The organism is Pseudomonas sp. JUb52 (assembly GCF_004341115.1).
Taxonomy (GTDB): Bacteria; Pseudomonadota; Gammaproteobacteria; order Pseudomonadales; family Pseudomonadaceae; genus Chryseomonas; species Chryseomonas oryzihabitans.
On the sequence record NZ_SLYS01000016.1, the window covers coordinates 54,630 to 104,172 of the forward strand.

Annotated in this window: 42 protein-coding genes (1 of these 42 running past the window's edge); 19 read left to right on the top strand and 23 right to left on the bottom strand. The window is 67.4% G+C overall.

Translation table 11 applies throughout. From position 1 onward, the window contains the following. From EC839_RS21310 to EC839_RS21325, 4 genes are all read right to left on the bottom strand, one after another. Nucleotides 1-182: the 5' end (the start) of a hypothetical protein gene (locus tag EC839_RS21310; RefSeq protein ID WP_007162558.1), read on the bottom strand. 256 nt of this gene lie to the left of the window's left edge; 182 of the gene's 438 nt are visible here — the first part of the coding sequence; the start codon lies at nucleotides 180-182; its stop codon lies off the left edge, out of view. A 275-nt stretch (nucleotides 183-457) separates the two neighbouring features. Further along, a complete protein-coding gene (gene yejK / locus EC839_RS21315) occupies nucleotides 458-1,465 on the bottom strand; it encodes a nucleoid-associated protein YejK (RefSeq protein WP_007162557.1) in 1,008 nt (335 codons plus the stop codon). 78 nt (nucleotides 1,466-1,543) lie between these two features. Next, on the bottom strand, nucleotides 1,544-2,419 hold the full coding sequence (locus EC839_RS21320) for a GntR family transcriptional regulator (RefSeq protein WP_007162556.1): 876 nt from the start codon (nucleotides 2,417-2,419) through the stop codon (nucleotides 1,544-1,546). Nucleotides 2,420-2,509: 90 nt separating this feature from the next. Continuing rightward, on the bottom strand, nucleotides 2,510-3,964 hold the full coding sequence (locus EC839_RS21325) for an amino acid permease (protein ID WP_007162555.1): 1,455 nt from the start codon (nucleotides 3,962-3,964) through the stop codon (nucleotides 2,510-2,512). Nucleotides 3,965-4,182: 218 nt separating this feature from the next. Between EC839_RS21325 and EC839_RS21330 the strand changes: the two genes are divergently transcribed. Together EC839_RS21330 and EC839_RS24245 are read left to right on the top strand one after the other, a co-directional pair. Continuing rightward, the gene (locus EC839_RS21330; protein ID WP_007162554.1) at nucleotides 4,183-5,226 is read left to right on the top strand and encodes a GlxA family transcriptional regulator; all 1,044 of its coding nucleotides are present in this window, start codon (nucleotides 4,183-4,185) and stop codon (nucleotides 5,224-5,226) included. 173 nt (nucleotides 5,227-5,399) lie between these two features. After that, on the top strand, nucleotides 5,400-5,555 hold the full coding sequence (locus tag EC839_RS24245) for a hypothetical protein (protein WP_007162553.1): 156 nt from the start codon (nucleotides 5,400-5,402) through the stop codon (nucleotides 5,553-5,555). A gap of 77 nt (nucleotides 5,556-5,632) precedes the next feature. Here the strand turns inward: EC839_RS24245 and EC839_RS21335 are convergent, their stop codons facing one another. Continuing rightward, on the bottom strand, nucleotides 5,633-6,532 hold the full coding sequence (locus EC839_RS21335; protein WP_007162552.1) for a DMT family transporter: 900 nt from the start codon (nucleotides 6,530-6,532) through the stop codon (nucleotides 5,633-5,635). Nucleotides 6,533-6,629: 97 nt separating this feature from the next. On the opposite strand from EC839_RS21335, the gene EC839_RS21340 reads away from it, so the two are divergent. From EC839_RS21340 to EC839_RS21380, 9 genes are all read left to right on the top strand, one after another. Beyond that, nucleotides 6,630-7,490: a LysR family transcriptional regulator gene (locus EC839_RS21340; RefSeq protein ID WP_007162551.1), complete on the top strand. Its 861-nt coding sequence runs from the start codon at nucleotides 6,630-6,632 to the stop codon at nucleotides 7,488-7,490. A 166-nt stretch (nucleotides 7,491-7,656) separates the two neighbouring features. Beyond that, entirely contained in the window at nucleotides 7,657-8,847 is a 1,191-nt protein-coding gene (locus EC839_RS21345; RefSeq protein WP_007162550.1) for an MFS transporter, read from the top strand. A 217-nt stretch (nucleotides 8,848-9,064) separates the two neighbouring features. Next, nucleotides 9,065-10,381 carry a sn-glycerol-3-phosphate ABC transporter substrate-binding protein UgpB gene (ugpB, locus tag EC839_RS21350; protein WP_037006855.1) on the top strand — a complete coding sequence of 439 codons (1,317 nt, stop codon included), beginning with the start codon at nucleotides 9,065-9,067 and terminating at the stop codon, nucleotides 10,379-10,381. 75 nt (nucleotides 10,382-10,456) lie between these two features. After that, nucleotides 10,457-11,344, top strand: coding sequence for a sn-glycerol-3-phosphate ABC transporter permease UgpA (ugpA, locus tag EC839_RS21355; protein ID WP_007162548.1), 888 nt, complete (start codon nucleotides 10,457-10,459; stop codon nucleotides 11,342-11,344). Continuing rightward, nucleotides 11,341-12,186 (top strand): sn-glycerol-3-phosphate ABC transporter permease UgpE, encoded by an 846-nt coding sequence (gene ugpE, locus EC839_RS21360; RefSeq protein WP_007162547.1) that lies wholly within the window; start codon nucleotides 11,341-11,343, stop codon nucleotides 12,184-12,186. The genes ugpA and ugpE overlap by 4 nt, the downstream gene beginning before the upstream one ends. Before the next feature lie 2 nt (nucleotides 12,187-12,188). Then, entirely contained in the window at nucleotides 12,189-13,271 is a 1,083-nt protein-coding gene (locus tag EC839_RS21365) for a sn-glycerol-3-phosphate import ATP-binding protein UgpC (RefSeq protein WP_007162546.1), read from the top strand. A 194-nt stretch (nucleotides 13,272-13,465) separates the two neighbouring features. Continuing rightward, nucleotides 13,466-14,671 carry an exonuclease subunit SbcD gene (gene sbcD, locus EC839_RS21370; RefSeq protein ID WP_039976370.1) on the top strand — a complete coding sequence of 402 codons (1,206 nt, stop codon included), beginning with the start codon at nucleotides 13,466-13,468 and terminating at the stop codon, nucleotides 14,669-14,671. Nucleotides 14,672-14,771: 100 nt separating this feature from the next. Further along, complete coding sequence (locus EC839_RS21375) at nucleotides 14,772-15,611, top strand: SRPBCC family protein (RefSeq protein WP_007162544.1); 840 nt, start codon at nucleotides 14,772-14,774, stop codon at nucleotides 15,609-15,611. Beyond that, a complete protein-coding gene (locus tag EC839_RS21380; protein ID WP_007162543.1) occupies nucleotides 15,611-16,786 on the top strand; it encodes a zinc-dependent alcohol dehydrogenase in 1,176 nt (391 codons plus the stop codon). The genes EC839_RS21375 and EC839_RS21380 overlap by 1 nt, the downstream gene beginning before the upstream one ends. Nucleotides 16,787-16,829: 43 nt before the next feature. On the opposite strand, the gene EC839_RS24250 is transcribed toward EC839_RS21380, so the two are convergent. Further along, nucleotides 16,830-16,967, bottom strand: a complete 138-nt coding sequence (locus EC839_RS24250; protein WP_155951402.1) for a hypothetical protein — start codon at nucleotides 16,965-16,967, stop codon at nucleotides 16,830-16,832. 172 nt (nucleotides 16,968-17,139) lie between these two features. On the opposite strand from EC839_RS24250, the gene EC839_RS21385 reads away from it, so the two are divergent. The 3 genes from EC839_RS21385 (at nucleotide 17,140) to treA (ending at nucleotide 24,347) form a co-directional block, all read left to right on the top strand. Then, nucleotides 17,140-20,565, top strand: coding sequence for an AAA family ATPase (locus EC839_RS21385; RefSeq protein WP_007162541.1), 3,426 nt, complete (start codon nucleotides 17,140-17,142; stop codon nucleotides 20,563-20,565). A gap of 125 nt (nucleotides 20,566-20,690) precedes the next feature. Beyond that, complete coding sequence (locus EC839_RS21390; RefSeq protein WP_007162540.1) at nucleotides 20,691-22,604, top strand: PAS domain-containing sensor histidine kinase; 1,914 nt, start codon at nucleotides 20,691-20,693, stop codon at nucleotides 22,602-22,604. A 99-nt stretch (nucleotides 22,605-22,703) separates the two neighbouring features. Beyond that, entirely contained in the window at nucleotides 22,704-24,347 is a 1,644-nt protein-coding gene (gene treA, locus EC839_RS21395) for an alpha,alpha-trehalase TreA (protein WP_007162539.1), read from the top strand. 331 nt (nucleotides 24,348-24,678) lie between these two features. Here treA and EC839_RS24255 read toward each other — a convergent pair whose 3' ends face one another. From EC839_RS24255 to EC839_RS21435, 9 genes are all read right to left on the bottom strand, one after another. Beyond that, a complete protein-coding gene (locus EC839_RS24255; protein WP_007162537.1) occupies nucleotides 24,679-24,831 on the bottom strand; it encodes a hypothetical protein in 153 nt (50 codons plus the stop codon). A 65-nt stretch (nucleotides 24,832-24,896) separates the two neighbouring features. After that, nucleotides 24,897-26,708 carry an ABC transporter ATP-binding protein gene (locus tag EC839_RS21400; protein WP_007162536.1) on the bottom strand — a complete coding sequence of 604 codons (1,812 nt, stop codon included), beginning with the start codon at nucleotides 26,706-26,708 and terminating at the stop codon, nucleotides 24,897-24,899. Nucleotides 26,709-27,418: 710 nt separating this feature from the next. Next, a complete protein-coding gene (locus tag EC839_RS21405) occupies nucleotides 27,419-28,834 on the bottom strand; it encodes a diguanylate cyclase (protein WP_007163052.1) in 1,416 nt (471 codons plus the stop codon). 121 nt (nucleotides 28,835-28,955) lie between these two features. Further along, on the bottom strand, nucleotides 28,956-31,595 hold the full coding sequence (locus EC839_RS21410; protein ID WP_007163051.1) for a glucosidase: 2,640 nt from the start codon (nucleotides 31,593-31,595) through the stop codon (nucleotides 28,956-28,958). Between the two features lie 245 nt (nucleotides 31,596-31,840). Further along, a complete protein-coding gene (mqo, locus tag EC839_RS21415; protein WP_007163050.1) occupies nucleotides 31,841-33,478 on the bottom strand; it encodes a malate dehydrogenase (quinone) in 1,638 nt (545 codons plus the stop codon). Nucleotides 33,479-33,972: 494 nt separating this feature from the next. Then, nucleotides 33,973-34,899 carry a 23S rRNA (adenine(1618)-N(6))-methyltransferase RlmF gene (rlmF, locus tag EC839_RS21420; protein ID WP_007163049.1) on the bottom strand — a complete coding sequence of 309 codons (927 nt, stop codon included), beginning with the start codon at nucleotides 34,897-34,899 and terminating at the stop codon, nucleotides 33,973-33,975. Between the two features lie 55 nt (nucleotides 34,900-34,954). Further along, nucleotides 34,955-35,926: an aldo/keto reductase gene (locus EC839_RS21425; RefSeq protein WP_007163048.1), complete on the bottom strand. Its 972-nt coding sequence runs from the start codon at nucleotides 35,924-35,926 to the stop codon at nucleotides 34,955-34,957. A 59-nt stretch (nucleotides 35,927-35,985) separates the two neighbouring features. Beyond that, a complete protein-coding gene (locus EC839_RS21430; protein ID WP_007163047.1) occupies nucleotides 35,986-36,690 on the bottom strand; it encodes a pseudouridine synthase in 705 nt (234 codons plus the stop codon). Then, on the bottom strand, nucleotides 36,690-36,905 hold the full coding sequence (locus EC839_RS21435; protein WP_007163046.1) for a cysteine-rich CWC family protein: 216 nt from the start codon (nucleotides 36,903-36,905) through the stop codon (nucleotides 36,690-36,692). The genes EC839_RS21430 and EC839_RS21435 overlap by 1 nt, the downstream gene beginning before the upstream one ends. A 143-nt stretch (nucleotides 36,906-37,048) precedes the next feature. On the opposite strand from EC839_RS21435, the gene EC839_RS21440 reads away from it, so the two are divergent. From EC839_RS21440 to ung, 3 genes are all read left to right on the top strand, one after another. Next, on the top strand, nucleotides 37,049-38,170 hold the full coding sequence (locus EC839_RS21440) for a glycerophosphodiester phosphodiesterase (RefSeq protein ID WP_007163045.1): 1,122 nt from the start codon (nucleotides 37,049-37,051) through the stop codon (nucleotides 38,168-38,170). Between the two features lie 52 nt (nucleotides 38,171-38,222). After that, complete coding sequence (locus EC839_RS21445; RefSeq protein WP_007163044.1) at nucleotides 38,223-38,675, top strand: NUDIX hydrolase; 453 nt, start codon at nucleotides 38,223-38,225, stop codon at nucleotides 38,673-38,675. A 449-nt stretch (nucleotides 38,676-39,124) separates the two neighbouring features. After that, nucleotides 39,125-39,820, top strand: coding sequence for a uracil-DNA glycosylase (ung, locus tag EC839_RS21455; RefSeq protein WP_085982659.1), 696 nt, complete (start codon nucleotides 39,125-39,127; stop codon nucleotides 39,818-39,820). Nucleotides 39,821-39,849: 29 nt separating this feature from the next. Here the strand turns inward: ung and EC839_RS21460 are convergent, their stop codons facing one another. The 4 genes from EC839_RS21460 to plsB form a co-directional block, all read right to left on the bottom strand. Beyond that, nucleotides 39,850-40,794 carry a DMT family transporter gene (locus EC839_RS21460; protein ID WP_007163041.1) on the bottom strand — a complete coding sequence of 315 codons (945 nt, stop codon included), beginning with the start codon at nucleotides 40,792-40,794 and terminating at the stop codon, nucleotides 39,850-39,852. 103 nt (nucleotides 40,795-40,897) lie between these two features. After that, on the bottom strand, nucleotides 40,898-41,623 hold the full coding sequence (locus EC839_RS21465; protein ID WP_007163040.1) for an AraC family transcriptional regulator: 726 nt from the start codon (nucleotides 41,621-41,623) through the stop codon (nucleotides 40,898-40,900). A gap of 71 nt (nucleotides 41,624-41,694) precedes the next feature. Beyond that, the gene (locus EC839_RS21470; protein ID WP_007163039.1) at nucleotides 41,695-42,177 is read right to left on the bottom strand and encodes a YbaY family lipoprotein; all 483 of its coding nucleotides are present in this window, start codon (nucleotides 42,175-42,177) and stop codon (nucleotides 41,695-41,697) included. 48 nt (nucleotides 42,178-42,225) lie between these two features. Next, the gene (gene plsB / locus EC839_RS21475) at nucleotides 42,226-44,736 is read right to left on the bottom strand and encodes a glycerol-3-phosphate 1-O-acyltransferase PlsB (protein WP_007163038.1); all 2,511 of its coding nucleotides are present in this window, start codon (nucleotides 44,734-44,736) and stop codon (nucleotides 42,226-42,228) included. Nucleotides 44,737-45,107: 371 nt separating this feature from the next. Between plsB and EC839_RS21480 the strand changes: the two genes are divergently transcribed. Further along, on the top strand, nucleotides 45,108-45,320 hold the full coding sequence (locus tag EC839_RS21480; protein ID WP_007163037.1) for a cold-shock protein: 213 nt from the start codon (nucleotides 45,108-45,110) through the stop codon (nucleotides 45,318-45,320). Nucleotides 45,321-45,361: 41 nt separating this feature from the next. Here EC839_RS21480 and EC839_RS21485 read toward each other — a convergent pair whose 3' ends face one another. From EC839_RS21485 to dapE, 3 genes are read right to left on the bottom strand one after another with little or no spacing between them, the layout of a single operon-like run. After that, nucleotides 45,362-45,745: a hypothetical protein gene (locus EC839_RS21485; protein ID WP_007163036.1), complete on the bottom strand. Its 384-nt coding sequence runs from the start codon at nucleotides 45,743-45,745 to the stop codon at nucleotides 45,362-45,364. 5 nt (nucleotides 45,746-45,750) lie between these two features. Further along, nucleotides 45,751-46,563 (bottom strand): putative RNA methyltransferase, encoded by an 813-nt coding sequence (locus tag EC839_RS21490; RefSeq protein ID WP_007163035.1) that lies wholly within the window; start codon nucleotides 46,561-46,563, stop codon nucleotides 45,751-45,753. Then, nucleotides 46,560-47,702 (bottom strand): succinyl-diaminopimelate desuccinylase, encoded by a 1,143-nt coding sequence (gene dapE / locus EC839_RS21495; RefSeq protein ID WP_007163034.1) that lies wholly within the window; start codon nucleotides 47,700-47,702, stop codon nucleotides 46,560-46,562. Before dapE ends, EC839_RS21490 begins: the two co-directional genes overlap by 4 nt. Before the next feature lie 84 nt (nucleotides 47,703-47,786). On the opposite strand from dapE, the gene tcdA reads away from it, so the two are divergent. Continuing rightward, nucleotides 47,787-48,572, top strand: coding sequence for a tRNA cyclic N6-threonylcarbamoyladenosine(37) synthase TcdA (gene tcdA / locus EC839_RS21500; RefSeq protein WP_007163033.1), 786 nt, complete (start codon nucleotides 47,787-47,789; stop codon nucleotides 48,570-48,572). A gap of 109 nt (nucleotides 48,573-48,681) precedes the next feature. Here tcdA and EC839_RS21505 read toward each other — a convergent pair. Beyond that, nucleotides 48,682-49,543 (bottom strand): IS110 family transposase (locus tag EC839_RS21505; RefSeq protein ID WP_132833154.1); only part of this gene is annotated, 862 nt, incomplete at its 5' end.

A 49,543-nucleotide genomic window follows, 5' to 3' on the forward strand; every position in this document is an offset into this window, starting at 1 on the left:
GAGGGGCCTTCGGCCACGGTGTCCACATGGAAGCTGTAGGCAGTGGCCAGGCCTTCGTCGCCACCGTGGATCTCGCCCTGCTTGATGCGCGACACGGCCTGGTCGAGGGCGGCGTCGAGCGTCAGTTCGTTGTTCGATTGCAGGGTGATGACGATGCGGCGTTCGAAGGGGTACTGGCTCATGATTTCGACTTTTTCGGCAGAGAGGGAAAAGAAGGGACATCTTGTGCCCCCTTTGGCTGGCCGCTGTCCAGCCGGGGGCGCCCGATCGGTGACCGCGTTTGCAACCCCGGGTGTCCAGGGGCCAGGCGGTCGCTAGGTTCTGTACCAAAAAGCGCCGAGCGAAGGTCAGGCGAGGCGAAAAAGGCTGAGGAAGCGGAGTTTACGAGCGGTAAATGAGCATTCCGAAGCCTTTTTCAACGAAGCATCACCGAGCGCAGGCATTTTTCGTACAGAACCTAGTCCTTGCGCCGCTTGAGCTGGTCCTTCAGTTGGGTCGGCACCTCGCGAATGATCAGCACATCCTGGCCTTCGTCGTATTCGATGCGCGAGCCCAGCAGGTGCGCCTCGAAGCTGATCGATAAGCCTTCGGCGCGACCGGTGAAGCGGCGGAATTGGTTGAGGGTGCGCTTGTCCGCCGGGATCTCCGGCGCCAGGCCGTAATCCTTGTTGCGGATGTAGTCGTAGAAGGCGCGTGGCGCCTCGTCGTCCATCAACTCGGAGAGGGCATCCAGGGCCATGGGCTCACCGCGCTTGGCCTGGCTGCTGGCGTAGTCCACCAGGGTGTCGGTCTTTTCCTTGGCGGCCTCTTCCGGCAGGTCCTCGCTCTCCACATAGTCGCTGAAGGCCTTGAGCAGGGTACGGGTCTCGCCCTTGGCGTCGACGCCTTCCTGGCAACCGATGAAGTCGCGGAAGTAGTCCGAGACCTTCTTGCCGCCCTTGCCACGGATAAAGGAGATGTACTGGCGCGACTGCTTGTTGTTGCGCCACTCGGACAGGTTGATGCGCGCCGCCAGGTGCAGCTGGCCCAGGTCCAGGTGCTTGGCCGGCGCCACTTCCAGCTTTTCGGTGACGGTCACCCCCTCGCTGTGGTGCAGCAGGGCGATGCTCAGGTAGTCGGTCATGCCCTGCTGGTACTGGGCGAACAGCACATGGCCGCCGGTGGAGAGGTTGCTGCTCTCCATCAGGCCCTTGAGATGCTCCACTGCCTGGCGACTGAAGGCGACGAAATCCTGTTCGCCTTCCAGATAGGCATGCAGCCAGCCACTGAAGGGATAGGCGCCGGATTCTTCGTGGAACAGGCCCCAGGCCTTGTTGGGCTTGGCGTTGTAGCTGTCGTTGAGATCGGCCAGCAGATTCTCGATGGCCTGGGAGTCGGCCAGTTCGGCGTCCCGCGCGTGCAGGGTCGCGGGCTGGCCGTCGGGCTTCTTGTCGATCAGATGGACGATGGCGTGACGGATCGGCATGGCGGACTCGGGTAACGGGAAAAGTCGATCAGTCTAACGCTCCCGCGCCCTGACGGGCAGGCCCCTGGCGCCGCAGGCTCAGCGCGCCGGCGCCGTCTGCTTTTCCTGCAGCGCATTGCCCAGGTGCCGGGTCATGAAGACCGCGGCCTCTTCACGGCGGTCCACCAGCAGCAGATCGATCAGCTGCAAGTGCTCCTGGCAGCGGCGCTGGGCCTGCTCGCGATCCACCGACTTCTGGTATTCGATCAGCCGGCGCAGGCGATTGAGCCGGCGCAGCGCATCGAGGATGAAGGCATTGCCCGAGCAGCGGGCGATGGTCTCGTGCAGGCGGGTGTTGGCGTCGAAGATCTCCGCCGGCGAAGCCTCGAACACCCGGCCCGCGGCCAGCAGCGCCTGCTCGTCGCGGCAGCGCCGCAAGGCCTCGGCATCCAGGGTGAAGTCGGCTTCACGGATGCCGGCCGGTTCCAGCAGCAGGCGAAAGCGGTAGCTCTGGGCATAGGCATCGGGCGAGGTGAGGCCTTCGACGAAACTCCAGCCGTAGCCCGGCAGGCGCTCGGCCCAGCCTTCCTGGACGATGCGCCTCAAGATGTCGGCCAGTTGCCCGCGGGTGACCTGGTAGCGGCGGATCAGCTCGTTTTCCGTGACCTTGAGCGGCAACTCGCCCTCGATGCGATCGCGGGCGATGGTCAGGTACAGCCGCTCGCTGGCGGAGACCTCTTCGCGCGCCTGGGGCGTGGCGTCCAGGGCCGCGGCGGCCACGGCGAAGCCGCCCTCGGGATGCCGCGCCAGCAGGCTCCGGTCGGCCATCTGCTGCAGGGCGCTGCGCACCGGCGAACGCGACACCCGCAGGCGTTCGGCCAGGGCGCGCTCGGGCAGCCGGGTGCCCACCGGCAGCTGGTGCGAGGCGATGTAGGTGAGGATGTCGGGAATCAGTTGGGAGGCGAGGGTGCCCATGGCAGCGCCGGCGAATCGACCGTAAAGGTCAGGATGCTAGCACGGGACCCGCCGGGCGCAGCCGGCGCGGCGGGTTTCGCGGAGGGTCGTTCAGTCGCCGCTCGGGCTGACATCCATGTCCTTGAGCTTTACCAGCCGGCTGCGGTGCTTGAGACGATAGCCGAGCCAGACGGCGAGAAACAGTGGCAGGCTGATATAGGTGGCGGCCAGACCCAGCCAGTCCACGCCGTTCGGTCCGAACAGGGCGGCATAGTTCTGCCCCAGGGTGATCACCAGGCAGAGGGCGAAGGCCAGCAGCGGTCCGAAGGGAAACAGCTTGGCGCGATAGGGCAGGTCTTCCAGGCGGCGACCCTGGGCCAGGTAGCCCTGGCGGAAGCGATAGTGGGACACGGCGATGCCCAGCCAGGCGATGAAGCCGCACATGCCCGAGGTGTTGAGCAGCCAGCCATAGAGCGCCTTGTCGCCCACCAGGGAGGTGAAGAAGCACAGGGCGCCCACCGCGGTGGTGGCGAGCAGAGCGTTGCGCGGCACGCCATTGCGCGCGACGCGGGCGAACAGGCGCGGCGCCTTGCCCTGCTCGGCCAGGCTGTGCAGCATCCGCGTCGAGGCATACATGCCCGAGGTGCCGGCGGAGAGCACCGCCGAAAGGATCACCGCGTTCATCAGACTGGCGGCGAAGGCCAGGCCGGCGCGCTCGAACAGCAGGGTGAACGGCGAGACGGAGACGTCGGTGGCGTCGTTCTGCAGGAGTCGCGGATCGGTGTAGGGGATCAGCATGCCGATGACGAAGATCGCCAGCACATAGAACATCAGGATGCGCCAGAACACCTGGCGAATGGCGATGGGCACGTTCTTGCGCGGATTTTCCGACTCGCCGGCGGCGATGCCGATCAGCTCGGTGCCCTGGAAGGAGAAGCCGGCGATCATGGCCACCCCGACCATGGCCTGCAGACCGCCGACGAAGGGCGCCTCGCCCTGGGTGAAGATGGTCAGCCCCGGCGGCTCGATGCCGCTGAAGATGCCGAGGATGGCGGCCAGGCCCAGGCCGATGAAGACCACCACGGTGGTCACCTTGATCAGCGCGAACCAGAATTCGCTCTCGCCGAAGCCGCGCACCGATACCGCATTGAGCAGGAACATCAGGCCGAGAAACAGCGCGCTCCAGAGCAGCCCCGGCACCTCGGGAAACCAGAAGCCCATCACCAGCTGCGCCGCCACCAGCTCGGCGGCGATGGTCACCGCCCAGTTGTACCAGTAGTTCCAGCCAAGGGCGAAGCCGAAGCCGTCTTCGACGAAACGACTGCCATAGATGGAGAAGGAACCCGACACCGGCTGGTAGGCGGCCATCTCGCCGAGACTGGTCATGAGGAAATAGACCATCAGGCCGATCAGCGCATAGGCCGCCAGGGCGCCGCCCGGACCGGCGGTGGCCACGGTGGCGCCGGAGGCGACGAACAGGCCGGTGCCGATGGAGCCGCCGATGGCGATCATGTTGAGGTGACGGGGCTTGAGCCGGCGCTGCAGACTCGGAGAGGCGGTGGACATGGGGTTTCCAGCTGGCAGTTGAAGGGGCCGGACGTTGGCTCTGGCGGCCATTCACGGTCATGGGGCGCAGGGCGGTGCACCCACCGGCTGCGGCGACCTGCACGGGCAGGTGGCAAAAAAGCGGCGAAGCTTAGCAGGCTAAGGGCGTCAGGTGGGATGGCGGTCGTCGGTGCGCCGCTGTCGCAGTCCGATCATCGCCGGGCCGCGCTTCGGCTAGCATGACCCAGGGTCCCAGCAGGCAGCGCAGCGTGATCGATTCCAGAACCTTTGGCAGCGGTATCCAGGGCAAGAACTACCTGCAATTGCAGTCGATGCGACCGCGGCCGGAATTTTCCCGGCTGGTCGGCTTCATCCTGCTCGATCACTTTTCCCTGCCGTCCTTTACCCAGGCGCTGGATACCCTGGTCACCGCCAACCTGCTGGCCGCCGGCACCTTCGCCACCCGCACCTACAGCCCGACCGGCGCCGAGGTACTCAGTGACCTCGGCATCGTCATCCGCCCGGACGGCGACTACCGTGCGGCGGAGGGCGCCCGCTTCGACCTGCTGGTGGTCTGCGGCGGCCTGCGGACGCCGCTGGAACTGGATCCACGGCTCAAGGCGCTGCTGCTGCGCGTGGCCCGGCAGCAGGTGACCCTCTGCGGCCTGTGGAACGGCGCCTGGCAACTGGGCCAGGCCGGGCTGCTGGACGGCTATCGCTGCGCCATCCATCCCGAACAGCGCAGCGCCTTCAGCGAACGGGTGCGCGGGTGCAAGACCTCGGCGGAAAGCCATGTGCTGGATCGCGATCGGCTCACCGCGGCCAGTCCCAGTGGTGCCTTCCACCTCTTTCTCGAATGGATCGGCGCCCAGTGCGGGAGCGCCCTGGCCGATGGCCTGGTCAACATCCTGGCCTTCGAGGAATCGCGCTTTCGCCAGGTCAATCCGACGCTCAAGGTGCAGATGACCCCGCCGCTGCGCGAGGTGGTGACCCTGATGGAGGCCAACATCGAGGAGCCCCTCACCATTGAGCAGCTGTGCGACTACGCCGGCCGCTCGCGGCGCCAGGTCGAGCGACTGTTTCGCGAGCAGCTCGACACCGCGCCCATGCGCTATTACCTGGAGTTGCGCATCACCGAGGGGCGCCGGCTGCTGCAGCATTCCACCCTGTCGGTGCTGGAGGTAGCGGTGGCCTGCGGCTTCACCTCGGTCACCCACTTCAGCAAGAGGTATTCGGCCTACTTCGGCTATCCGCCGTCCAAGGAGCGGCGGCTCAAGTACTAGACTGCAGCAGGCCCGCAGCACGCGCGCGGAGCGGCCGGAAGGGCCCGCCTCAGAGCGTTTCGTCGGCGTACCGGAACGGCTCCGCGCCGTCTCGCTCGAAACTTCACCCCGGGCATCTCGGCCTGCGTGCTGCGGCGAAGGGGGCTGACTGTCCTATCGAGCGAGGAAATGCCATGACCGATCCACGTAACGTCGCCCACGACAAGAAAGTGCAGCAGGAAAAGAAGCATCAGGGCGAGGACATCGCGCCCGATGCCGAGCACGCGCCGCAACCGGGCAAGAAACCCGCGCTCAAGGACCACGACGAGCAGGCCGACGACAAGGCCTGACCGCCCGCCCGCCGGCCTCGCCACGCGAGGCCTTCGCCGATGCTGACGACCGTCGGCATCGCACCCTCCTCAGAGAGTCACCCGCCCAGCGCCGGCTCCGGTTGCCGGGTCCGCTCCGCCGCATTCAGGCACAGCAATCCCGCCAGGGCGAACAGCAGGCCGAGCAGCATGCCCGGCGCCAGGGGTTCGTCGAAGCAGGCCCAGGCCCAGAGCAGTGCCACCGGCGGACTCAGGTAGAGCGCGCCACTCACCGCCTGCGGGCTGCCCTGACGCAGGCACAGCCAGTAGAGGCCGAAGCCGAGCAGGGTCGGGATCAGCAGCCAGAGCACCGCCAGGGCGAAGCCGAGGGTCAGCGGTGGCGTCAGCGGGCCTTCCACCCCGGCCACCCCCAGCATCACCAGACTGCTGGCCGCGAGCTGGATGAACAGCTGCGTCCGCAGCGCCAGTCGACTCGGCGGCAGGCGACTCTGCACCAGGGTCGCCAGCGCCAGGGCCAGGGCACTGCCCAGGGGCAAGGCATAGGCCCAGGCGGGGGCCACGCCCAAACCCAGTCCCGCGCCGGTGGCCAGCAGGACGCCCGTCAGGCCCAGGCCCAGGCCGAGCCACTGGCGGCCGTTGGTGCGCTGGCCCGGCAGCAGGCAGCAGCCCAGCGCCACCAGCAGCGGCGACAGATCCGACAGCAGCGCCGCCAGCCCGGGTGAGACGCCCAGTTCGATGGCCTTGGCCGCCGGTCCTACCGCGCCGGCAAAGGCCAGCACGCCGATGCCCGCCTGCTGACCGATGATCTTCAGCGGCAAGCGCCGCACCTCGGCCCAGGCGAAGGGCAGCAGCAGGAGGGCGGCCAGCAGCAGGCGCCAGCAGGTCACCAGCAGGGTAGGGGCCTGGTCCGCGGCATAGCGATAGCCGACGAAACCGGCGCTCCAGCAGAGCACCAGGGCGAGTTGGCGCAGCAGGGGGGAAGACAGGATGGCAGGCATGAGCGGACTCCAGCTGACGGGATGCCTTGAGCCTGGCCCAGGGTGGTAATACACTCAAACGACATTATCGGTAGCTATGGTTCGATAAAAACGCATCATGCCCGCTCCCCTCGATATCGATGTTCTGCGTACCTTCCACACTATCGTGCGGCTGGGACAGTTTCGCGCCGCCTCGCTGCAGCTCAATCGTAGCCCCTCGGCGGTGAGCAGCCAGATCCGCCGGCTGGAAGAGCAGACCGGCGGCCGGCTGTTCGAGCGCGACAACCAGGCCGTGACCCTGACCCCGCTCGGACGCCGCGTGCTGCTCGAGACCGCCGACCTGTTGCAGACCCATGACCGCATCCTCGCCGGTCTCACCGGCCAGCCGGTGGTGGGGGAGGTGCGCCTGGGCGTGGCCGAGGACTATGCCGCGCGCCTGCTCAAGGCCGTCTTGCCGCGCTTGCAGGGCGAGCATCCCGGAATCGTCCTGGAGGTGCTCACCGGCAACAGCAGCCAATTGCGGCGCTGGCTCGGCCAGGGCCTGCTGGACCTGGCGCTGCTGGTGGGGCCGCCCCGCACCGACCGGGCGGACGGCCAGAGATTCGGCCATACCCAGCCGGTGTGGGTCGCCGGTCCCGGACTGCAGTTGAGCGCGGACGCCAGCGTGCCCCTGGCGCTGCACGGCGAGGGCTGCAGCTATCGCGAACTGGGCATCGACCTGCTGATCCGCCAGGGCCGGCGCTGGCATGCGGTGGTGACCAGCGCCGCCTCTTCGGCGCTGGAAGCGGCGGTCGAACTGGGGCAGGCGGTGGCCATCACCGACCGGGCACGCATGACCCCGCCGATGCGCGAACTGACGCCGGAAGAAGGCTTTCCCGCGTTGCCGGTGCACGAGTTGCGACTGGCCTCGCCACCGGGCGAGCGCAGCCCCGCCTGCGCCTCTCTGGCCGGGCTGATCGCCGAGGATTTCCGCATCTAGCCTGGCGGCCCGGGGTTTGACCGGGCCCTGGCCCAGCCACTAAGGTGGCCGCCTTGCCGCTCGACCCCTGGGCCTGCGCTCCCACCTCCGGCATGCGCGCCCCCTGTCCGCACGTCCGGTCCGCTACCGCCGCTCCTGTCCGCTGTTCTGGAATGTTTCGCCTGTCATGACTGCCTCACCCGCCATCCCCCGTCTCATCTATCTGCTGGCCCTGACCATCTTCGCGCTGACCACCGCCGAATTCATGGTGGCCGGCATGATGCCGGCGCTGGCCGCCGATCTCGGTGTCTCCCTCGGCCAGATCGGCTATCTGATCTCCTGGTACGCCCTGGGCATGGCCCTGGGCGGCCCGCCGCTGACCCTGTTGCTGCTGGCCCTGCGCCTGGCGGAAAAGTCGGCGCTGCTGTGGCTGCTGGCGCTCTATCTGGTCGGCGCCGTGGTGGCTGCGCTGGCGGTCAGCTATCCGGTGATGGCGGTGGGGAGGGTGCTCATGGGCATCGCCAGTTCCGCCAGCATCGGCCTCTGTCTGACCCTGGGCGCCAACCTGGTTACGCCGGATCGCCGCGGCCGGGCGGCCTCGCTGATCCTGTCCGGACTTATGCTGGCGCCGGTGTTCGGGGTGCCGGGTACGGTACTGATCGAGCAACTGGCCGGCTGGCGCGCCAGCTTCTGGGCGGTCGCCCTGCTGGCGGCCTGCTGCACCCTGCTGGTCGGCTTCTGCGTGCCGCGGGCGCCAGCGCGCGCGGCCGGGCAGTTGGGCGGGGAGCTGCGGACCCTGGTCAGTGGCAGACTCTGGGCGGCCTACCTCACCAGCGGCCTGATCATCGGCGCGACCTTTGCCGGCTTCAGCTACTTCTCGCCCATCCTCATCCAGGTGACGGGTTTCGCGGCCACCACCATTCCCTGGTTGCTGATGGGGTATGGCCTCGCCAACGTGCTGGGCAATCTGCTGGTGGGTCGCCTGGCCGATCGCTACACCCTCAAGGTGCAGGGTGTCGGTCTGGCGGTGCTGGCGCTGGGCTTTGCCCTCTTCGTCAGCTGCGCCGACAGCGCCGCGGCCAGTCTGCTGGCCCTGGTGCTGATCGGCCTGACCGGGGTGGCGCTCAACCCGGCCATGGTCGCCCGGGTCATGGCCGCGGCCACCCCGGGCCCGCTGGTCAACACCCTGCACACCTCGGTGATCACCGCGGGCCTGGCGGTGGGCGCCTGGGCCGGCGGCGCGGCCATCGATGCCGGTCAGGGCCTGCGCGCACCCCTGTGGGTCGGTCTGGGCATGGCGCTGCTGGGCGTGCTGAGCCTGGTGCCCAGCCTGGTGCAGCGACTGGCGCTGGCGTCATCCCCAGCGGGTCGCTGCTAGTACCTGGCAGCTGGGGCGACCTGGTCGCGTCGGGCTGCCACCGCGCGCGCCCGGGTTTCGTCGCTGAATGGCTCTACGGTGCACCTTTCAGCGGGATTGCGTGTGCGGCCTTCACTGTAGCCTGACTGTCATCTTTCCCTGGCATGTTGCCTTCCGAACACGGGAGGCGCGTTTTCGCGCTTTCGATTCCTGGACCTTCGACAAGGGCGGTACGGACATGCAGGCTTCGCTTCGTGGTATGACGTTGGGTGTGGTACTCGGGCTGCTGAGTGGTGGCCCGGTATGGGCGGCGACGCCCATTCCCTTCTGGCATTCGATGGATGCGGAGCTTGGCAAGGAGGTCGACTCCCTGGCCCAGCGCTTCAACCAGACGCACCCGGAATTCCAGGTGCAGCCGGTGTACAAGGGCAACTACGAGCAGAATCTGGCGGCTGGCATCGCGGCCTTCCGGACCGGCAAGCCGCCGGCCATTCTGCAGGTCTACGAAGTGGGCACCGCGACCATGATGGCGTCCAACGCCATCGAGCCGGTCTATCAGGTGTTCAAGGATGCGGGTGTGAAGCTGGATGAAGCGGGCTTCGTACCCACCGTCGCCAGCTACTACAGCGACGCCAAGACCGGTCAGCTGCTGTCCATGCCGTTCAACAGCTCCACCCCGGTGCTCTACTACAACAAGGCGGCCTTCAAGCAGGCCGGCCTCGATCCGGAAGCGCCACCCAAGACCTGGAAGGAGCTCGCCGACGACAGCGCCAAGCTGCGCGCCGCTGGCCTGAAGTGCGGCTATACCAGCGGCTGGCAGAGCTGGGTCCAGCTGGAAAACTTCAGCGCCTGGAACGGCCTGCCCTTCGCCAGCCAGGACAACGGCTACCTGGGCAGCGACGCGGTGCTGGAGTTCAACCAGGCGCCGCAGGTCAGGCACATCGCCCTGTTGCAGGCGATGGGCAAGCGCGGCGACTTCACCTACGTCGGTCGCAAGGACGAACCCACGGAGAAGTTCTACAACGGCGACTGCGCCATGCTGACCACCTCGTCCGGCTCGCTGGCCAACATCCGCCACTACGCCAAATTCGACTTCGGTGTGGCCATGATGCCCTATGACGGCGACCTCAAGAGCGCTCCCCAGAACGCCATCATCGGCGGCGCCAGCCTCTGGGTGTTCAAGGGCCAGGATGCGGCGGTGAAGCGCGGCGTGGCCGAATTCCTCGCCTTCCTGGCGCAGCCGGAGATCGCCGCCGAATGGCACCAGCTGACCGGCTACCTGCCGATCACCAAGGCGGCCTACGACCTGACCCGCGAGCAGGGCTTCTATACCAAGAATCCGGGGGCCGACATCGCCACCCGGCAGATGTTGAACAAGCCGCCGCTGGCCTTCACCAAGGGCCTGCGCCTGGGCAACATGCCGCAGATCCGCGCGGTGATCGACGAAGAGCTGGAAAGCGTCTGGACCGGCAAGCAGGCCCCGCAGCAGGCGCTGGATGCCGCCGTGCAGCGCGGCAACGTGCTGTTGCGCCGCTTCGAGAAATCCACCCAGTAAGCCTGGTATCCGCCCTGGCGGCGCCGGCCGATGACTGCCGGCGCCGCTCCTCTTTTCGCGACGATGCGTGCGCCCATGTCCACATCCCGTCAGGTCTTTCCCACCGGCTGGCTGCCCTATGCGCTGCTGGCACCCCAGCTGGCGATCACCGCCGTGTTCTTTCTCTGGCCCGCCGGCAAGACGCTCTGGTATTCGCTGCAGAGCGTCGATCCCTTCGGCCTGTCCAGCCAGTTCGTCGGCCTCGACAACTTCCGTCAGCTATTCCAGGACCCGCTGTATCTGGCCTCCTTCTGGACCACCCTGACCTTCAGCGCCCTGGTGACCGGCTGCGGCCTGCTGGTGTCTCTGGTGCTGGCGGCGCTGGTCGACCTGGTGGTGCGCGGCAGTCGGGTCTACCAGACCCTGCTGCTGCTGCCCTATGCGGTGGCGCCGGCCATCGCCGCGGTGCTGTGGATCTTTCTGTTCAACCCCGGTCTCGGTCTGCTCACCCTGCTGCTGGAGCGCTACGGCTATCACTGGAACCACGCCCAGAACGCCGGCCAGGCGATGTTCCTAGTGGTGCTCGCCTCGGTGTGGAAGCAGATTAGCTACAACTTCCTGTTCTTCTTCGCGGCGCTGCAAGCCATCCCGCGCTCGCTGCTGGAGGCAGCCGCCATCGACGGCGCCGGGCCGCTGCGCCGCTTCCTGCAGCTGTCGCTGCCGCTGATCGCGCCGGTCAGCTTCTTCCTGCTGGTGGTCAACCTGGTCTACGCCTTCTTCGACACCTTTCCGGTGATCGACGCCGCCACCGGCGGCGGTCCGGTGCAGGCCACCACCACGCTGATCTACAAGATCTACCGCGAGGGCTACACCGGGCTCGACCTCTCCGCCTCTGCTGCCCAGTCGGTGGTGCTGATGCTGCTGGTCATCGTGCTCACCGTGGTGCAGTTCCGCTATGTCGAACGCCGGGTACGCTATCAATGATCGAGAATCGCCGCGGACTGACGCTGCTGTGCCACCTGATGCTGGTGCTGGGCATCGGCGTCATCCTCTTTCCACTCTATGTGGCCTTCGTGGCCGCCACCCTCGATGACCGGGCGGTGTTCGCCACGCCCATGAGCCTGATCCCGGGGCGCCATCTCTGGGACAACCTCAGCCTGATCTGGACCCAGGGCGTGGGCAACAGCACCGCGCCGTTCTGGCGGTTGCTGCTCAACAGCTTCCTGATGGCGCTGGGCATCACCCTGGGCAAGCTGTCGGTGTCCATCCTCTCGGCCTTCGCCATCGTCTGGTTTCGCTTTCCACTGCGCACCCTGGCCTTCTGGCTGATCTTCATCACCCTGATGCTGCCGGTGGAGGTGCGCATCTTTCCCACCGTGGACACCATCGGCCATTTGGGAATGATGGACAGCTACGCCGGCCTGACCCTGCCGCTGATGGCCTCGGCGACCGCCACCTTCCTGTTCCGCCAGTTCTTCCTGACGCTGCCCGACGAGTTGCTGGAAGCGGCGCGCATCGATGGCGCCTCGCCGATGCGCTTCTTTCGCGACATCGTCCTGCCGCTGTCGCGGACCAACCTGGCGGCGCTGTTCGTCATCACCTTCATCTACGGCTGGAACCAGTACCTCTGGCCGCTGCTGATCGTCAGCAACCCCGATCTTGGCACCGCCGTGGCCGGTATTCGCGGCATGCTCTCGCTCGGCGAGCGGGCGCCGCAGTGGAACCAGGTGATGGCGGCCATGCTGCTCACCCTGATCCCACCGGTGGCGGTGGTGCTGGTCATGCAACGCGCCTTCGTGCGCGGTCTGGTGGATAGCGAAAAATAACCATGGCAAACCTCGAACTCAGAGCCGTCTCCAAGAGCTGGAACGGCAAGACCCAGGTCATCCAGCCGCTCGATCTTCAGGTGGCGGATGGCGAATTCATCGTGCTGGTGGGCCCTTCGGGCTGTGGCAAGTCCACCCTGCTGCGACTGGTGGCCGGGCTGGAGCGGGTCAGCGCCGGTAGCATCCACATCGGCGGGCGGGACGTCACCGCGCTGGAACCCAAGGCGCGCGGCATCGCCATGGTGTTCCAGAACTATGCTCTCTATCCGCACATGAGCGTGGCCGAGAATCTGGCCTGGGGCCTCAAGATCGCCGGTCTCGGCCGCGCCGAGATCGCCACCCGGGTCAAGGAGGCGGCGCGCATCCTGGAACTGGATGGCCTGCTCGAACGGCGGCCGCGAGAGCTGTCCGGCGGCCAGCGCCAACGGGTGGCCATGGGCCGCGCCCTGGTGCGCGATCCGGCGGTGTTTTTGTTCGACGAGCCGCTGTCCAACCTGGACGCCAAGCTGCGGGTGCAGATGCGCCTGGAGTTGCAGCAGCTGCACCAGCGACTCGCGACCACCAGCCTCTATGTCACCCACGACCAGGTGGAGGCCATGACCCTGGCCCAGCGGGTGGTGGTGATGCAGGCAGGGGGGGTCGAACAGCTCGGCACCCCGGTGGAGGTCTACGAACGCCCGGCGACGCGCTTCGTCGCCAGCTTCATCGGCAGTCCGGCAATGAATCTGCTGGACGGCCAGGTCGACGCCGCGGGCAGTCACTGCGACGTGCCGGGCGGTCTGCGGCTGCCCCTCGGGCCGGGCTATCGCCACCTGGCCGGACGCCCGGTCTGCCTGGGCATCCGGCCCGAGCACCTGCAACCCTGCAGCGACCCCGAGCAGGGGCTGCCGCTGGTGGTCCGCACCCTGGAGATCCTCGGCGCCGACAACCTGGCCCATGGGCGCTGGGGCGAGCAGGGGCTGGTGGTGCGCCTGCCGCATCAGCAGCGGCCGGCGCCGGGCCACGTCCTGCAGCTGCGCGCGCCGCAGGAGCACCTGCACCTGTTCGATGCCGCCTCCGGTCAGCGTCTAGAGGCGCGGTACTAGGCTTCAGGCACTAGGCACGCCGGTCCGGTCAGGGCGTGGGGCGGTTTCCCTCCGGCGCCCCGGAGAGGATACTGCGCCCTTTGCCGCGCTGACCGCCGATACCCATGGAAAACCTCCCGCTGTTCGATCTGCCCGCCGCCCCCGAGGAAAAACCCAAGCCCAGGCGCGCCCGCAAGGCTTCGCCCGCCAGCGGCCTGCGCCTGCTGCACACCTCCGACTGGCACCTGGGGCAGCATTTCCTCGGGCGCACCCGCGAGGCCGAGCATCGCGCCTTTCTCGCCTGGCTGGTCGACCAGGTGGCGGAGCAGGAGGTGGACGTGGTGCTGGTGGCGGGAGACATCTTCGACACCGCCACGCCGCCGAGCTACGCCCGCGAGCTGTACAACGGCTTCATCGTCGCCCTGCGCGCTACCGGCGCCAGCCTGGTGGTGCTCGGCGGCAACCATGATTCCGCCGCGGTGCTGGCCGAGTCCCGCGAATTGCTGGCCTGCCTGGACACCCGGGTGATCCCCTGCGTCAGCGCGACGCCAGCCGACCAGCTGCTGGAATTGCGTAGGCGCGACGGCGAGCTCGGCGCGCTGCTCTGCGGCATTCCCTTCGTGCGGCCGCGTGACGTGCTGCAGAGCCAGGCCGGGCAGAGCGCCGATGACAAGCGCCAGGCGCTGCAGCAGGCCATCCAGGGCCACTACGCCGAGCTCTACGCCCTGGCCGAGGCGCGCCGCGCGGAACTGGGCGCGACGCTGCCGATCATCGCCACCGGCCACCTGACCACCGTGGGCGCCAGCGCCAGCGAGTCGGTGCGGGAGATCTATGTCGGCAGTCTCGACGCCTTTCCCACCAGCGCCTTTCCGCCGGCGGACTACATCGCCCTCGGCCATATCCACCGACCCCAGCGGGTTGGCGGCCTGGAGCAGGTGCGCTACAGCGGCTCGCCGCTGTGCCTGAGTTTCGACGAGCAGCGGGACAAGGAAGTCCTGCTGGTGGAGTTCGGCAGTGCCCTGGAGCGGATCACGCCCCTGGCGGTGCCCTGTTTCCAGCCCCTGGCCGTGGTGCAGGGCAGCCTCGACACCCTGGGCGCGGCTCTGATCGAGGCAGCGGCCGATGGCAGTCCCGCGTGCCCGGTGTGGGCCGAGGTGGTGGTGGTCGGTGACGACTACCTGGCCGATCTGCAGCCGCGTATCTCGGCACTGGTGGCCAACCTGCCGCTGGAGGTGCTGCGGGTAAGGCGTGCGCGCAGCCTGGTAGCGCCTACCTTGCAGGGCAATCCGCGCGAGACCTTGGAGGAGCTCAGTCCGCTGGACGTCTTCAGCCAGCGCCTGGCCGCCGAGACCCTGGATGACGAGCTGCGCAGTCGTCTGGAAGGCCTTTACCGCGAGGTTCTCGGCGAGTTGCCGGCCTGATCGCAGCGAAACGCTTCCATCGGACCAGCTTTTTCGTCCGGAACAAGGCCCGTTTGCCCGGGGTCACCCTCTCTATGTAGCCCATACCGGAGGAGACCCCATGCACGACCTATCGCAACCCCTCGCTGCCACGCGCCACGAGCGCTCCGACAACCAGGTGCCCAATGTCCAGGGCACTGAACGCCTGGTGTCCCTGCTGGGCGGCGGCCTGCTGATCCTTGGCGGTCTGCGCCGCGGCGGCCTGACCGGCTGCGTGAAGCTGGCCCTGGGGGCCATGGCGCTCAGCCGCGGGGTCCGGCAGCGGTGCGAACTCAAGGCCGCCTTGCAGCCTTCGCCCTTCGAGCAGGCCCTGGCCGAGCGCTGGGGCTGGCGCAATCCCACCGCCATCCAGCGTAGCGTCACCATCGCCAAGCCGCGTGAAGAGGTGTTCGCCTATTGCACCGACCTGCAGCACCTGCGCGAGCTGCTGCCCTTCGTCGACCGCATCGAGCTGGGCGCCGATGGCGACAGCCACTGGCATGCCTCCGGTCCCCTGGGGCGCACCCTGAGCTGGACCCTGGAGCAGAGCGAGCGTCGCGAAAACGAATTCCTGCTGTGGAGCACCGTGCCCGGCACGGTCATGGCGCACAAGGCCAGTCTGACCTTCAGCGACGCGCCCCAGGGCCGCGGCACCCTGGTTCAGGCGGTACTGGCCTGCGAAGCCCCGGCCGGCCTGCTCGGCCATGCGGTCACCGAAGGCATCAGCCGCTTCACCGGCAAGGCGGTCAACCTGGGTCTGCGGCGCCTCAAGCAGCAACTGGAGACCGGCGAGATCGCCACCCGCGAGGTCACCCGCAGCGGTCGACCCTTGGCGCCCCCCCATCCGCCGGTGAGCCGTCCGGCCGACGAACCCCAGGCCGACCTCGACGCCGGCCTGGGCACCCAAGCGAGGACCGAATGATGCGCGCCCTGACCTGGCAAGCCCCCAACCGTCTGCAGGTGGAAACCGTCCCGGATCCGGAGATCCTCAACCCGCGTGACGCCATCGTGCGCGTCATCATGTCCTCGGTATGCGGCTCGGACCTGCATCTGCTGGGCGGCTACGTCCCGGCGATGAAGCCGGGCGACATCATCGGCCACGAATTCCTCGCCGAGATCGTCGAACTGGGCAGCGGCCTGCGCAATCAGGGCCTGGCCATCGGCGACCGGGTGGTGACGGTCTCCATCCTCGGCTGCGGTGACTGCGAGCACTGCCAGCGCGAAGACTACAACTGCTGCGACAACAGCAATCCCAAGCCCGAGCTGACCGAATTGGCCTATGGGCAGCCCTGCACCGGCATCTTCGGCTATAGCCACGCCTTCGGTGGCTATGCCGGCAGCCATGCCACCTATGTGCGGGTGCCCTATGCCGACGTCAATCTGTTCAAGGTGCCCGACGGGGTCAGCGACGCCCAGGCGGTGTTCGTTTCCGACGCCGTGCCCACCGGCTACTACGCCGCCGACATCGCCGACATTCAGCCCGGCGACACCGTGGCGGTCTGGGGCTGCGGCGGGGTCGGGCAGATGGCCATTCGCAGCGCCTACCTGCTGGGCGCCGAACGGGTCATCGCCATCGACCGCTTCAGCGATCGCCTGCAGCTGGCGGCCGAGAAGGCCGGCGCCATCGTCCTCGACTACGAGACCACCAACATCCATGAGGCGCTGCTGGAGCTGACCGGTGGCCGCGGTCCGGATCGCTGCATCGACTGCGTCGGCATGGAGGCCCATGGCACCCAGGTCGACTACGCCTACGACAAGACCAAGCAGCTGCTGCGCCTGCACACCGAGCGCGGCTCGGCGTTGCGCCAGGCCATCCGCGCCTGTCGCAAGGGTGGCACGGTCTCGGTGATCGGGGTCTATGGCGGGGTGATCGACAAATTCCCCATGGGCGCCATCGTAAACAAGGCCCTGATCCTGAGATCGGGCCAGCAGCCGGGCCAGCGCTATGTGGAGCGGCTGTTCGAACACATCCAGAAGGGCGAACTGGATCCGTCCTATCTGCTCACCCATCCGATGAGCCTGGAAGAGTCGCCCTATGGCTACGAGCTGTTCAAGTCCAAGGACAAGAACTGCATGAGGGCGGTATTCATGCCGTGAGGGGTCGCCCGGTGATCTAAGGGCTCACCGGGCTTTCCAGCACCTAGACCAGCCAGGTCGCCAGCGGCTGCCACAGCGCCGCGACCTTGTGGCCGCCACTGCAGCTGACCAGCGCCAGGGTGCCCAGGCCGACCAGCAGGGGCATGCCGAGAAAATCTAAGGGAGACAGGGGCGAGCGCACGACGAATCCTCCTGGGATACGTGGTTGCAGAGCGATACCTTGCAGTTGAGAGCGTAGGCGGGGGCAAGTTCAGCGGTGGGCACGACCACAGGTCGAGTGGTCGGTTGGCATGGGCGAGCGCGCCCAACAATGCCAGAATCGGCGGTTCGCCGAGTCGTCCTGGAAAAGCCCGATGAAGATCCTCACCCTGCGCCTGAAGAACCTCAATTCCCTCAAGGGTGAGTGGAAGATCGACTTCACCGCCGAACCCTTCGCCAGTAGCGGCCTGTTCGCCATCACCGGGCCGACCGGGGCGGGCAAGACCACCTTGCTGGACGCCATCTGCCTGGCGCTCTATCACCGCACGCCGCGCATGAGCAAGGTGGGCGGAGAGAGCAACGAACTCATGACCCGTCACACCGGCGACTGCCTCGCCGAGGTGGAATTCGCCGTGCGTGGCGAGCGCTATCGGGCCTTCTGGAGCCAGAGACGCGCCCGCGACCGCGCCGATGGGGCGCTGCAGCCGCCCAAGGTGGAACTGGCCAGGCTCGACGGCAGCATCCTCGCCGAAAAGACCGGCGACAAGCTCAGACTCACCGAAGAACTCACCGGCCTCGACTTCGAGCGCTTCACCCGTTCCATGCTCTTGGCCCAGGGGGGCTTCGCCGCCTTCCTGGAAGCCAGCGCCAGCCAGCGCGCCGAATTGCTGGAAGAGCTGACCGGGACCGCGGTGTACGGGCAGATCTCCCAGCGGGTGTTCGAACGCGCGCGCGAGGCCAAGGGCGTGCTGGAGGGCCTGCGCCAACGCGTCGCCGGGGTCGAGGTGCTGGATGACGAACGCCGTCAGGCACTGGCCGCCGAAGGCACCGGCCTGGCGCAGCGCGAAGAACGCCTGGGCGCGGACCTCAAGACCTTGCAGGTCCAGCGCCAGTGGCTGAGCGCCCTGGAGCAGGCGACGGCGGGCGAGCAGCAGGCCGCCACCCGGCTGGCTGCGGCGCAGCAGGCCTGGGACGCCGCCGAGCCGCAGCGCCAACGGCTGGCCGCGGCCGAGCCGGCGGCGCGGCTGCTGCCCATCGAACAGGCCTGGCGTGAGGCCGCGGCGCGTGAACAGCGCAGCCGGGACGAACTGGCCCAGCTCGACCAGCGGATCCAGACCCTGGCCAGCCGCCGCGACGCCGCCCTGGCCCAGGCCCTGGGCGCCAGTGGCGAACAGCTGCGCCAGGCCGAGGCGGAGCAGGCGCAGGCGCTGGATGAACAACAGCGCCTGGAGCAGAGTCTGGCCGAGCGGACCCGCCATGCCGAACTCGGCGAGCGCCTGGGCGACTGGCGCAGCCAGCTGGCCCTGCGCGACGAAAGAGCCGAGGCCCTGGCGCGCCTGACGCGCCGCCAGGAGGAACAGACCCGTCAGCTGCAGCTGCTGGCCGAGGAGCGCGAGGCCCAGCAGGGGGCGCTGACCCGTGCGCAGGCGCAGGCCGCCCAGGCCCAGACGGCGGAGCAGGCCCAGAACGAACGCTGGCAGGCCGCACTGGACGGCCGCGACGAAAAGGCCTGGCGCGCCCTCTGGCAGGCGGCGCTGGGACGGGTCAACGAGGTGGACCAGCTGGACCAACTGGTCGAGCGTAGGCGTCAGCTGCAGGCCCAGCTGGAGCGCCTGGCGCGCAGCCAGGGTGAACGCCAGCGCCAGCATGGCGAGCATCAGGTGCGCCTGGAGGCCCTGCGTGGACGCTATCGTGAAGTCGCCCAGCAGGTGCGCGAGCGCGAAAAGCTGCTCGAACAGGAAAGGGTCATCCGCAGCCTGGAAGCCCAGCGCGCCGAGTTGCAGCCCGACGAACCCTGTCCGCTGTGCGGCTCCCGCGAACACCCCGCGGTGGCCGACTATGCCGCCCTGGACGTCTCCGCCACCCAGACCGCCCTGCAGGACGCCAAGGCCGAGCTGGAGCGCCTGACCCAGGAAGGCAAGGACCTCAGCGAAGCCCTGGCGGCGCTCAAGGCGCAACTCGATCAGGCCAACGAGCAGCAGGCCGAGGCCAGTCAGCAGCTGGACCAGTTGGGCGAACTCTGGCGCCAGCGTTGCACGGCCCTGGGCGCCGATCCCGAGGCGCCCGGTGCTATCGCCGAATTGCGCCGCCGGCAGGATCAGGAACTGGCGCGCATCCAGCAGGTGCTCGCCACCCTCGATGGCCTGCGTCAGCAGGGCGAGGAGGGGCGCAACGAAGCCCAGCGCCTGGCGCGTCAGCAGGCCGATGCCGAACAGCGCCTGGCGCTGGCCGAGGCCGCCTGGGAGCGGGCGCGCCAGGCGCTGGCCGAAGGTGCCGAGGAGCTGCGTCAGGCCCAGGCACAACAGGCCAGGGCCGAGCGGCAGCTGGGCGAGGAACTGGCTGGCTGGGGCCATGAGGTCCCCGGTCGTGCCGGCGAATGGCTGGCCCAGCGCGACCAGGAGTGGCGGCTCTGGCAGGCCGACAGCCAGCGCGCTCAGGCCTTGCAGCAGCTGCACAAGGAGCTCGCCCAGCGCCTGGCCATCCTGGCCCCGCTGGTCGCGACCTGGCGCCAGCGCGCCGGCGAGGTCACCCCCGCCCCGGTAGCGCCGGAGGCCGCTACGGCCGTGCTCGCCGAGTCGACCGCGACCTGGGAAGACTGCCGCGAGCAGGGTGCGGCGCTGCAGGGCACGCACCAGGCGCTGCACGAGCGGCTGGCGGGTGAGGTGCAACTGGCCCGCGAAGCCGCCAAGCGCTGGCAGGCCGCCCTGGCCGCCAGTGCCTTCGCCGATGCCGCGGACTGGCGCGCCGCGCAACTGGACGACGACGAGCACTCCGTCCTGACCGCGGAGCGCACCCGCCTCGAGACCGCCCTGACCGAAGCCCGCGCCCTGGCAGGGGCCGCGCGGGAGCGGTACGCCGCCCTGGCTGCCGAGCCGCTCACCGAGCGCAGCGCCGCCGAGCTGGATGCCGAACTGGCCGCCGCCGGCGCCGAATTGCGCGCCCTGGGTCAGCGCCAGGGCGAGGTCAATGCCGCCCTGCGCGAAGACGAACGGCGGCGGGACGGCCTGCAGGCGCTGATCGGCGAGATCGCCGCCCAGGAGCGCGATCACGATCTCTGGCAGCATCTCAACGGCCTGATCGGCTCGGCGGATGGCGCCAAGTTCCGCAAGTTCGCCCAGGGCCTGACCCTGGACCACCTGGTGCACCTGGCCAATGGTCAGCTGATGCGCCTGCACGGTCGCTATCGACTCTTCCGGCGCCAGGCCGCCGAACTGGAATTGCAGATCCTCGACACCTGGCAGGCCGATGCCCTGCGCGACATCCGCACCCTCTCCGGCGGCGAGAGCTTCCTGGTGAGCCTGGCCCTGGCGCTGGCCCTCTCTGATCTGGTCAGCCAGCGCACCGGCATCGATTCGCTGTTTCTCGACGAAGGCTTCGGCACCCTGGATGGCGAGACCCTGGAGGTCGCCCTGGATGCCCTCGACCAGCTCAATGCCAGTGGCAAGACGATCGGCATCATCAGCCACGTGGAGGCCCTCAAGGAGCGCATCCCGGTGCAGCTCAAGGTGCGCAAGGGCGTCGGCCTGGGCCATAGCGGCCTGGAGCGGCGCTATGCGGTGGAGAAAAACGCGACCGAGTGAGTAATTTTTCCGGTGCAGTGGTCGAAGCCCAGCGCGAAGCGAAACGTCGAAACTGTTAACGTAGACGGGTTCGCCTCGTCTGCTGGCGTTATGACATCTCCTTCTCCTACCGGCCACTAACCACCATGTCCCAGTTCCTTGCCGTCGGCCTGTTCGAATACGATCCCAGCCGCGCCAGATGGCGCGCGGATGCCGTCTGCGCGGCCATGCTGGAACGGGACGCCGAGGTACTGTCCCGGGGGCTCGCGCCCGCCGAGTTGCTGAGCGATCTGCAGAGCCGCAGCGCGCCACCCGAGGGCTTGCTGCCCGCCCCGGGGCAGGTCTGGGAGGCCTGGCGCCAGGGCGCCGATGGCCAGCTGCGCTGCCTGCAGTTCCAGCGGCGCGAGGCCGGCGGCGTACTGCTGGACGTCACCGCGCAGCGTCGCCATGAAGCCGAACTCTGGCAGGGCGAGGCCTTCAAGCGCAGCGTGATGGTCTGCAGCGTCGACTGCATCAAGCTGATCGATCTGGAAGGGCGCCTGGAGTACATGAATCCGGGCGGTCTCATGGTCATGGAGATCGACGACTTCATTCCCTTCCAGGGCCGCCACTGGGCCGAACTCTGGCCCGAGGAGCAGCGCCATGAGGTGACCGCCGCCATCGAGGCGGCGCGGCAGGGCGGCATCGGCCGTTTCACCGGACTCGCGCCCACCGCCAAGGGCACCCGGCGCTGGTGGGACGTAGTGGTCACGCCGATCCTGGGCGATGACGGCCAGACCCTGAAATTCCTGTCCATCTCCCGCGATGTCAGCGAAGCCGTCCATACCCGCGAGGCGCTGGACGAACTCAATCGCAACCTCGAAGAGCGCATCGAAGCGCGCGGCCAGGAGCTGGTGGCCCTGGAAGAAGAGTTGCGCCAGGCGCAGAAGATGGAAGCCATCGGCCAACTCACCGGCGGCATCGCCCACGACTTCAATAACCTGCTGACCGGCATCGTCGGCTCCCTCGACCTGATGCGCCGTCGGGTGCAGCAGGGCCGTATCCAGGAGCTGGAACGCTACCTGGACACCGCCACCCGCTCGGCGGAGAACGCCGCGGCCCTGACCCAGCGGCTGCTGGCCTTCGCTCGCCGCCAGGTGCTCGAACCCCGCCCGGTGGATGCCGGCCAGCTGGTGCAGGGCATGCACGAATTGCTGCGCCATAGCCTGGGCAAGAAGATCCGCAAGGACGTCCAGCTCGACACCGACCTCTGGCTGCTGCACTGCGATCCGCACCAGCTGGAAAACGCCATCCTCAACCTGGCCATCAACGCCCGCGACGCCATGCCCGAGGGCGGCAACCTGAGCATCCGGGTGGACAATGTCAGCGGACCCCTGAGCATCGGTCTGCCGATCGAGACGGTGGACGGCGATTTTGTCCGCATCCAGGTCTGCGATACCGGCACCGGCATGGACGCCGATACCCTCAAGCGCGCCTGCGAACCCTTCTTCACCACCAAACCCAGCGGGCGCGGCACCGGACTCGGGCTGTCGATGATCTACGGTTTCGTCCGCCAGTCCGGTGGCCAGGTGGAGATCCACTCGGTGGTGGGCGAGGGCACCTGCATCAGCCTCTATCTGCCGCGGCTGCTGGCCCGGCCGGCGCCGGAAAGCGCGCCCAACGACGCCGAGGGCCCGGTGCTGCCGGAAGTCTCCGGCGACTGCGCGCTGATCGTCGAAGAAGAGCGCGAAGTCCGCGTCATCATCGGCGAGGTGCTGGCGGAACTGGGCTACACGCCGCTGGCAGTGGCTGACAGCGCCACCGCTGTCACGCTCATCGCCTCCGGCACCCTGCGCATCGACCTGCTGGTGACCAGTCTCGGTCTCGCCGGGCTGGACGGCCGGCAACTGGCCGAGCAGGCGCGAGCCACCACGCCCGGACTGCCGGTGCTCTATCTGTCCGGCCAGGCGGATCCCGCGTCCCTGCCGGAGCTGGCGGAAGAGGGCGTCGAACTCATCGGCAAACCCTTCGGCCTGGAAGAGCTGGCGCGCTGCGTGAGGCGTCTGCGTCCAGGCGGCTGAGCCGGTCGCGGCGAACTGTCGCGGCGCGCCAGGGTCGATCCTTTCGAGTCGCAACCTCCGTTGCGGCTGCTGTCGTGTCGACAAGAAAAGGAGCGCTTCATGAAACGCCTGCCACCTGCGCCACCCGCGCGGATGCTCGTCCTGTCCCTGTCCATCGCCTTTCTCGCCGCCTGCGCCCATGAGGGCAGCAAGCCGGAAACCCCGACCTGGAGTTGGCGCGACGCCAGCAACGCTCGCGCCGTGCCGCCGGACCAGGCCTATCCCGAGCTGTTCGCCGCGGTGCAGCAGGGCAAGCTGTTCAGCGACCAGAAGCACTTCGTCGATGCCCTGCCCAAGCGCAATCCAGCCGACATCCGCCAGGACTACCTGGCCCAGCGCGACAAGCCGGGCTTCGACCTCAAGGCCTTCGTCAGCGCCAACTTCGAAGAATCCGATCCGATCAAGGCCGCCCCGCCCAAGGCGGGGGCCGACCTGCCCACCCACGTCAAGGACCTCTGGCCGGTGCTGACCCGCCATTACGAAGAGGTACCGGCCTACAGCAGCCTGCTGCCGCTGCCCAAGCCCTATGTGGTGCCGGGTGGCCGCTTCCGCGAGGTCTACTACTGGGATTCCTACTTCACCATGCTGGGGCTGGCCAAGGACGGGCGCACCGACCTGGTCCGCGACATGGTGGACAACTTCGCCCATGAGATCGACGTCTACGGTCACATCCCCAACGGCAACCGCAGCTACTACCTGAGTCGCTCGCAACCGCCGTTCTTCGCCTACATGGTCGACCTGCAGGCCAGCCTGGAAGGCGACTCCGCCTATCGTCGCTACCTGCCGCAGCTGCAGAAGGAATACGCCTACTGGATGGCCGGCGCCGAAGGCCTGCAACCGGGCCAGGCCAATGCCCATGTGGTCAGGCTGGCCGATGGCACCCTGCTCAATCGCTACTGGGATGCGCGCGACACCCCGCGTCAGGAGTCCTACATGGAAGACCTGGCCACCGCCGCCCAGGCCAAGGGCCGACCGGCCGGCGAGGTCTATCGCGACCTGCGCGCCGGCGCCGAGAGCGGTTGGGACTTTTCCTCGCGCTGGCTGGGCGACGGCAAGACCCTGGCGACCATCCGCACCACCGCCATCGCGCCGGTAGACCTCAACAGCCTGCTCTATCACCTGGAGCAGACCATCGCCAAGGCCTGCGAGAAGACCGGCGAGGCCAGTTGCGTCCAGGCCTACAGCCAGAAGGCCAAGACCCGTCAGCAGGCCATCGACCGCTACCTGTGGAATCCGGCCGGTTACTACACCGACTTCGACTGGCAGGCCAAGCGCCGCACCGACAAGCTCTCCGCCGCCACCCTGTTCCCGCTGTTCGTGGGCGCCGCCAGCCAGAGCAGTGCCGACCAGACCGCCGCGACCGTGGCCAACCAGCTGCTGCGTCCGGGCGGCATCGCCACCACCACGGTCAAGACCGGCCAGCAGTGGGACGAACCCAATGGCTGGGCACCGCTGCAGTGGGTGGCCGTGGACGGCCTGCGCCGCTACCAGCAGGACAAGCTGGCCGCCGACATCGGCACCCGCTTCCTGACCCAGGTGCAGAACCTCTACGCCCGCGAGCAGAAGCTGGTGGAGAAATACGACCTCACCGGCGGCCAGGGTGGCGGTGGCGGCGAGTACGAGTTGCAGGACGGTTTCGGCTGGACCAATGGCGTCACGCTCAAGCTGCTCGAACTCTACAAACCGCAACCCGGCGCGAAATAGGGCCAAAAAAAGGTCCGCTACGGCGGACCTTTTTCATCGTGAGACCCGTAGGTTATGCTGAGACAGCTCCATCGTCGAAGCCCAATAATCCGAAAGTGATGAATCACCCGTTGGGCGTCGCTGCGCTCAACCCAACCTACGGGCGGCTCTTCCCGCTCTACCTCCGGGAGAGGGCCGGGGTGAGGGCAAACCCTACGCCAGCGCTATCCGAATACTGACGCTAGATTTCACAGCGGATCCACCGGCGGCGCATCGTCCTCGTCGGCCGGCAACTCCGCCGGATGCAGCCCTTCCGGGTCTTCATCCTCGGGCAGCGGCAGGATGGCGTTCATCAGCTGTACTCCGGATTGCGCGGATTCTTCTGCGGCAGGCGCTCCTCGACCGGCTTGTCATCCGGATCTTCGCCCACGGGCTCCTCGGGATCGGGCGCGATGTCCGGATCGATGTCCAGGTCGTCGGGGTTTTCCTTGATCTGATCGTTCATGCGGCCTCCGCGAGTGGTTGTCAAACGTTGGGCAGAGCCCCTGGCGCGAAGTTCGCCACCGGCGATCAGCGATAGCCTCTGGCCTGCAGATCGAACAGCTGGGCATAGCGACCACCGCTGGCCAGCAACCCCTCGTGATCGCCCCGCTCGCGGATCTCCCCATCTTCCAGCACCAGGATCTGGTCGGCGTTGCGCACGCTGGAGAAGCGATGGGAGATTAGCAGGGTCATGCGTTGCTGCGCCTGGGCGCGAAAGCGCTCGAAGATCACCGCCTCGGCCGCGGCGTCCAGCGCGGCGGTGGGTTCGTCCAGCACCAGGATGTCGGCGTCCTCGCGCATATAGGCGCGGGACAGGGCGATCTTCTGCCACTGCCCGCCGGACAGTTCCTGGCCGCCCATGAACCAGCGTCCGAGCTGAGTCTCGTAGCCCTCGCGCAGACCGGCGATGACCTCGTCGGCCAGCCCCTGCTCGGCCGCCTTGCGCCAGCGCGCCTCGTCATTGAAGGCCTGGGTGTCGCCGACGCCCAGGTTTTCACCGGCGGTGAGCTGGTAGCGGATGAAGTCCTGGAAGATGACGCCGATGCGCCTGTGCAGGGCCGCCGGCTGCCACTCCTGCAGATCGCTGCCATCGAGCAGGATACGGCCTTGCGTCGGGCTGTGCAGGCGGGTCAGCAACTTGATCAGGGTGGTCTTGCCCGAACCGTTGGCCCCCACCAGCGCCAGGCTCTGGCCCGGCGCCAGGTGAAAGCCGATGTCCTTGAGTGTCGGCGCGGCCGCACCCGGATAGGTGAAGCCGACCCCTTCGAATCTCAGGCCGTCGCCGGGCTGGCTGCCGGCGGTGAGGCTGCCGCCTTCGGCGCTGGTCGGCTGGCCCAGGTAGTCATAGAGATTGCTCAGGTAGAGGCTGTCCTCGTAGAGGCCGCCCAGGGCGGTCAGGCTGGCGCTGACCGCGGCCTGGCCCTGGCGGAACAGGGTGAGGTAGAGGGTCATCTGGCCCAGGCTCAGGCGGCCACGCACGGTATCGAGCACCACCCAGGCATAGGCGGCATAGAAGGCGAGGGTGCCCAGCAGGCCAAAGACGAAACCCCAGCCGTCACGTCTCAGGGTCAGGCGGCGGTCCTCGGCATAGAGCTTGGCGAAGGTGGTGCGATAGCGCTCCAGCAGCAGCGGCGCCAGGCCGAACAGCTTGACCTCCTTGATGTAGGCCTCGTGGGAAAGCAGCGTCTCCAGATAGGTCTGGCGGCGGGTCTCGGGCGCACGCCGGCTGAACAGCCGAAAGGCATCGCCGGAAAAGCGCGCCTCGGCGAGGAACACCGGCAGGGCGCCCACCACCAGCAACAGCAGCGCCCAGGGCGAGAAATGCACCAGCAGCACGGCGAAGCTGACCAGGGAAATGAGGTTCTGCAACAGGGTCAGGGACTTGGTCACCAGCGCCAGGGGCCGGATGGAGGCCTCGCGCCGGGCTCGCACCAGCTTGTCGTAGAAGTCGGCGTCCTCGAACTGCGCCAGCGACAGGGTCTGGGCCTTTTCCAGGATCAGCAGATTCACGGTCTGCCCAAGGCGTACCCGCAGCAGCGATTGCTGCACCGACAGCAGCCGCTGGGCGCCCGCCAGGGCCGCCAGTACCCCGGCTTCTGCCAGCACGAACTTCAGTACCGGCCACAGCGGTGCCTGGCCCTGGTCGGCATGCAGCCGCATGGCCGCCACCACGGCATCGACGATGCGCTGCCCCAGCCAGGCGGCCAGCGCCGGCAGCAGGCCGGCGACCAGGGTCGCCAGGATCAGGCCGATCATCAGCGCGGGTGAGGTACTCCAGACCAGGCCGGCGGCGCGGCGCATCTGCTGTTGCACGATAGCGAAGGAGGTCGAGAGGGCCATGGCGGATCTTCGGCGGAGGTCAGCATTAGTCGAGGCGGCGATCGCCATGTTCCCCAGGCTATGGCAAAAGGCTTACACCGACTGGTGTCACCTGGCCATGTTGCCACCTGCGGGAGCTGCGTAATCTACACCCATCAGCCGCGCAGGATGCGCAGCCCTGAGGTCACGGATGAAGACCAGGCCAGGATGGCGCCTGACAGGACGTTGGGATGGTCGCAACAGAGAACCCGCTTCGGCGGGTTTTTTGTTGGGCGCGATTTATGGTCGGCGGGCGGACCGGGCGGGGTATGGCAAAAGGCTTACACGCACTGGTGTCACCTGGCCATGTCGCCATCCGCGGGGGCTGCGTAATCTACACCCATCAGCCGCGCAGGATGCGCAGCCCTGAGGTCACGGATGAAGACCAGGCCAGGATGGCGCCTGACAGGACGTTGGGATGGTCGCAACAAAGAACCCGCTTCGGCGGGTTTTTTGTTGGGCGCGATTTGAGGTCGGCGGGTGGACCGGGTGGGGTATGGCGAAAGGCTTACACCGACTGGTGTCACCTGGCCATGTTGCCACCTGCGGGGGCTGCGTAATCTACACCCATCAGCCGCGCAGGATGCGTAGCTTTGAGGTCACGGATGAAGACCAGGCCAGGATGGCGCCTGACAGGATGTTGGGATGGTCGCAACAAAGAACCCGCTTCGGCGGGTTTTTTGTTTTGGGCGTCATTCCGGACTGGCAGGGGCTTCGGGCCCGGGCTCCGCGGCGATGCGGTTGCGACCGGCGCCCTTGGCTGCATAGAGCGCCCGGTCGGCGCCTTCGGTGAGGCTGTAGGCATCCATCCCGGCCCTGTGGGTGGCCAAGCCGACGCTCAGGGTGATGGGGCGCCGTGACCAGGTGTGGTTGGCGACGGCGGCGCGGCAGCGTTCGGCCACCAGGTGGGCCGCGGTGAGATCGGCACCCGGCAGCAGGATGGCGAATTCCTCGCCGCCGTAGCGGAAGCAGGCGTCGTTGTCGCGACAGCTCTGCAGCAGCAACTGGCCGACGGCCTGCAAGGCGCTATCACCCGCCTGGTGACCATAGGCGTCGTTGTAGGCCTTGAAGTGATCCACGTCGATCAACAGCATGGACAGCGGCGTGCGCTGCTCCTCGGCGCGCAACAGGTGCTCCGCCAGGCGCAGGTCGAAGGCGCGTCGATTGAACAGGCCGGTCAGGGCATCGGTGACGCTGCGCTGTTCGGCGGCCTGCATCATGCCCAGCAACTGGCGTTGCGAGGCCTCTAGCATGTGCTGTTGCTCGATGTGCTCGGTGACGTCCACCGACAGGCCTGCCAGGGCGATGCCCTGCCGGGTGACCAGGGGAAACTTATAGGACTGCCAGAAGAGGCGCCGACCATCGAGGGCGGTCATGCGCTCGACGAGGCGGCTCGGCTTGAGTTCGTTCATCACCTGCTCGTCGACCTGGCGAAAACGGGGCGCCGCCTCTGGCCAGATGGTGAAGTCGTCCTGGCCGATGACCTCGTCGCGGGTCAATTCCAGCTGCTGCAGAAACGGCTCGTTGACATAGCGGTAGCGCCAGTCGCGGTCCTTGATGTAGGCGATGAAGGGCCCGTTGTTCATGAAGGCGGAAAAGTTGATGTCCAGCTCTTCCAGCTGGCGCAGGGTCTCGCGCTGTTGCAGCAGGATGATGACCTGTCGGGCCAGCCGTTGCAGGTTGTCGACCTGAGCCGTCTCGAAGCGCCGAACCCGGTCGTCCATCACGCAGAGGGTGCCGAGGGCGACCCCGTGTCGGTCGAGCAGGGGGATGCCCAGGTAGGCGCGCATCCCTTCCAGCCCGGGTGCAGACCGGAGATGGGCGACGCGTGGGTCGCCTTGCAGGTCTTCCACCAGGAAGGGCTCACGCGGGGTACGGATCGCCAAGTGGCAGAGAGAGGCGTCGACCGGCACCTCGGCTATCGTCGGGCCCTGACAGGCCTTGAACCAGAGACGATGTCGATCGGCGAGGGTAATGAAGGCCACCGGCGCCCGGGTCAGCTGGCAGGCCAGGACGACGATGTCCTGGTAGGCGGCTTCGACGCCGCTATCGAGAATCTGCAACTCGCTCAGGGCGTGGCGACGCTGGGCGTCATCGGGGGCAGTCATGCGGGCTCGCGAAGGCGGGATGTCTAGCTAGAGCATAGTAGCCGGGGTGGCCGAGGAAAACTGCAGTCTTGCCGCAGTCCGCCGCGGTACCGGTCGGGACCGGCACCGCGGCGTGCTCGGGTTAGCGCCGGGGTTGCAGCAGCAGCGCCACCAGGGCGCTCCAGCCGGTCTGGTGGGAAGCCCCGAGTCCGCGGCCGTTTTCGCCGTGGAAATACTCGTGGAACAACACCAGGTCGCGACTGCGCGGATCGTTCTGCAATTGCGGATAGTCGACCATGCTCGGGCGCTTGCCGTCGGCGTCCTTGAGGAACAGCCGGGTCAGGCGCTGGCTGAGGCCGTCGGCGACCTCTTCCAGATTGGCCAGGTAGCCCGAACCGCTGGGATATTCCACCGAGAAGCTGTCGGCGTAGTAGCGGTGGAATTCGTGCAGCGACTCGATGAGCATGTAGTTGATCGGCATCCACAGCGGCCCGCGCCAATTGGAGTTGCCGCCGTACAGGCGCGAATCCGATTCCGCCGGCTGGTAGCGGGCGCTGAGCAGATTGCCGTCGGCCTGGCGCATCTCGAAGGGTTGCTGTTCGTGGGCCTTGGACAGTGAGCGGATGCCGTATTCGGAAAGGAATTCGTTGTCATCCAGCATGCGCTTGAGCAGCAGCTTGGTGCGATGGCCACGCAGCAGCGAGAGCAGGAATCGGTTGCCCTGGCCGGGCTCGGTCCAGCGCGAGACCAGTCGGGCGAGATCCGGTCGCTGGCGCAGGAAGCCGCGCAGTCGTCCGCCGAGGCCGGGGAGACCCTCGTGCTCGCGCTGTTCCAGGACCTGCACCGCGAACAGCGGGATCAGGCCGACGATGGACCTCAGGCGTAGCGGTTCCGCGCTGCCATCCGCCTTGTGCAGGACGTCATAGAAGAATTCGTCCTGTTCGTCCCAGAGGCCGTCCTCGCGGTCGTCGCTGTGGTTGATGGCGCCGGCGATGTGCAGGAAGTGCTCGAAGAACTTGACTCCGAGATCGACGTACACCGGATTTTCCTTGGCCAGCTCCAGGGCGATGCGCATCAGGTCCAGGGCATAGGCGGCCATCCAGGCGGTGCCGTCGGCCTGATCCAGGTGATAGCCCGGTGGCAGCGGTGCCGAGCGATCGAAGAGGGCGATGTTGTCCAGGCCAAGGAAGCCGCCCTGGAAGATGTTGCGACCCTCGGTGTCCTTGCGGTTGATCCACCAGGAGAAATTCAGCAGCAGCTTGTGGAAGACGCGCTCGAGAAAGACCCGATCGCCCACCCCGGTCAGGGACTTCTCCTGCAGGTAGACGTGCCAGGTGGCCCAGGCATGCACTGGCGGATTGGCGTCCTCGAAATTCCACTCGTAGGCCGGCAATTGCCCATTGGGGTGCATGAATCTGTCCTTCACCAGCAGCAGCAACTGCTGTTTGGCGAAGCCGGGATCGATCAGGGCATAGGCCACTGCCTGGAAGGCCAGGTCCCAGGAGGCGTACCAGGGGTACTCCCATTTGTCCGGCATGGAGACGATGTCGAAATTGAGCAGGTGTCGCCAGTGGCCATTGCGAATGCGCTGACGCTGCGCCGGCGGCGTGGGCTGCGCAGGATCGCCATCGAGCCAGCGATTGACCTCGAAATAGTAGAGCTGCTTGGACCAGAGCAGGCCGGCCAACGCCTGGCGCTGTACCAGGCGAGCATCGGGATCGGCGATCTTTTCCTGCAGGGCGGCATAGAAGGCATCGGCTTCGGCGATACGTTCGACAAAGATCGCATCGGCATCCACCGACAGGGCATTGGTGGGCGCCAGGCGCAGGTAGACCACGGTCTTGGCGCCACCCTCCAGCTCCACGGCGAAATGGGCGGCCGCCTTGCTGCCGAAGTCGCGGCGGATCGCCTCGCGGGCGCCGCGCACCACGTAGTCGTTGATGCCGTCCTTGAAGGGCCCTTCGGCAGGCTCGCCAGTGAGGCGGGGCAGGTTGGTTTCGTTGTTGCAGAACAGCCACTCGACCTCGCGCGGGCCCCAGGCGCTGACCACCAGATCGGGCCGGTCGAAATAGCTGGCACGGACCTGATCGCCTTCCAGGCTGAGCATGGAGCGCGGCGGGGTGCCGGTCCAGGCCCAGGTGTTGCGTGACCAGATCTGCGGCAGCACCCGCAGGCTGGCGCGCTCGGTCCCGCGGTTTTCCACGGTGACCCGCATGAGGATGTCGTCGGGGTTGTGCTTGGCGTATTCGACGGTGACGTCGAAATAGCGATCGTCGGCGAAGACGCCGGTGTCGAGGATCTCGAACTCACGATCGTTCAGCCCGCGCCGGGCGTTTTCCTCGGTGAGCCGGGCATAGGGAAAGGCGGCGTGTGGATACTTGTAGAGCATCTTCTGGTAGGCATGGCTCGGCACCCCGTCCAGGTAGAAGTACAGCTCCTTGACGTCTTCGCCATGGTTGCCCTCGGCGTTGGTCAGGCCGAACAGCCGTTCCTTGAGGAAGGGGTCGCGCTCGTTCCAGAGGGCGATGCCCAGGCACCATTGCTGGGCCTTGTCGCTGAAACCGGCGAGGCCGTCCTCGCCCCAGCGATAGGCGCGACTGCGCGCATGGTCATGGGGAAAATAGCGCCAGGCGTCGCCATCGGCGCTGTAGTCTTCACGGACCGTGGCCCACTGGCGCTCGCTCAGGTAGGGTCCCCACTGCCGCCAGGCGGCGGCGTCGGTATCAGCCAGGCGCTGGCCTTCTCGGGTATGCAGGATGCCCGGGGCGGGATGTGCCGTCATCGTGTCTCCAGATTCAGGTAACGGTTAAGGCTCGAGGATAGATCACCATTGTGGCGTGCACAGAGCGGCCTCGGCGTATCGCTGCAGTTTTAGTGCCTGTCTGGCGGGAAAAAATTCACGCCGTTGCGGTTTTCGTCACAGGGCCCGGGCCGGACGCAGGCGAAAAAAAGCCCCACGCCGGATCCGGGTGGGGCCTTGGGTCATCGCGGTGAGCCCGCTGCGCATGCAGCGGGTCGGGCGGCGATTTACAGCGCCATGTCGTTGGCGGCCTTTTCGACACGCGGAGCGCTGGCGGTGGCCTTGGCGTTCTCGGTGCCGGTGGCGACCGGCGGGGTGGCCAGTTGCAGGACTTCGGCGGTGTAGTTCCACTCTTGCTGCACGCGCGCGGGGTCGCTGTTCAGCTTGGTGCCGTAGCTGGGCACGATCTGGTGCAGCTTGGCTTGCCACTCCGGGGTCGCGACCTTGTCCTTGAACACCTTCTCCAGCACGCTCAGCATGATGGGCGCGGCGGTCGAGGCACCCGGGGAAGCGCCCAGCAGGCCGGCGATGCTGCCGTCCTTGGCCGCGACGATCTCGGTGCCCAGCTTCAGCACGCCACCCTTGTCGGCGTCGCGCTTGATGATCTGCACGCGCTGACCGGCCTGCCACAGGCGCCAGTCTTCCTTCTTGGCGTTGGGGAAGTACTCGCGCAGGGCGGCCATGCGGTCGTCATCCGACAGCATCAGCTGACCGGCGAGGTATTCCACCAGCGGGTACTCGGCCACGCCCACGCGGACCATCGGCCAGGCGTTGTGGGTGTTGGTGCTGGTCAGCAGATCCAGGTAGGAACCCTGCTTGAGGAACTTGGTGGAGAAGGTGGCGAAGGGCCCGAACAGGATCACGCGCTTGCCATCGAGCATGCGGGTGTCCAGGTGCGGAACCGACATCGGCGGTGCGCCCACCGAAGCCTTGCCGTAGGCCTTGGCCAGGTGCTGCTGGGCGATCTCGGGATTGTCGGTGACCAGGAAGGAGCCACCCACCGGGAAGCCGGCGTAGTCGTTGGCTTCGGGGATGCCCGACTTCTGCAGCAGGTGCAGGGCACCGCCGCCGGCACCGATGAAGACGAACTTGGCGTCGGTCTCGGTCTTCTTGCCGTCCTTGAGGTTCTTGTACTCCACGCGCCAGCTGCCATCGGCATTGCGGGTGATGTTCTCGACTTCGCTGGACAGGTTCAGCTTGAAGTTCGGCTTGGACTGCAGGTTGGCGGCGAACTGGCGGGTGATCTCGCCGAAGTTGACGTCGGTGCCCAGCGGACTCCAGGTGGCGGCGATCTTCTGCTTGGGGTCGCGGCCTTCCATCATCAGCGGAACCCACTGCTTGATCTGCGCCGGATCCTCGGAGTACTGCATGCCGGAGAACAGCGGGCTGGCCTTGAGCGCCTCGTAGCGCTTCTTCAGGAAGGCGATGTTCTCGTCGCCCCAGACGAAGCTCATGTGCGGGGTGCTGTTGATGAAGCTCTTCGGGTCCTTGAGGACGCCGTTCTTGACCTGCCAGGACCAGAATTGACGGGAGATCTGGAAAGCTTCGTTGATCTCGATGGCCTTGGAAATGGTGACCTTGCCGTCCTTGTCTTCCGGGGTGTAGTTCAGCTCGGCCAGGGCGGAGTGGCCGGTACCGGCGTTGTTCCAGCCGTTGGAGCTCTCGTCGGCGACCTTGTCCAGGCGCTCGACCATTTCCATGGTCCAGTTCGGCTCCAGCTCGTTCAGCCAGATGCCCAGGGTGGAGCTCATGATGCCGCCGCCGATCAGCAGGACGTCGACCTTCTTGGTGTCTTCGGCCTGTGCGGTGCCCAGGGCGGAGGCGATGGCGACGCCGAGCAGCGCGCCAGTCATTTTCTTCAGCATGTGATCTCTCAATCGATAGAAGCTGGGTCTGCTTATCGAGTTTCGGTGCGGTGCGGCACCATGGCACATGGGTGGATGTGCAGTGGGCAAGGCAGAATGCAGCCGGAAACACGCAAGGGCAGGTTTCTTGTCCCTCCACCGCCCCTCTCTTGTGCGTCATCGGAGGAGTCGGAGCAAAAACGCAATGCGCGGCCTTGGCAGCGGCAGACCGGAGACGGAGGTCTCGGGCGCGGCTGCGTGCGCGTGGCGTTTTTGTTGGCCGGCATTTTAATGAGAAGGCCCTAGGATTCCTAGTCCGTAATTCATAGGCTTTGGCTATTAGCCTTTGGTCTAATCCTTTGCGACCTGGGTCAAAGTCCCGTCAACTGCCCACTCAGGCGAAGCGGACAGGTCTCACGCGCCTTCTTTCGGGCAGGGGGCAGCACCGACGAAACCGGCCAGAAAGCCGCCAAAGGGTCAAGACTCGACATACCGGCGGACGTCGGGACGCTTGGCTAGGCGAAGCGCCAGGCAAGAAAGCGGCTTTGCTTCTGGCCCTGGGCCATGGTCACCACACGGATCTCGCCGGCCTGCTCGCGGCGCAGCGCCGCCTGCAAGGGCGGCAGGTTGCTGGCCTTGGACACCAGGCAGGTAAACCAACCCACCTGGGCTGCGAAGGTGCGGCTCTCGCGAATCATCCGTTCGATGAAGGCCGCTTCGCCGCCGGGGCACCAGAGTTCGGCCGCCTGGCCGCCGAAGTTGAGCAGGGGTGCCTGCTTGCCGGTGGTCTTGCCCAGATTCTTCCACTTGCGCCGGCTGCCGCGGACGGCCTCGTCGGGGCTGGCGTGGAAGGGCGGATTGCACAGGGTGGCGGCATAGCGCTCGCCGGGTTGCAGGATGCCGGCAAAGATCGCCTGGGGCTCCGGCTGCAGACGCAACTCGATGGCGGCGGCGCAATCCGGATTGGCCGCCAGGGTGCGTTTGAAGGCATCCAGCGCCGCCGGGGCGATGTCGCTGCCGACAAAGTGCCAGCCGTATTCCTTGAAGCCTATCAGAGGATAGACGCCATTGGCGCCCGTGCCCACGTCCAGCAGTCGCGTCGTCGCGCCCCGGGGAATCCGGCCGCCATTGCCCTCGGCCAGCAGGTCGGCCAGGTGGTGCAGATAATCCGCCCGGCCGGGAATCGGTGGGCAGAGAAAATCGGCAGGGATGTCCCAGTCGCGCACGCCGTGATGCAGCGCCAGCAGGGCCCGGTTGAGCGCCCGGACCGCCTGGGGATCGGTGAAATCGATGGACAGATTGCCCCGCGGCGTCGGTGCCACGAAGGCCTTGAGCGCCGGGCTCAGGCGCATCAGGGCCGGAAAGTCGTAGCTGCCCTGGTGGCGATTGCGGGGATGCAGAGGCGCGGGGCGGCCAGGCAGAGGGCGGCGGGGCGAGGTCATGAGGGCAGGCAGGGTGGAAAAGGGGCGGCGAGCCTAGCACAGCCGCCTCTTTCACTCACGCGGGCGTCGGGGCGTCCTCCGGCAGCACGCCGATCTCGCGCAGATTGCGCCAGAAGGCGGCCGGGATGGGCGCTCGCAGCCGATCGGCGTTCTGCCGGGCCCGCTGCGGGGTACTGCTGCCGGGAATGGTGGCGGCCACCGTGGGATGGGCCAGGCAGAACTGCAGGGCCGCGGCGCGGATGTCCACGCCGTGATCCTGGCAGACGCCCTCGATCAACTCGACCTTGCGGCGCAGCGCCGGCTCGGCTTCGGCATAGTTGTAGTGCTTGCCACCGGCGAGCAGACCGGAGTTGTAGGGCCCACCCACCACGATGCCCACTCCGCGGCGTTCGCATTCGGGGAAGAGGGTGTCCAGGGCTTCTCGGTGGTCCAGCAGCGAATAGCGGCCGGCCAGCAGGAAGGCGTCGGGATCGCTCTGCTCCAGCGCCAGGCGGCAGGGCTCCACCAGGTTGACGCCCAGGCCCCAGCCCATGATCAGGCCCTCTTCGCGCATCTCGGTAAGGGCCTTGGCCGCACCCTGCATGGCCTGGGCGAAGTAGTCGCGCCAGGCTGGGCCGTGCTGGTCTTCGGACAGGTCGTGGATCCACACCAGGTCGAGGCGATCGGTCTTGAGACGTTCCAGGCTGGCCTCGATGGAGCGGCGGGCGCCGTCGGCGGAATAGTCGAGCACCCGCTTGAAGGGTAATTCATTGACGAACGGCGGCGCGTTTTCCGGCTGATCGGCCGGTTCCAGCAGGCGGCCGACCTTGCTGCAGAGGACGAAATCGTCGCGCGGCTTGTCGGCCAGCACCTCGGCGAAACGTCGCTCCGACAGCCCGGCGCCATAGTGGGGCGAGGTGTCATAGAGGCGGATGCCCGCGTCCCAGGCGGCTTCGAGGGTCGCCCGGGCCTCGGCGTCGCCTACCTCGCGGAACATGTTGCCCAGCGGGGCACCGCCAAAGCCGAGGGAGGGGATATCGATACGCATGAGAGGTCTCCAGGGTGACGTGTCTGCATCCCGACCGGTGCCCCGCCGCTCCTGTTCCCCTAATCCGCCGGACGTAGCAGCGCCACCTCTGCGGGCGTGAGTGGACGACAGTCGCCCTCGGCCAGTGCCGGATCCAGTACCAGGCTGCCGATGCGATCGCGATGCAGGGCGATGACCTCGATGCCGAAGCGGCCGAACATGCGCTTGACCTGGTGATAGCGACCTTCGACCAGGGTCAGGTAGGCGTTGTGCTCGTCCAGCAGCTCCAGCCGCGCCGGTTGGGTGGTGAGGTCTTCGTAGGCGAAGTAGAGGCCCTCGGCAAAGGCCGCGACCAGGTGCTGGGGGATGACCTCGGCGGTGGTGACCCGGTAGCGTTTGGTCTGCTTGTGGCGCGGATGACTCAGGCCGCGCGACCACTGGCCGTCGTTGGTGAGCAGCAGCAGGCCGGTGGTGTTGAAGTCCAGCCGTCCGGCCAGGTGCAGATCGGCACGCTGGTCCGGCGCGAGACAGTCCAGCACCGTGGCATGGCGGGCGTCGACGGTGGCGCTCACGCAGCCGCGCGGCTTGTGCAGCATCAGGTAGCGGCCGCCGGGACCGTCCTGCAGCAGGCGCTCGTCGGCCTCGATGCGATCGAAGGCGAACACCTCCTGGGCGGCCTGCAGGGTGGTGGCGCCGTTGACCCTTACCCGACCTTCCGCGAGCAGGCGTCGGGCGAGTTGGCGGCCCAGCTCGGGTCGGTTGCCCAGCCAGCGGTCCAGGCGCATCAGCGAGGCTCGCTCGCGACGCCGGCCGCGCAGGCCGGGCAGAGGCAGCGTCGATCACGCTCTTCCGCGGGCAGGCGTTCCAGGGCGGCGGGATCCATCGGCGTCTGCAGGCACCAGCAGTCGCGGAGCTCGCCACCGGCCGCCAGGACGCAGCTGTTGGCCTGGCCGCACAGCGGGCAGCGGGTGGGATCGAAGGGCGTGGGCGATGCGGCCATGGTGATCTCGTCGGGCGAAGCGGGCGGCAGAGTACCGGAAATTGCGACCTGGATAACGTCCGCTACGCTGGGGGTCTGCGTACTGTCGCATCCGGGGTGCAAGCTGCATCCTAGCTCCGATCGTCGGACCACCCGAGGAACCCATGACAATAACTGCTCTGCGCACCCTGATCCGTACCCTCATTCCCGGCACCCTGCTGGTCAGCCAGCTGGCGCTGGCCACCGAAGCCGATGTCGGCCAGACCCTGGCCCGGCAGGCCGGCATTCCCTGGCCGGCGGTGATCGCCCATCGCGGCGCCTCCTTCGACGCCCCCGAATCCACCGCCCCGGCCTACCTGGTGGCGCGGGAGCTGGGCGCCGACTACCTGGAACTCGACCTGCAGCGCACCAAGGACGGCCAGCTCATCGCCCTGCACGACGACACCCTGGAGCGCACCACCGACGTCGCCAAGCGTTTCCCCGAGCGCGCCAAGGCGCCGGTCAGCCAGTTCACCCTGGCCGAACTCAAGTCGCTGGACGCCGGCAGCTGGTTCAACCAGGCCCATCCCGACCGTGCCCGGCCAAAGTTCGCCGGACTCAGGATCCTCACCCTGGACGAGGTCATCGACATTGCCGAGGGCGGTCGCAACAAGCCCGGGCTGTACATCGAGACCAAGCAGCCCAAGCTGTTTCCCGGCATCGAGCGCGATCTCAAGGCCAAGCTGACCCAGCGCGGTTGGCTCGGCAAGCCCAAGGCCGGCGCCACCGGCGTCGCCGCCATGCCCGGGCGGGTGATCCTGCAGACCTTCGAGAAAGGCAGCCTGGAGCTCCTTCAGAAGGAGATGCCCGACACGCCGAAGATCCTGCTGCTGTGGCTGGGTGACGACTACATCCCGGCCAAGCCCGGGCCCACCTACGCCGAATCGGGCGAGGCCAGCAAGGCGGCCTACTATGCCAAGCAGCAGGTGCGCTCCGAGGGCGATTTCACCGCCTGGATCGAGTGGGCCAAGGCCCATGGCGCCATCGGCATCGGCCCCTCGGCGGCCCTTGAGGAGGGCGGCGACCAGAGCTATGCGGACCTGGTGAAGCCCTGGATGAACGACGTCGCCCACGAGCGGGGTCTGCTGGTGCATGCCTATACGGTGGACTCGGCGGTGGACTACGCCCGTCTCGCGCCGCGTGGGGTGGATGGCTTCTTCAGCAATCGCGCCGCCGAATTGCTGAAGTTCTATGAGCGTCCGGCCAAGCAGGCACCCGCGGCCCTGCTCAAGCAGCTGGGTTACTGAGTCCAGACGGGGAGGCCTGGCGGTCTCCCCCATCGCCACCGGAGGCCTCCGCATGTCCCGCCATGCCTTCAACGGCGCCAAGCTGGCGCTGCTCTGCGCCGAGCAGATCCTGGTCTATCAGCGCGATGACAAGCCCGACATCCCCTGGCCGGCTCTCTGGGACCTGCCGGGCGGCGGGCGCGAAGACGACGAAACGCCCGAGCGCTGCGCCCTGCGCGAGCTGGAAGAGGAATTCGGCCTGGTGCTGGACGAGGCGCGGTTGACCTGGGGACGTTGCTATCCACCGCGTCAGCCCGGTTATCTGCCCAGCTGGCTGTTCGCCGGGCAGTTGCATCCCGCCGAGATCGCCGCCATCCGCTTCGGTGACGAAGGCCAGCACTGGCAGCTGATGAGCATCGTCGACTTTCTCGCCCATCCCCAGGGCGTGCCCCATCTGCAGGCGCGGCTGCGGGACTACCTGGGCGAGCGGAAGGAAAGCGGACCGGCGTCTCTTAATCCCGGCTGAATGAACGCGCGATAATCGAGCGCGAGCGGCGGGCGCAGCTTAAGCTTTCTCCAGGCCCATCCGGGCCGTTCTGGAGATCTCCCCCATGCGCCATTTCCTCTTGGCGTCGCTCTGTGCCCTGACCTTCACCGGCTGCACCGTCTACGACACGTCCCCGCGCTATTACAGCCGTCCGGCACCCCCCGCGGCGGTCTTTTACGGCACGCCAGCCTATCCGCCGCCCGCGGTCATCGTGCGGCCCTATGGCTACGGCTACTACTATCGACCGGCCCCGCCACCACCGCCCCACTGGGGGCCGGGTCCCGGTTGGGGACCGCCGGGCTGGGGGCCGCGCCCGGGTTATGGTCCGCCCGGCTGGGGCCCGCGCTACGGTCCACGCTGGTAGCGGGTTTGACAGGGGCAGCCGGCTTTTCTAGGGTGCTGCCCTTGTCTTGACCAGGAAGCCTCGAATCGTGGACGACGATCGCATCAAGCTCGACCCCCAATGGAAAGCCGCGCTGCGCGACGAATTCGAGCAGCCCTACATGCGTCAGCTGAGCGAGTTCTTGAGGCGCGAGAAGGCGGCGGGCAAGGTCATCTATCCGCCCGGTCCGCTGATCTTCAATGCTCTCAATACCACCCCTCTGGATCAGGTCAGGGTGGTCATTCTCGGTCAGGATCCCTACCACGGTCCGGGCCAGGCCCATGGCCTGAGCTTCTCGGTGCAACCCGGGGTGCCGGCGCCACCGTCGCTGCAGAACATCTTCAAGGAACTCAAGCGCGACCTGAACCTGCCCATTCCCAACCATGGCTATCTGCAGCACTGGGCGGAGCAGGGCGTGCTGCTGCTCAACACCTCGCTGACCGTGGAGCAGGCCAACGCCGGCTCCCACGCCAAGGCCGGCTGGCAGCGATTCACCGATCGCGTCATCGAGGTGGTCAGCGCCGAGCGCGAGAATCTGGTGTTCCTGCTCTGGGGCAGCCATGCCCAGAGCAAGCAGGCGCTCATCGATCCCCAGAAGCACCTGATCCTCAAGTCGGCGCATCCCTCGCCACTGTCGGCCCACCGCGGCTTCATCGGCAACGGCCACTTCGGTCGCACCAACGAATTCCTGCGCAACGCCGGGCTCACCCCCATCGACTGGGCCTTGCCGCCGCTGGCGTAGGAGAGGCGCAGCCGGCCGGATACTCAGGGTCAGGTCGCCGCCGCCGCTACCGTCCGGGCCGGGCGCCGGTGGCACTGCAGGCACCAGCTCGTCCCGAGCAGGAGCAGGAGGATCGCCAGGGCTTCCAGGCGAGTCGGCCAGCGCCCGTTCCAGAGAAAGCCATAGGTCAGCGAGGCCAGGGTCTCGATGACGATGGCCTGGCCACTCAGGGTCAGGGGTAGCCGGCGGCTGGCCTGGTTCCAGCAGGCGCCACCGATCACCGAGGCGAGCAATGCCACGCCGGCAGCCACCAGCAGTGGCTGCAGCCAGTCCGCCGGTGCTCGCAACGCCAGCTCCTCGCCGAGCAACCAGGGCGCGGCCAGCAGGGCCTGAGCGCCGGTCATCCCGCCCAGCAGCAGGCCCCAATCGTGGGCGCCGATCGGCGTCCTGGCCAGGAAGCGCGTGTTGACCACCGCGAACCAGCTCCAGGCCAGCAGGGCGCCACAGGCGCACAGCAGGCCCAGGGCGGGCTGCTCGCCGACGGCGGTGGTGGTCAGCGTCTCGTAGCTGATCAGGGCAACGCCGAGCAGCGCGCAGCAGAGCGACGGCCAGAGGCGCCCGAAGCTCACGGCGCCCGCGTCGCGCTGCCCGGCCAGGGCCACCAGCAGCGGGATCAGGCCGACGATCAGGGTGGTCGCCGCGATACCGGCCTGCTTCACGCCCACGCCGACCAGGGTGTAGTAGCCCAGGTTGCCGATCAGGCTGAGCCAGAACAGGCGCCTGCCATCGGCCCAGCTCAGTTGCGAGCGCAGTCGGCGCCAGCAGCGCAGCAGCAGCCCGAGAGACACCAGGCCGTAGCATAGAAAGCGCAGCACGGCGAACTGGGCGCCGCTCAGGTCGGGGACCAGCGCTGGCGCCAGAAAGATCACGCCCCAGCACAGGCCTGCCGCCAGCCCATAGCCGATACCCACCGCCGATAGTTCTCGTTCCTGCATCGCACCGTCTCCACCCATTCGCCACCAGTGTGGCGACGGCTAGGGGAACCGGTCTTGCGCGAGGCTGCGGGGCTTTTTACCTGGACTGCTTACCTGGACTGAGTTACCCGGGCAGTCGCTGGCCGCGCCGCCAGGCGGCCGGGCTGATGCCCTGGCGGCGGGTCATGGCGCGGGTCAGGGCGGCCTGATCGGAAAAGCCGACGCGCAGGGCGATGTCGGCAATCGGCAGGCGGCTGTCGCCCAGCCAGCGCTGCGCCTGGCGCAACCGCAGATCGGTCAGCCAGGCCTGGGGCGTCTGGCTGAAACGCTGGTGGAACAGCAGGTGCAACCGCGTCAGCCCCAGGCCCGCCAGACGGGCCATGGCCGCATTGTTCCAGTCACCCGCGGGCTGGGCCTCCACCTGGGCCAGCAAGCGGTCGAAGGCCGAGCCGGCGGCAGTGGCGTCGAGCGAGGCGAGCAGCAGGCGGGTGAGTTCGGGCGCGTGTTGATCGAGGGCATCAGGCGAAGTCAGCTCGGCGAAGGCGATCAGCTGCCGCGTCGCGGGCTGGATCGCCAGACCCGGCTGCCGTAGCGCGCGATCCAGAATGGGGGCAGGCAACCAGTCGGCGGCGCAATCGATCACCAGAAAGCGGCTGCCTGGCTCCGATTGCTGGGCATGACCGCAGTCGGGCGCCACCAGGGCCGCGAGCCCGGTATGCAGCCGCGTCCCGCTACGCCCGGCGAGTTCCAGCTCCATGCCGCCCTGGATGGGCAGCACCAGCTGCGCGAAGGCATGGGCATGGGGCTGGTGGTCGCCCTGATAGCGCTTGATGGCGAGGCGAGGAGTCAAGGCGCACCTCGGTGGAGAAGCGGGAGGTCGAGAGCCTTGATCCTAGCATGCCACGCCGAGTCTCTTGGAGTTCAGCGCACCGGCTGCAGCGGCAATTCCACCTCACCACCGCTGTTCAGATCCACGGTCACCGGCTGCTGGGTCAGGTACAGCGGGCGACCGCCGAGCAGGATGCGGCCGCTGAGCAGATAGCGCTCGCCGCTCTTGACCTTGGCCGGGGCGTAGTCGAGGCGGAAGGGCACCTGGCCGGGTTGCTTGACGAACAGGGTGCGCTGGGCCAGGCGACCGGCAGGGGTATCGCCGGCGCTGGCGCTGTAGAGGCTGACGGTGAGCTTGGCGGTGGGCGGTACCGGCTCGTTGGCGGTAAAGGTGGCCTGGCCGCTGAGGCTGGTCATGCTCGGCTGGGCCGGCACGCCAGGGGTGGTGGTCTGCGGCTGCTCGGTGGGCGGTAGCGGCTGGCCGGCCGGCGGCGGTGGCGTCGCGGGACCGGGGCGCAGCCCGCTACAGGCGCTGAGCAGCAGCGAGGTGGCGAGCAGGGTGGCGATTCTTTTCATGGGTAGATCCTGGACTGAAATCGACTGCTGTGACCCATGGATGCCCGCTTAGTTGCCGGCGACCACCGTGGATTCGGCTTCCGGCAGGTTCGGGGCCTCGGGCCGATCCAGGGCCACCTGGCGGATCGACAGGCGAATCTCCGCCGGCAGCACCCGCTTGCCCGCACCCTCGGCCAGTTCACCGAGCAGTTCATGGTGACCCAGGGTGCCGTCGTCGGCCTTGCGCAGCACCCCTTCGGCCAGCAGCGTCTGGATGAAATGGCGGAACAGCGACTTGTCGAAGAATTCCGGCGCATTGAGGCCATGCAGCACCGACAGCCGCTGGGCCATCACCGTGCAGAGTTCTTCCAGCTGCGGCGCGGTCAGGCTGTTCTGCCCGTGGTTGAGGATCAGCGCAGTGGTCATGTAGTAGCGCTGCAGGGTCTGCAGGATGGCCCGCGCCAGCAGGGTGAGGCGGACGAATTGCCGCGAGCTGGGCGCCGCGCGCACGAAGACGTCGTCCTCGATGCGCAGCAGGCCGCGCTCCACCATGGCTTCCAGCCAGCCGTCCAGCACCAGCGGCAGCTCCTCGCGCTCCCAGTGGATGAACAGTTCGGCCTGCAGATAGGGATAGAGCGCCAGGGCGAATCTATGGATCAGCTCGCGGGTCATGCGCCCGGTGTTCTGGAAGAAGCTGGCGATCAGCGCCGGGATGGCGAAGAGGTGCAGGACGTTGTTGCGGTAGTAGGTCATCAGCACCGCGTTCTGCTCGTCCAGGTAGAGGATGCGCCCCAGGGCGTCCTGCTGCTCGGAGAGGAAGCCGAGGGCGCGCACCTCTTCGATGATCGCCTGGCCGTCGCCCTCGGGCAGGGTGACGCTGGTGGAGTAGGGGACCCGTTTCAGCAGATCCAGATAGAGGTCGATGGCGCGCACCAGGGCGCCTTCGTCGAGGGCCTGGCGATGGGTCGACAGCAGCGCCAGGGCCACCAGGTTGACCGGGGTGACGGCCGCCGCGGCATTGATGCGGCGCACCACCCGCTCGCCCAGTTCGTGGGTGACCGAATTGAACCAGGCGGGCTTCAGGTCTTCGCCCAGGGGTTCGTCGCGCCAGCCTGGACGGCGGGCATCGAGAAAGCTCTGCAGCGGGATGGGCTCGCCGAAGTTGACCCAGACCCGACCGAAGCGCTGGCGCAGGGCGCCGAAGACCTTGACCAGGTCGAAGATGGATTCCTTCTTCTTGGCCGCGCCGCGCAATTCACCGAGGTAGGTGCGACCCTCGAACACCTTTTCGTAGCCGATGTACACCGGTACGAAGACGATGGGCCGCCGGGAATCGCGCAGAAAGCTGCGCAGGGTCATGGCCAGCATGCCGGTGCGTGGCTGCAGGGTACGGCCGGTCCGCGAGCGCCCGCCCTCGACGAAGTACTCGGTGGAGAAGCCGCGGCTGAACAGGCTGTGCAGGTATTCGTTGAACACCGCGGCATAGAGGGCGTTGCCCTTGAAACTGCGCCTCATGAAGAAGGCGCCGCCGCGTCTCAGGATGTTGCCCACCACCGGCATGTCCAGGTTGATGCCGGCGGCGATGTGCGGCGGGGTCAGGCCGTTCTGGAACAGCAGGTAGGAGAGCAGCAGGTAGTCGATGTGGCTGCGGTGGCAGGGGACGTAGACCACGGTATGACCGGGCGCCATCTCTTGGATCCGCTCGATGTGGCTGACCGTGACGCCATCGTAGATGCTGTTCCAGAACCAGCGCAGACCGACGTCCAGGCAGCGCACCACCGGATAGGAGAAGTCCGAAGCGATCTCCCGGGCATAGTGCGCCGCCTCGTCTTCGATGCGTCCGGGAGTGGCCTTGCGCTGGGCGATCTCGTGGGCGATGGTCGCCCGCACCTGGGGTGCCCGCAGCAGGCCGCGCAGCAGGGTGCGCCGGTGCGACAGGTCCGGACCGATCACCGCCTGGCGCACGTTGCGGAAGTGGATGCGCAGCCGGCGCATCACCAGACGCTCCAGGCGTTGCGGATCGGGGCGCTGGCTGGCCAGTTCGCCCAGGGACAGCGGCTTGGAGAATTGCACTCGGGTCAGCCGGCCCAGCACCAGGATGCGCGCCAGCTTGCGCAGCCGGCCGGTCACCACCCAGTTGTCCGCCCAGAGCAGTTTCCAGGGACTGGTCTCACGATCCGGCGACTGGCCCCAGAAGACGCTAACCGGCACCAGCTGGACGTCCGCCAGCTGCTGCTCGGTTACCGCGGTGACCACCCGGCGCAGGGTAGGGGGCACCGAGCGCCGCGCCGGGCGCCCGCGCCAGTTGGCCTTGCCGGTGGCGTTGAAGTAGGCCAGTGGCTCGGTCTTGCTGCCCAGCACCAGCGGGCGCAGTGGTCGCGGCAGCCCGGCCTTGCGGCACTCCCGGTCGAGCACCGCCAGATCGCTCAGCGAGGCTTCGGGGAGGACATAGAGCACCGGCTTGGCGGGATCGATGCGGCTGAGCAGACTGGCCGCCTGGGTGGTCTCGGAGCGAACCCAGAGATAGAGCAGGCGCTTGAGCAGCGAGAAGGCCAGAAGGCGCAGCGGCGAACGGGTCATGGAGGGCTACCGGAATGACGGGGCGGCAGTGTGCCGGATGGCCTGGCGGGCGTAAAACCGCCCGTGTTGTTCTGACTTCGACCCGGCAGTCGGCGCCTTGTCCCCGCTGTCGAAAAAATGCCGCTTAAATCGTCGAAAACCCGGCGCTGGCGCGGCTTCCAGCCGTGATGGCACTTTGCGTAAAGAACGTTGCTTTTGCCGGGAAAGCCATGCTTCATAAGGTGTCGGCAAGTTGTTGCCAGTGGTCGGACCCGGGCTGCCAGCCTGGCGACCGATCCGATGCGCGATCCGTACCGATACCAAAAGGCAACCCGGTCGCCCAGGCTGTGGCGAGCGGGGATAGGAAATCCAGAAAGCTTCGGAGAGATGTGATGGGTGAGCAACGCGAAACCGGGACCGTCAAGTGGTTCAATGACGCCAAGGGATATGGATTCATTCAACGCGAGGGCGGTGCCGACGTGTTCGTTCACTACCGCGCCATCCGTGGTGAGGGCCACCGCTCCCTGACCGAAGGCCAGCAGGTGGAGTTCTCGGTGATCGAGGGCCAGAAGGGCCTGCAAGCCGAAGACGTGGCCCGGGTCTAGGCCCGCTGTGCGAGGAGCGCAAGGCTCCTCGCACCTTCAGTTCACTCGGTGCGCCAGACGATCTCTTCGACGCCCGCCTCCGTCACCTTCAGCCAGCGATCGGCGGCCTCTTCCTCTTCTTCCTCGCTCCAGCCACTTGGCGCGCAGCGCACCTGCACCTGCAGGGCCGCATGGGCATCGCGGGCACAGGCCAGGTCATCCACCCAGGGCGATACATCGCTTTCCAGCAGCAGGCTGTGCCATTTGCCCACCGCCTTCGGCAGCCAGGTGACCGGAATGGACTCGCCGCCATAGCGCAGGGTGCACTTGAAGGTCTGCCCGCGCGCCTGCCAGGCGCAGGGCATGGCGAACACCTGTTCGAGCCAGGCCGAGACGGCGTCCTGGTCGACGTCCTTGAGATAGATTTCGATATCGGGCTGGCGCATAGGGCTTAGGCTCCGGATTTGACGATCCAATCGTAACGTACTGCCACCCGCACCTCGAAGGGCTCGGCGAGGACCCGCTCCCGGCGTTCGGCGTTGACGCGCCAACCGTGGGGGGTCATGGCCAGCAGGTTTTCACGGGTCTGGCGTTCGGCCAGCGGCAGCACGAATTCGAGCCCCTCGCTGTGGGCCAGTTCCAGGCCCTTCGGCAGATCCTGCAGGTGCTTGTCTTCGGCATAGTCGCGCACCTCGTCATAGAGCCGCTGGCGCAGCTCCAGCAGGTGGGCGCTGGCCGGACCCAGGCGCAGGATGCCGCCGCCGGGTGCCAGCACGCGCTGGGCTTCAGCCCAGTCGATGGGGCTGAAGACACTGGCCAGCAGCTGGCAACTGGCGTCCGGCAGCGGCAGGCGCGCCATGCTCGCCACCAGCCAGGTCAGCGCCGGGGTACGCCGGCAGGCGCGGCGCACCGCCTCGCGGGAGATGTCCAGGGCATAGCCGTCGGCCGCGGGCAGCGCCTGGGCCAGGCGCGCGGTATAGAAGCCTTCGCCGCAGCCCACGTCGATCCAGCGCTGGGGTGCGCGTTCGGTGGCCAGGTGCGCCAGGCGCTCGGCCAGGGGCACATAGTGACCGGCATCGAGAAAGCGTCGGCGGGCCTCGACCATGGCGGCGTTGTCGCCCGGGTCCAGACTCTTCTTGTGCTGCACCGGCAGGAGGTTCAGATAGCCCTGGCGGGCACGGTCGAATCTATGACCGGCGGCGCACCCGACGCCACCCTCGAGTTCGGCCAGCGGGGCTTGGCAGAGCGGACAGATCAGCTTCATGCCAGCAACCGCACCAGGGTGCCGTAGTACACCTCGGTCAGTAGATCCAGGTCGCTGGCCAGCACGTGCTCGTCCACCTGGTGGATGGTGGCGTTGACCGGACCCAGTTCCACCACCTGGGCGCCCAGGGTGGCGATGAAGCGACCGTCCGAGGTGCCGCCGCTGGTGGAGGCTTCGGGGCGGTAGCCGGTGACGGCTTCCACGCTGGCCGAGACGGCGTCGAGCAGGTCGCCCGGCTCGGTGAGGAAGGGCAGGCCGGACAGCGACCAGTCGATGTGCCAGTCCAGGCCGTGGCGATCGAGGATGGCCTCGACCCGGGCCTGCAGGCCCTCCACGGTGGATTCGGTGGAGAAGCGGAAGTTGAACAGCGCCTGCAACTCGCCCGGCACCACGTTGCCGGCGCCGGTGCCGGAATTGACGTTGGAGATCTGGAAGCTGGTGGGCGGGAAGAAGGCGTTGCCCGCGTCCCACTGTTCGGCGGCCAGATCCGCCAGCGCCTGGGCGGCCAGATGAATGGGGTTGCGCGCCAGGTGCGGATAGGCCACATGGCCCTGTTTGCCGCGCACGGTCAGGCGACCGTTGAGCGAGCCGCGACGCCCGTTCTTGACCACGTCGCCTAGCAGCCGGGTGCTGGAGGGTTCGCCGACGATGCACCAGTCCAGTCGTTCGCCGCGCTCGCGGAGGCGCTCGACCACGGCACGGGTGCCGTGCAGGGCGGGGCCTTCCTCGTCACTGGTGATGAGGAAGGCGATGGCGCCGCGATGGTCCGGGTGGTCGGCGACGAAGCGCTCCACGGCGATGATCATGCTCGCCAGGCTGCCCTTCATGTCGGCGGCGCCGCGACCGCGAAGCATGCCGTCGGCATCCACGTGGGCATTGAAGGGGGCCTGCTGCCAGGCCTCCAGGGGGCCGGTGGGCACCACGTCGGTGTGCCCGGCGAAGCACAGCACCGGACCCGCGCCGCCACGCCGCGCCCAGAAGTTGTCCACCTCTTCGATGCGCAGGGGTTCGAGGGCGAAGCCCAGGCGCTCCAGGCGCTGCATCATCAGGGCCTGGCAGCCTTCGTCCAGCGGCGTGACCGAGGCCCGGCCGATGAGGTCGCAGGCGAGTTCCAGGGTGGGGGTGAGGGCGGTGGTCATGGCGGGTCCCGGGAGGCGGCTAGGGTTCAGGGGGAGCGGTATGGTAAAGGAAAACCTATACTGTGGCTTTTGTGGAAAGCCTTCATGACGTTCGATGAACAACGCTTCGGCGGGATCGCCCGGCTCTATGGGCAGGAGGCCGTCGAGCGCCTGGCCGCCAGTCATGTCGCCGTGGTCGGCATCGGCGGGGTGGGCTCCTGGGCCGCCGAGGCCCTGGCCCGCAGCGGCGTCGGCCGCATAAGCCTGTTCGATCTGGACGACGTCTGCGTCAGCAACACCAATCGCCAGGTGCATGCGCTGGAAGGCCAGGTGGGGCGGCCCAAGGTCACGGTGATGGCCGAACGCATCCAGGCCATCAATCCGGCCTGCCAGGTCAAGGCGGTGGCAGACTTCGTCACCCGCGAGACCATGGCCGACTACATCACTGAAGAGCTCGACCTGGTGCTGGACTGCATCGACAGCGTGGCCTCCAAGGCGGCGCTGATCGCCTGGTGCAAGAGACGCAAGATCGCCATCGTCACCACCGGCGGCGCCGGCGGCCAGATCGACCCCACCCAGATCCAGGTGGTCGACCTCAATCGCACCTACAACGACCCCCTGGCCTCGCGGGTCCGCTCGCTGCTGCGCCGCGACTACGGCTTCTCGCGCAATCCCAGTCGCCACTACAGCGTGCCCTGCGTCTTTTCCACCGAGCAACTGCGCTATCCCAAGCCGGACGGCAGCGTCTGCCAGCAGAAGAGTTTCGTCGGCGAAGGCGTCCGCCTGGACTGCGCCGGCGGCTTCGGCGCGGTGATGATGGTGACCGCCACCTTCGGCATGGTCGCCGCCGCCCGCGCCGTGGACAAGCTGATCCAGAAGCCGAAGAAATAGCGCTTTTCGTCGGTTGGGTTGAGCGCAGCGAAGCCCAACGGTGCCCCGATCGAGCCGGCCATGTCGGGCGTGAAGGCGCCCGCGGGCGCGTAGATACCGTCTTCGCCCTTCAGTGTGCAATGGCTAAAGCAGGGTCGAAAGGCTTGCCCGATTTGAGCACGCCATAGGCGATGGTCAGCAGCTTACGCATGGCGGCGCAGACGGTTTGTTTACCTTTCTTGCCCCTGGCTTTCAGGCGCTCGGCTTGCGCCTTGATAGCCGGGTTATAGGTCAGCGCCACGACAGCAGGTAGGTATAGCGCACTTCGTAAGCGGACTGATCCCATGCGCGAGATGCAGGTATGGCCGCGCGCGAGGCCGGACTCCTGCAGGCGCGGGTTCAAGCCGGCAAAGGCGGTAACGGCGCGCGCATCGGCGAAGCGGTCGATATCGCCGAGCTCCGCCAGGATCAGGGCGGCGGTCTTGTCAGCGATGCCGTCGATACTCACCAGCAGGTCGCGCTTACCACGCAAGTCCGGATCGTCGTCGATATGGCGTTTGATCTGTTCGAGCGTCCAGGCGATCTGCTCATCGAGCCGTTGCAAGACTGCCCGGATCGAGTCCTGGACTTTTTCCGGACTGATCTCAAGCCGATTGAGCTCCATCTGCCGTAGCGATTGGAGATCCTCCAGGCGCCGGGTCAGCGCGCGAAGCGCGCGGATGGACACAGGTTCCGGGTGCCAGGCTCGCAGACTATCTTCATGCCGCTGGCCATAGGTGGCAATCAGCTTGGCGTCGAGTTTGTCCGTTTTGCTGCGCTGCAACTGGCTTTGCGCATAACGGGCGATCTGTGCTGGATTGAGCACCGCGATTCGGTAGCCCAACGCATGGAAGTGCCCGGCGAGCGATTCGTGATAGATGCCCGTGGCTTCCATCACGATCCAAGCGCCTGGCTCGGCATGCTGTTGCAGCCAGTCAGCAAAGACCGCGAAG

Excerpts from the sequence above, each read along its gene's own strand:
- yejK (WP_007162557.1), bottom strand. The coding sequence starts at position 1,465 with ATGCCGATCCGTCACGCCATCGTCCATCTGATCGACAAGAAGCCCGAC.
- EC839_RS21320 (WP_007162556.1), bottom strand. The coding sequence starts at position 2,419 with ATGGGCACCCTCGCCTCCCAACTGATTCCCGACATCCTCACCTACATC.
- EC839_RS21325 (WP_007162555.1), bottom strand. The coding sequence starts at position 3,964 with ATGTCCACCGCCTCTCCGAGTCTGCAGCGCCGGCTCAAGCCCCGTCAC.
- EC839_RS21330 (WP_007162554.1), top strand. The coding sequence starts at position 4,183 with ATGACCCAGGGTCCCAGCAGGCAGCGCAGCGTGATCGATTCCAGAACC.
- EC839_RS24245 (WP_007162553.1), top strand. The coding sequence starts at position 5,400 with ATGACCGATCCACGTAACGTCGCCCACGACAAGAAAGTGCAGCAGGAA.
- EC839_RS21335 (WP_007162552.1), bottom strand. The coding sequence starts at position 6,532 with ATGCCTGCCATCCTGTCTTCCCCCCTGCTGCGCCAACTCGCCCTGGTG.
- EC839_RS21340 (WP_007162551.1), top strand. The coding sequence starts at position 6,630 with ATGCCCGCTCCCCTCGATATCGATGTTCTGCGTACCTTCCACACTATC.
- EC839_RS21345 (WP_007162550.1), top strand. The coding sequence starts at position 7,657 with ATGACTGCCTCACCCGCCATCCCCCGTCTCATCTATCTGCTGGCCCTG.
- ugpB (WP_037006855.1), top strand. The coding sequence starts at position 9,065 with ATGCAGGCTTCGCTTCGTGGTATGACGTTGGGTGTGGTACTCGGGCTG.
- ugpA (WP_007162548.1), top strand. The coding sequence starts at position 10,457 with ATGTCCACATCCCGTCAGGTCTTTCCCACCGGCTGGCTGCCCTATGCG.
- ugpE (WP_007162547.1), top strand. The coding sequence starts at position 11,341 with ATGATCGAGAATCGCCGCGGACTGACGCTGCTGTGCCACCTGATGCTG.
- EC839_RS21365 (WP_007162546.1), top strand. The coding sequence starts at position 12,189 with ATGGCAAACCTCGAACTCAGAGCCGTCTCCAAGAGCTGGAACGGCAAG.
- EC839_RS21375 (WP_007162544.1), top strand. The coding sequence starts at position 14,772 with ATGCACGACCTATCGCAACCCCTCGCTGCCACGCGCCACGAGCGCTCC.
- EC839_RS21380 (WP_007162543.1), top strand. The coding sequence starts at position 15,611 with ATGCGCGCCCTGACCTGGCAAGCCCCCAACCGTCTGCAGGTGGAAACC.
- EC839_RS21385 (WP_007162541.1), top strand. The coding sequence starts at position 17,140 with ATGAAGATCCTCACCCTGCGCCTGAAGAACCTCAATTCCCTCAAGGGT.
- EC839_RS21390 (WP_007162540.1), top strand. The coding sequence starts at position 20,691 with ATGTCCCAGTTCCTTGCCGTCGGCCTGTTCGAATACGATCCCAGCCGC.
- treA (WP_007162539.1), top strand. The coding sequence starts at position 22,704 with ATGAAACGCCTGCCACCTGCGCCACCCGCGCGGATGCTCGTCCTGTCC.
- EC839_RS24255 (WP_007162537.1), bottom strand. The coding sequence starts at position 24,831 with ATGAACGATCAGATCAAGGAAAACCCCGACGACCTGGACATCGATCCG.
- EC839_RS21400 (WP_007162536.1), bottom strand. The coding sequence starts at position 26,708 with ATGGCCCTCTCGACCTCCTTCGCTATCGTGCAACAGCAGATGCGCCGC.
- EC839_RS21405 (WP_007163052.1), bottom strand. The coding sequence starts at position 28,834 with ATGACTGCCCCCGATGACGCCCAGCGTCGCCACGCCCTGAGCGAGTTG.
- EC839_RS21410 (WP_007163051.1), bottom strand. The coding sequence starts at position 31,595 with ATGACGGCACATCCCGCCCCGGGCATCCTGCATACCCGAGAAGGCCAG.
- mqo (WP_007163050.1), bottom strand. The coding sequence starts at position 33,478 with ATGCTGAAGAAAATGACTGGCGCGCTGCTCGGCGTCGCCATCGCCTCC.
- rlmF (WP_007163049.1), bottom strand. The coding sequence starts at position 34,899 with ATGACCTCGCCCCGCCGCCCTCTGCCTGGCCGCCCCGCGCCTCTGCAT.
- EC839_RS21425 (WP_007163048.1), bottom strand. The coding sequence starts at position 35,926 with ATGCGTATCGATATCCCCTCCCTCGGCTTTGGCGGTGCCCCGCTGGGC.
- EC839_RS21430 (WP_007163047.1), bottom strand. The coding sequence starts at position 36,690 with ATGCGCCTGGACCGCTGGCTGGGCAACCGACCCGAGCTGGGCCGCCAA.
- EC839_RS21435 (WP_007163046.1), bottom strand. The coding sequence starts at position 36,905 with ATGGCCGCATCGCCCACGCCCTTCGATCCCACCCGCTGCCCGCTGTGC.
- EC839_RS21440 (WP_007163045.1), top strand. The coding sequence starts at position 37,049 with ATGACAATAACTGCTCTGCGCACCCTGATCCGTACCCTCATTCCCGGC.
- EC839_RS21445 (WP_007163044.1), top strand. The coding sequence starts at position 38,223 with ATGTCCCGCCATGCCTTCAACGGCGCCAAGCTGGCGCTGCTCTGCGCC.
- EC839_RS21460 (WP_007163041.1), bottom strand. The coding sequence starts at position 40,794 with ATGCAGGAACGAGAACTATCGGCGGTGGGTATCGGCTATGGGCTGGCG.
- EC839_RS21470 (WP_007163039.1), bottom strand. The coding sequence starts at position 42,177 with ATGAAAAGAATCGCCACCCTGCTCGCCACCTCGCTGCTGCTCAGCGCC.
- plsB (WP_007163038.1), bottom strand. The coding sequence starts at position 44,736 with ATGACCCGTTCGCCGCTGCGCCTTCTGGCCTTCTCGCTGCTCAAGCGC.
- EC839_RS21480 (WP_007163037.1), top strand. The coding sequence starts at position 45,108 with ATGGGTGAGCAACGCGAAACCGGGACCGTCAAGTGGTTCAATGACGCC.
- EC839_RS21485 (WP_007163036.1), bottom strand. The coding sequence starts at position 45,745 with ATGCGCCAGCCCGATATCGAAATCTATCTCAAGGACGTCGACCAGGAC.
- EC839_RS21490 (WP_007163035.1), bottom strand. The coding sequence starts at position 46,563 with ATGAAGCTGATCTGTCCGCTCTGCCAAGCCCCGCTGGCCGAACTCGAG.
- dapE (WP_007163034.1), bottom strand. The coding sequence starts at position 47,702 with ATGACCACCGCCCTCACCCCCACCCTGGAACTCGCCTGCGACCTCATC.
- tcdA (WP_007163033.1), top strand. The coding sequence starts at position 47,787 with ATGACGTTCGATGAACAACGCTTCGGCGGGATCGCCCGGCTCTATGGG.